Annotated in this window: 52 protein-coding genes (2 of these 52 cut by a window edge); 17 read left to right on the forward strand and 35 right to left on the reverse strand. The window is 58.6% G+C overall.

All coding sequences use genetic code 11. The features are described 5' to 3' along the window. The 3 genes from JNO48_03235 to JNO48_03245 form a co-directional block, all read left to right on the forward strand. A protein-coding gene (locus JNO48_03235; GenBank protein ID QTE68938.1) for a phenylacetate--CoA ligase crosses the window boundary here: on the forward strand, positions 1–237 show its 3' end. It extends 999 nt beyond the left edge of the window; the window shows 237 of its 1,236 coding nt (coding positions 1,000–1,236); its start codon lies beyond the left edge, outside the window; the stop codon is at positions 235–237. A gap of 164 nt (positions 238–401) precedes the next feature. Next, the gene (locus JNO48_03240; GenBank protein QTE68939.1) at positions 402–1,076 is read left to right on the forward strand and encodes a response regulator transcription factor; all 675 of its coding nucleotides are present in this window, start codon (positions 402–404) and stop codon (positions 1,074–1,076) included. Then, complete coding sequence (locus JNO48_03245) at positions 1,073–2,389, forward strand: HAMP domain-containing histidine kinase (GenBank protein ID QTE68940.1); 1,317 nt, start codon at positions 1,073–1,075, stop codon at positions 2,387–2,389. The genes JNO48_03240 and JNO48_03245 overlap by 4 nt, the downstream gene beginning before the upstream one ends. A gap of 62 nt (positions 2,390–2,451) precedes the next feature. Here JNO48_03245 and JNO48_03250 read toward each other — a convergent pair whose 3' ends face one another. From JNO48_03250 to JNO48_03290, 9 genes are all read right to left on the reverse strand, one after another. Further along, positions 2,452–2,859, reverse strand: coding sequence for an ATP-binding protein (locus JNO48_03250; protein QTE68941.1), 408 nt, complete (start codon positions 2,857–2,859; stop codon positions 2,452–2,454). 229 nt (positions 2,860–3,088) lie between these two features. Then, positions 3,089–5,674, reverse strand: a complete 2,586-nt coding sequence (gyrA, locus tag JNO48_03255; protein QTE68942.1) for a DNA gyrase subunit A — start codon at positions 5,672–5,674, stop codon at positions 3,089–3,091. Next, positions 5,667–7,637, reverse strand: a complete 1,971-nt coding sequence (gene gyrB / locus JNO48_03260) for a DNA topoisomerase (ATP-hydrolyzing) subunit B (protein QTE68943.1) — start codon at positions 7,635–7,637, stop codon at positions 5,667–5,669. Before gyrB ends, gyrA begins: the two co-directional genes overlap by 8 nt. A gap of 284 nt (positions 7,638–7,921) precedes the next feature. After that, the gene (gene uxaC / locus JNO48_03265) at positions 7,922–9,331 is read right to left on the reverse strand and encodes a glucuronate isomerase (protein ID QTE68944.1); all 1,410 of its coding nucleotides are present in this window, start codon (positions 9,329–9,331) and stop codon (positions 7,922–7,924) included. Between the two features lie 67 nt (positions 9,332–9,398). Continuing rightward, entirely contained in the window at positions 9,399–10,496 is a 1,098-nt protein-coding gene (locus JNO48_03270; GenBank protein QTE68945.1) for a sugar kinase, read from the reverse strand. A 6-nt stretch (positions 10,497–10,502) separates the two neighbouring features. Beyond that, entirely contained in the window at positions 10,503–11,141 is a 639-nt protein-coding gene (locus JNO48_03275) for a bifunctional 4-hydroxy-2-oxoglutarate aldolase/2-dehydro-3-deoxy-phosphogluconate aldolase (GenBank protein QTE68946.1), read from the reverse strand. A 35-nt stretch (positions 11,142–11,176) separates the two neighbouring features. Next, positions 11,177–12,658 carry an altronate dehydratase gene (locus tag JNO48_03280; protein ID QTE68947.1) on the reverse strand — a complete coding sequence of 494 codons (1,482 nt, stop codon included), beginning with the start codon at positions 12,656–12,658 and terminating at the stop codon, positions 11,177–11,179. 17 nt (positions 12,659–12,675) lie between these two features. Continuing rightward, complete coding sequence (locus JNO48_03285) at positions 12,676–14,163, reverse strand: tagaturonate reductase (protein QTE68948.1); 1,488 nt, start codon at positions 14,161–14,163, stop codon at positions 12,676–12,678. A gap of 186 nt (positions 14,164–14,349) precedes the next feature. Continuing rightward, complete coding sequence (locus tag JNO48_03290) at positions 14,350–15,333, reverse strand: pectin methylesterase (protein ID QTE68949.1); 984 nt, start codon at positions 15,331–15,333, stop codon at positions 14,350–14,352. Positions 15,334–15,509: 176 nt separating this feature from the next. Between JNO48_03290 and JNO48_03295 the strand changes: the two genes are divergently transcribed. Next, positions 15,510–16,298, forward strand: coding sequence for an AraC family transcriptional regulator (locus tag JNO48_03295; protein QTE68950.1), 789 nt, complete (start codon positions 15,510–15,512; stop codon positions 16,296–16,298). A gap of 42 nt (positions 16,299–16,340) precedes the next feature. On the opposite strand, the gene ugpC is transcribed toward JNO48_03295, so the two are convergent. From ugpC to JNO48_03405, 22 genes are all read right to left on the reverse strand, one after another. Continuing rightward, on the reverse strand, positions 16,341–17,414 hold the full coding sequence (ugpC, locus tag JNO48_03300; GenBank protein QTE68951.1) for a sn-glycerol-3-phosphate ABC transporter ATP-binding protein UgpC: 1,074 nt from the start codon (positions 17,412–17,414) through the stop codon (positions 16,341–16,343). 5 nt (positions 17,415–17,419) lie between these two features. Continuing rightward, positions 17,420–18,571: a glycoside hydrolase family 88 protein gene (locus JNO48_03305; protein ID QTE68952.1), complete on the reverse strand. Its 1,152-nt coding sequence runs from the start codon at positions 18,569–18,571 to the stop codon at positions 17,420–17,422. Positions 18,572–18,602: 31 nt separating this feature from the next. Then, positions 18,603–19,259, reverse strand: a complete 657-nt coding sequence (locus JNO48_03310) for a hypothetical protein (protein ID QTE68953.1) — start codon at positions 19,257–19,259, stop codon at positions 18,603–18,605. Between the two features lie 7 nt (positions 19,260–19,266). Further along, positions 19,267–19,836: a hypothetical protein gene (locus JNO48_03315; protein ID QTE68954.1), complete on the reverse strand. Its 570-nt coding sequence runs from the start codon at positions 19,834–19,836 to the stop codon at positions 19,267–19,269. Further along, a complete protein-coding gene (locus JNO48_03320; protein ID QTE68955.1) occupies positions 19,833–20,906 on the reverse strand; it encodes an ATP-binding cassette domain-containing protein in 1,074 nt (357 codons plus the stop codon). Before JNO48_03320 ends, JNO48_03315 begins: the two co-directional genes overlap by 4 nt. A 12-nt stretch (positions 20,907–20,918) precedes the next feature. Next, entirely contained in the window at positions 20,919–21,386 is a 468-nt protein-coding gene (locus JNO48_03325) for a hypothetical protein (GenBank protein QTE68956.1), read from the reverse strand. After that, positions 21,383–21,976: a hypothetical protein gene (locus JNO48_03330; protein ID QTE68957.1), complete on the reverse strand. Its 594-nt coding sequence runs from the start codon at positions 21,974–21,976 to the stop codon at positions 21,383–21,385. The genes JNO48_03325 and JNO48_03330 overlap by 4 nt, the downstream gene beginning before the upstream one ends. Before the next feature lie 96 nt (positions 21,977–22,072). Beyond that, the gene (locus JNO48_03335) at positions 22,073–24,136 is read right to left on the reverse strand and encodes a hypothetical protein (protein QTE68958.1); all 2,064 of its coding nucleotides are present in this window, start codon (positions 24,134–24,136) and stop codon (positions 22,073–22,075) included. Between the two features lie 93 nt (positions 24,137–24,229). After that, on the reverse strand, positions 24,230–25,120 hold the full coding sequence (locus JNO48_03340; protein QTE68959.1) for a carbohydrate ABC transporter permease: 891 nt from the start codon (positions 25,118–25,120) through the stop codon (positions 24,230–24,232). A 14-nt stretch (positions 25,121–25,134) separates the two neighbouring features. Beyond that, a complete protein-coding gene (locus tag JNO48_03345; GenBank protein QTE68960.1) occupies positions 25,135–26,208 on the reverse strand; it encodes a sugar ABC transporter permease in 1,074 nt (357 codons plus the stop codon). 43 nt (positions 26,209–26,251) lie between these two features. Further along, positions 26,252–26,821 carry a hypothetical protein gene (locus JNO48_03350; protein ID QTE68961.1) on the reverse strand — a complete coding sequence of 190 codons (570 nt, stop codon included), beginning with the start codon at positions 26,819–26,821 and terminating at the stop codon, positions 26,252–26,254. Positions 26,822–26,947: 126 nt separating this feature from the next. Continuing rightward, positions 26,948–27,745, reverse strand: a complete 798-nt coding sequence (locus tag JNO48_03355; GenBank protein ID QTE69668.2) for a gluconate 5-dehydrogenase — start codon at positions 27,743–27,745, stop codon at positions 26,948–26,950. 232 nt (positions 27,746–27,977) lie between these two features. After that, positions 27,978–28,820, reverse strand: coding sequence for a 5-dehydro-4-deoxy-D-glucuronate isomerase (gene kduI, locus JNO48_03360; GenBank protein QTE68962.1), 843 nt, complete (start codon positions 28,818–28,820; stop codon positions 27,978–27,980). A 15-nt stretch (positions 28,821–28,835) separates the two neighbouring features. Then, entirely contained in the window at positions 28,836–30,398 is a 1,563-nt protein-coding gene (locus tag JNO48_03365) for a glycoside hydrolase family 28 protein (protein ID QTE68963.1), read from the reverse strand. A 231-nt stretch (positions 30,399–30,629) separates the two neighbouring features. Beyond that, positions 30,630–31,928 carry a TldD/PmbA family protein gene (locus tag JNO48_03370; protein QTE68964.1) on the reverse strand — a complete coding sequence of 433 codons (1,299 nt, stop codon included), beginning with the start codon at positions 31,926–31,928 and terminating at the stop codon, positions 30,630–30,632. Positions 31,929–31,955: 27 nt separating this feature from the next. Continuing rightward, complete coding sequence (locus JNO48_03375) at positions 31,956–33,341, reverse strand: TldD/PmbA family protein (GenBank protein QTE68965.1); 1,386 nt, start codon at positions 33,339–33,341, stop codon at positions 31,956–31,958. A 36-nt stretch (positions 33,342–33,377) separates the two neighbouring features. Further along, entirely contained in the window at positions 33,378–34,256 is an 879-nt protein-coding gene (locus tag JNO48_03380; protein QTE68966.1) for a YdcF family protein, read from the reverse strand. Between the two features lie 27 nt (positions 34,257–34,283). Then, positions 34,284–34,757, reverse strand: a complete 474-nt coding sequence (locus JNO48_03385; protein QTE68967.1) for a nucleoside deaminase — start codon at positions 34,755–34,757, stop codon at positions 34,284–34,286. A gap of 31 nt (positions 34,758–34,788) precedes the next feature. Further along, positions 34,789–35,025 (reverse strand): hypothetical protein, encoded by a 237-nt coding sequence (locus tag JNO48_03390; GenBank protein QTE68968.1) that lies wholly within the window; start codon positions 35,023–35,025, stop codon positions 34,789–34,791. Positions 35,026–35,206: 181 nt separating this feature from the next. Then, positions 35,207–36,442: a hypothetical protein gene (locus JNO48_03395; protein ID QTE68969.1), complete on the reverse strand. Its 1,236-nt coding sequence runs from the start codon at positions 36,440–36,442 to the stop codon at positions 35,207–35,209. Between the two features lie 117 nt (positions 36,443–36,559). Beyond that, positions 36,560–38,071 carry an NAD(P)H-hydrate dehydratase gene (locus tag JNO48_03400; protein QTE68970.1) on the reverse strand — a complete coding sequence of 504 codons (1,512 nt, stop codon included), beginning with the start codon at positions 38,069–38,071 and terminating at the stop codon, positions 36,560–36,562. Between the two features lie 113 nt (positions 38,072–38,184). Further along, complete coding sequence (locus JNO48_03405; protein ID QTE68971.1) at positions 38,185–39,309, reverse strand: aldo/keto reductase; 1,125 nt, start codon at positions 39,307–39,309, stop codon at positions 38,185–38,187. 155 nt (positions 39,310–39,464) lie between these two features. On the opposite strand from JNO48_03405, the gene JNO48_03410 reads away from it, so the two are divergent. From JNO48_03410 to JNO48_03470, 13 genes are all read left to right on the forward strand, one after another. After that, the gene (locus tag JNO48_03410) at positions 39,465–40,832 is read left to right on the forward strand and encodes an MATE family efflux transporter (protein QTE68972.1); all 1,368 of its coding nucleotides are present in this window, start codon (positions 39,465–39,467) and stop codon (positions 40,830–40,832) included. Positions 40,833–41,001: 169 nt separating this feature from the next. Beyond that, complete coding sequence (locus JNO48_03415; GenBank protein ID QTE68973.1) at positions 41,002–41,688, forward strand: GntR family transcriptional regulator; 687 nt, start codon at positions 41,002–41,004, stop codon at positions 41,686–41,688. 78 nt (positions 41,689–41,766) lie between these two features. After that, the gene (gene secG / locus JNO48_03420) at positions 41,767–41,994 is read left to right on the forward strand and encodes a preprotein translocase subunit SecG (GenBank protein ID QTE68974.1); all 228 of its coding nucleotides are present in this window, start codon (positions 41,767–41,769) and stop codon (positions 41,992–41,994) included. 100 nt (positions 41,995–42,094) lie between these two features. Next, entirely contained in the window at positions 42,095–43,477 is a 1,383-nt protein-coding gene (fumC, locus tag JNO48_03425; protein ID QTE68975.1) for a class II fumarate hydratase, read from the forward strand. Beyond that, positions 43,474–44,664, forward strand: a complete 1,191-nt coding sequence (locus tag JNO48_03430; protein QTE68976.1) for a hypothetical protein — start codon at positions 43,474–43,476, stop codon at positions 44,662–44,664. Before fumC ends, JNO48_03430 begins: the two co-directional genes overlap by 4 nt. 12 nt (positions 44,665–44,676) lie before the next feature. Further along, positions 44,677–44,916, forward strand: coding sequence for a hypothetical protein (locus JNO48_03435; GenBank protein ID QTE68977.1), 240 nt, complete (start codon positions 44,677–44,679; stop codon positions 44,914–44,916). Between the two features lie 53 nt (positions 44,917–44,969). Continuing rightward, a complete protein-coding gene (locus JNO48_03440; GenBank protein ID QTE69669.1) occupies positions 44,970–46,271 on the forward strand; it encodes an HD domain-containing protein in 1,302 nt (433 codons plus the stop codon). Positions 46,272–46,641: 370 nt separating this feature from the next. Further along, entirely contained in the window at positions 46,642–47,019 is a 378-nt protein-coding gene (gene rpsM / locus JNO48_03445; GenBank protein ID QTE68978.1) for a 30S ribosomal protein S13, read from the forward strand. Positions 47,020–47,073: 54 nt separating this feature from the next. Beyond that, on the forward strand, positions 47,074–47,475 hold the full coding sequence (gene rpsK, locus JNO48_03450; GenBank protein ID QTE68979.1) for a 30S ribosomal protein S11: 402 nt from the start codon (positions 47,074–47,076) through the stop codon (positions 47,473–47,475). A 20-nt stretch (positions 47,476–47,495) separates the two neighbouring features. After that, positions 47,496–48,092 carry a 30S ribosomal protein S4 gene (gene rpsD, locus JNO48_03455; protein QTE68980.1) on the forward strand — a complete coding sequence of 199 codons (597 nt, stop codon included), beginning with the start codon at positions 47,496–47,498 and terminating at the stop codon, positions 48,090–48,092. 98 nt (positions 48,093–48,190) lie between these two features. Further along, the gene (locus tag JNO48_03460) at positions 48,191–49,135 is read left to right on the forward strand and encodes a DNA-directed RNA polymerase subunit alpha (GenBank protein QTE69670.1); all 945 of its coding nucleotides are present in this window, start codon (positions 48,191–48,193) and stop codon (positions 49,133–49,135) included. A 15-nt stretch (positions 49,136–49,150) separates the two neighbouring features. After that, complete coding sequence (locus JNO48_03465) at positions 49,151–49,663, forward strand: 50S ribosomal protein L17 (protein ID QTE68981.1); 513 nt, start codon at positions 49,151–49,153, stop codon at positions 49,661–49,663. An 88-nt stretch (positions 49,664–49,751) separates the two neighbouring features. Then, positions 49,752–50,222, forward strand: a complete 471-nt coding sequence (locus tag JNO48_03470; protein QTE68982.1) for a hypothetical protein — start codon at positions 49,752–49,754, stop codon at positions 50,220–50,222. Between the two features lie 8 nt (positions 50,223–50,230). Here JNO48_03470 and JNO48_03475 read toward each other — a convergent pair whose 3' ends face one another. The 4 genes in view from JNO48_03475 to JNO48_03490 are tightly spaced (at most 22 nt apart) and all read right to left on the reverse strand, a layout consistent with a single transcriptional unit that may run on beyond the window. Then, positions 50,231–51,697, reverse strand: a complete 1,467-nt coding sequence (locus tag JNO48_03475; protein QTE68983.1) for a DUF4340 domain-containing protein — start codon at positions 51,695–51,697, stop codon at positions 50,231–50,233. 22 nt (positions 51,698–51,719) lie between these two features. Next, the gene (locus tag JNO48_03480) at positions 51,720–53,939 is read right to left on the reverse strand and encodes a Gldg family protein (protein ID QTE68984.1); all 2,220 of its coding nucleotides are present in this window, start codon (positions 53,937–53,939) and stop codon (positions 51,720–51,722) included. A gap of 18 nt (positions 53,940–53,957) precedes the next feature. Next, positions 53,958–54,899, reverse strand: a complete 942-nt coding sequence (locus JNO48_03485) for an ABC transporter ATP-binding protein (GenBank protein QTE68985.1) — start codon at positions 54,897–54,899, stop codon at positions 53,958–53,960. After that, positions 54,896–57,671 carry the 3' portion of a DNA polymerase III subunit alpha gene (locus tag JNO48_03490; GenBank protein ID QTE68986.1) on the reverse strand. It continues 755 nt past the right edge of the window, so 2,776 of the gene's 3,531 nt are visible here — the last part of the coding sequence; its start codon lies beyond the right edge, outside the window; the stop codon is at positions 54,896–54,898. The genes JNO48_03485 and JNO48_03490 overlap by 4 nt, the downstream gene beginning before the upstream one ends.

Below are 57,671 nucleotides of genomic sequence, written 5' to 3' on the forward strand. Positions count from 1 at the left end.
TTCCCGGAGGCTTCCAGCGAATACCAGATCCGGATCTCCCACCTGGACGGCAAGGATACCATGCGGATCTATGTCGAAACCAACGGCTCCGTGGATTTCCAGGACCTGGCCAACCGTATCGCCGCAAAGGTCAAGAGCGTCATCGGCTTCACCCCGATCGTCAAGGTCGTGGAAAACGGCCTGCTTCCCCGCAGTGAAAAGAAAACCAAGCGCGTCATCGACGAGCGGTACGACTGACCGCCGTCTCCCGCGTTTTAGGTTCATTTTAAAAACCTCCCTTACAATCATCCTGTCGGATGCGGTAAGGGAGGATTTTTTCTCTGCGGCAGAGAAAGAATTCCATAAAAAAGAACCCTGCCTGTGTGTTGCTGTGAAATCGCCCGATCGGGCCGGAGGTATGGATGAGGCTGTTGTTTGCGGAGGATGACCGGGACCTGTCCGCGGCGGTCAAAGCGCTGCTGGAACGGTCCGGCTATGTGGTGGATGCCGTTTTCGACGGCGCCGAGGCGGTGGATTACGCCGCCTCGGAGAACTATGACGGTATTATCATGGACTGGATGATGCCTGAGATGGACGGAGTGGAAGCCCTGAAGAGGATCCGCGCCTCCGGGAGCAATGTGCCCTGTATGCTGCTCACCGCCCGGGACGCTTTTGAAGACCGGATTGCGGGGCTGGATGCCGGGGCGGATGATTACCTGCCGAAGCCCTTCAATGCCGGCGAACTGATGGCCCGTGTCCGGGCCATGCTGCGGCGCCGGGAAAACTATGTGCCGGATACCCTCCGCTTTGAGGATCTTACACTGGACAAAGGCAGCTGCGAACTTTCCTGCGGCAGCCGTTCCGTCCACCTGACCGGGAAATCATACCAGCTCATGGAGCTTTTCATGGAAAACCCGCGTCTCCTTTTCTCCGTCCAGCAGCTCATGGATAAGGTCTGGGGCTGGGATGCTGAGGCGGAAATCAATGTCGTATGGGTCAACATCTCCCAGCTGCGCAAAAAGCTGGCTGAGCTCGGTTCCGGAACAGAAATCCGGGTTCACCGCGGAACAGGCTACTCACTGGAGAAGAAATCATGATCAGGCAATTGCAGAAACGGTTTATCCGGATCGCCGTCCTGGCCCTTACCGTGGCTATGGTGCTGGTGGTCTGCATCGTCAACCTGGCCAACTGGATCAGCGTGCGTGCCGAACTGGATGACACGCTGGCTTCATTGTCCGCAAATACGCTTCCCTCAGCTTCCGTTCCGTCAGAAAGTCCCTTTCCGGATCTTCCGGCTCCCGGTTCAGGGACGGAAAACCGTCTCAATTCCCGGCGGGATCCCGGTTTCCGGAATGAATGGGACGGTTTTCGCAGCCGGCATGCACGTAACATGGCCAGTGAGACCAACTGGTTTACTGCCTGGCTGGATTCCGGGAATATAATTGCCGGTATGAACCTGGAAAACATGCCCGTCCTGGATGAAGAAAGCGCTGCAGACCTGGTCTGCCAGGCGCTGGCTGCCGGAACGGACAACGGTTATATCGGAGACTACCTGTTCCGGGTGCAGGATCTGGAAAACCGCTCCCGCGTGATCATCATGGACTGTGAAACCCGCCTGGCATCCGTGCGGACCCTTGCGCTCATCTCCGGGATCGCCTGCCTGGGCGGAATCCTGCTGGCCCTGGTCATCGTGATCCTTGCCAGCCGGAAAGCGGTTGAGCCCACCATCCGGAACATGGAACAGCAGAAGGAATTCATCACCAACGCCAGCCATGAGCTGAAAACCCCGCTCACAGTCATCTCCACCAATATGGAGCTGCTGAATATGGAAAACCCGGACAATCCCTGGGTCCACAGCACACAGAAACAGACTTCCGCCCTGCGCCGCCTGGTGGATGAGCTGGTTTACCTTTCCCGCATGGAGGAGGAGCATCCGGCCCTGACGATGGAAACGGTGGCAATCGGATCTCTGCTGGAGGAGACCGCTGAGCCCTTCACCGCCATGGCGGAATTCAACGGGAAGGAAATGACCGTCCGGGCCGATCCGTCCCTGAATGTTACCGGCGACCGGGCTTCCCTGCAGCGGCTGCTCTCCACCCTGTGCGACAACGCAGTCAAGTATGCTTCGGAAAACGGCTCCATCCTGGCCGAAGCTTTCCGGGACGGCCGGAATGCCATACTGCGCGTCTCCAACACAGTGGAAACGCCCCTCACGAAGGAGCAGTGTGATCAGCTGTTCCTCCGCTTCTACCGGGCGGATCCTTCCCGCAGCAAGGAAAAGCAGTCCGGCTTCGGCATTGGGCTGTCCATTGCGGCCGCCATCGCGGAGAAACACGGCGGAACCATCCGCGCCGCCATGGAGGATTCCCGCCTGGTCCTCACCTGTACCCTCCCCCGGGAAAAAGCATAACAGAAATGCAGCAAAAAACGGTGCGCCTTGCCGGCGCACCGTTTTTCATTTCCCCTGTGCTGTCAGATCAGCTTATGGATGGTCAGGATATTCTTTCCGTTCCGGTATTCATATTCCATCCCGTCCATCGTTTTCCGGACCAGGTGGATGCCCAGTCCGCCGATGCTGCGCCGCTCCAGCGGCACATGCGTATCGGGAGTGCTCCGCTCCAGCGGGTTGAACGGGACGCCGCTGTCCGTGAAGGTGATGCTGACTTCCTTGGCCGCTTCGTCATAGGCAAAGGCAACCGCGGCCTCTCCGCTTTTCGGGGTATAGGCATACCGGGCAATATTGCTGAACAGCTCGTCCACCGCCACGTCAATCTGCATCTGGGCGCGGAGGGGGCACGCGACCTTCTCCAGCTGTTCCTCAATAAACGCAATCACCTGGGGAATATTCCCGATTTCCGCCTTCAGGGTTATTTCCTTCATGCCCGCCGCCTCCCGGTTCCTGGTGAATGGTTGATTCAGCGGGCGGTGCCTGCCCCGGATTTACAGGTTTCGCGCCGCGCCCGCAAGGATTCTCTTTGTCATGCTGCTTCTGTTTCTGCATTCAGTATAAGGCTTCCGCCCATAATTGTCCAGCACAGAAAAAGAGGCACTCCGTCAGGAGTGCCTCTTGGTTCGTCGTATCTCCGGTTTTTCGGCCGGTTTTTGGGGCTTATTCCGGATCTGCCGGGGTTTCACCTGTTACAGGCTGTTCCGTGGCCGGGGCGCCTTCTGCAGCCGTTTCCGGCGTTTTTTCGGCAGCTGCCTCTTCCGTGGTTTCCATCGCTTCGTCATTTTCGTCTGGCGTTTCATCTTCCTTTTCCGCGCGGCACACGCCGACCACGGTGCTGCCCTCGCTCAGGCGCATGATCCGCACGCCCTGCGTGGTCCGGCCGCAGACGCGGATATCCGCAGCCCGGGCCCGGATGATCGTGCCGTCGTCTGTAATCAGCAGGATATCCTCTTCCTCGTGCACAAACAGCAGCGCAGTCAGGTCACCGGTCTTTTCCGTCAGGTTGATCGCGCGGACACCCTTGCCGTTCCGGCCCTGTTCGCGGTATTCATCCGGATCGGTCCGTTTTCCGTAGCCGAGGGATGTGATTGCCAGCACGGTGGTGTCCGGTTCCACGGCGGCGATGTCGATCACCTCGTCATCCTCCGCCAGGCGGATGGACCGCACGCCGATGGAGTTCCGGCCCAGGTTGCGCACATGGCGCTCATTGAAGCGGATGGACATACCCTTCCGGGTCGCCAGCAGCATCTCGTCATCGCCCGTGCTCAGCCGTACGCCGATCAGCTCGTCGCCTTCCTTCAGGGCAATCGCGATCAGGCCATTCTTCCGCAGGTTGCGGAATTCGTCCAGCGCGGTTTTCTTGATCATACCGCCGCGCGTGGCCATTACCAGGTTGTACTCCCGCTCCGCCTCCCGGGGCATCGGCAGCATGGTGGAAATCTTCTCCCCGGCCGCGATCTGCAGCAGGTTGATGATCGCCGTTCCGCGGGCCTGCCGTCCGGCTTCCGGAATCTGGTAGCACTTCAGGCTGAATACGCGTCCGGTATTGGTAAAGAACATGATCTCCTGGTGCGTGCTGGTCACGAACATCTGGGTTGTGTAGTCGGTGTCCTTCACGTTCATGCCGCTCACGCCGCGTCCGCCGCGGTGCTGGGCCCGGTATACGGAGGAGGAAACCCGCTTCACATACCCTTCATGGGTCATGGTGACCACCATGTTCTCTTCCTGGATCAGGTCCTCAATATCGATATCATCCTCGGCGATCGTCAGCTCGCTCCGGCGCTCATCGCCGAATTTGTCGCGAATCTCGCTGATCTCGTTCTTGATCACGTCCATCAGCAGGTGTTCATCTCCCAGGATCGCGGTCAGCCGCTCAATCGTCTTTTCCAGCTCCTGGTATTCCTCCAGCAGGCGCTCGCGCTCCAGGCCGGTCAGGCGGGCCAGGCGCATGTCCAGGATTGCCTGGGCCTGCTTCTCGGAAAACTCGAACCGCAGCATCAGGGCTTCCTTGGCGGTGGCGGTATCCTTGCTGGCGCGGATGATGGCCACGATTTCATCAATGTGGTCCAGTGCCTTCAGCAGGCCTTCCAGGATATGGGCCCGGCTCTGCGCTTTGTTCAGTTCAAACCGGGTCCGCCGGGTCACCACGTCCTTCTGGTGCTCCAGGTAATAGTAGATCATCTCCCGCAGGTTCAGCACCTGCGGCTTGCCATTCACCAGGGCCAGCATGTTGGCGCCGAAGTTTTCCTGCATGGGGGTGTGCTTGTACAGCATGTTCAGCACCACCTGGGGCTGGACATCCCGCTTCAGTTCCACCACAATCCGCATGCCCTGGCGGTCATTGGATTCGTCCCGGATATCGCTGATGCCTTCGATCTTCTTCTCGTGCACCAGGTCGGCGATTTTCTTCACCAGGACGGATTTGTTCACCTGGTAGGGAATTTCGGTTACGATGATCCGGCTGCGGCCGCCGCCCATGTCTTCCACATTGGTGCGGGCCCGCATGGTGATCCGGCCGTGTCCGGTCTGGTAGGCTTCCCGGATACCGGTCCGCCCGATGATCAGGCCGCCGGTCGGGAAATCCGGTCCCTTGATGTGCTGCATCAGGTCTTCCACCGTGCAGTCCGGATTGTCGATCATGCAGATCACACCGTTGATGACTTCCGTCAGGTTATGCGGCGGAATGTTGGTAGCCATACCGACGGCGATACCGTTGGAGCCGTTCACCAGCAGGTTCGGGAAGCGTGCCGGCAGCACGGAGGGCTGCTGCAGCGTTTCATCGAAGTTGGGATAGAAATCAACGGTATCCTTGTCGATGCCGTCCAGCAGGAACATCGTCAGCTTCTGCAGCCGCGCCTCAGTATAACGCATCGCAGCGGCGCCGTCGCCGTCCACGCTGCCGAAGTTACCCTGGCCTTCCACCAGCGGATAGCGGATGTTGAAGGGCTGGGCCATACGCACCATCGCGTCGTACACGGAGGAGTCGCCGTGGGGGTGGAATTTACCGAGTACGTCGCCGACCACACGGGCGCTCTTGCGGGTGGGTTTATCCGGCGTCATGCCCAGTTCCTCGGACATGTCGTACAGGATTCTCCGGTGAACCGGCTTCAGGCCGTCCCGGACGTCCGGGAGGGCACGGTCCACGATAACGGCCATGGCGTAGGAGATGAAGCTTTTTTTCATCTCCTGTTCCAGATTTACGGGTATCAGCTTATCCTGAATCATCTTCTTATCCTCATCACACATCAAGATCTTTTACAAGGTCGCTGTTTTCCTGGATGAACTGCTTCCGCGGTTCCACGTCGTCTCCCATCAGCAGCGTAAACAGCCGGTCCGCTTCCATGGCGTCATCCGGGGTGATCTGCATCATCATGCGGGTCTCCGGGTTCATGGTCGTATCCCACAGCTGCTGGGCGCTCATTTCGCCCAGGCCTTTGTAGCGCTGGATTTCCGGTTTCGGTTCCCGGCCAATCTCATCCAGCACCCGGTTCAGTTCATCGTCATCGTAGACGTACCGTTCCGTCTTGCCCTTGCTCACCTTGTAGAGCGGCGGCATCGCGGCGTATACATATCCCTTTTCAACCAGCGGCCGCATGAATCGGTAGAAGAATGTCAGCAGCAGGATCCGGATGTGCGCGCCGTCCACGTCCGCGTCTGTCATGCAGACGATGCGGTGGTACCGCAGCTTGCTCTCGTCGAACTGGTCGCCGAAGCCGCATCCGAACGCTGTGATCATCGCGCGGATTTCCGCGTTTTCCAGTGCCCGGTCCAGCCGGACCTTTTCCACGTTCAGGATTTTGCCGCGCAGGGGCAGGATCGCCTGGGTCTTGCTGTCACGTCCGCCCTTGGCGCTTCCGCCTGCGGAGTCACCCTCCACCATGAAGATTTCGCACTTGCTGGGATCCCGTTCCGAACAGTCTGCCAGTTTTCCGGGCAAAGAGGCACTTTCCAGCACGGTCTTGCGCCGGGTGGCCTCCCGTGCCTTCCGGGCCGCTTCCCGCGCCCTCTGGGCGTCTACACAGCGGCTGACGATGGCTTTCGCCACGGTGGGGTTCTCCTCCAGGTAGGTACTCAGCTCTTCACTGACCAGGCTGTCCACCACACCGCGGACCTGGCCGGAGCCGAGCTTGGACTTGGTCTGGCTTTCAAACTGCGGATCCTCCATCTTGATGGAGATGATCGCCGTCAGGCTTTCCCGCACATCCTCGCCCTTCAGGTTCGGTTCGCTGTCCTTCAGGATTTTGTACCGCCGGCCGTAATCGTTGATGGCCCGCGTCACCGCCGTATTGAAACCGGCCAGGTGTGTGCCGCCGTCCGGCGTGGCGATATTGTTGGCGAAGGAATACACATTCTCGGCATAGCTGTCGTTGTACTGCATCGCCATTTCCACGAGGATACCGTCCTTGACACCTTCCGTGTAGATCGGTTCCGGGAACAGCACCTGCTTGTGCTGGTTCAGGAATTTCACAAACTCGCGCAGGCCGCCCTCGAAGCAGAAGTCATGCTCCTTCGGGGTCTCGCCGCGTTCGTCCCGGAATACGATGCGCACACCCTTGTTCAGGAAGGCCATCTCCCGCAGCCGGTTCCGCAGGGTCTCATACTCGTACTGGACGCCCACCTCGAAGATGCCTTCGGGATTTTCGTCGCTCTTGATATCCGGCCAGAACTGGATGGTCGTCCCGGTCCGTTCGGTAGTGCCGATCACCCGCAGGTCGTACAGGTACTTTCCGCGCTCGTACTCCTGCTCGTAGATCTGCCCGTTCTGGTATACCGTCACCTTGAAGTGCCGGCTCAGCGCGTTGACCACGGAGGCGCCCACGCCGTGGAGGCCGCCGGATACCTTGTATCCCCCGCCGCCGAATTTACCGCCGGCATGCAGTACCGTCAGGCACACTTCAACGGCCGGACGGCCCATTTTCGGGTGTAAACCCACCGGGAAGCCGCGCCCGTCGTCCATAACAGTCACGCTGCCGTCCTGGTTGATTGTCACGTTAATCTGCTTGCAGTAGCCTGCCAGCGCCTCGTCCACGGAGTTGTCCACGATCTCGTACACCAGGTGGTGAAGGCCGCGCGCGTCCGTGGAGCCGATGTACATACCCGGGCGTTTCCGGACCGCTTCCAGTCCTTCCAGCACCTGGATCTGCTCCTCGCCGTACTCCTGCGTAACCGCTGTAATTTCTTCCGGATTCAGTTCCAATTCCTCTGCCATGCTGCACCTCATTATCTGCTCTCGTGTCTTCCCGGAAAAGCACGCCGGAAAAGGCGTTTTTCCCGTCTCTTGCGGAAGCCGCTCAACCCTTGAAAAATCAAGCGTTCCGAATCAATTTATTATACCACTTTTTCGTACAGATTGGAAGCATTTTTTCAAAATTTTCCTTCCTATATTTATGTACAGTCAATCCCGGACAACAGAAAAAGCCGCCCGGAACCGGGCGGCCTGTGCGGACGGGTTTCATCCGCTGTGATCCGTGGCTTCCGCCTGTGCGGATGCCCTTATTTCGTTTTGAAGCCGAAGTAATTCTTCGCGTTTTCGTAGCTGATGCCGCGGACAATCTCCTTCAGCGTGTCATAATCTTCGGGATAGAATCCTTCCTCCACCCATTCGCCGAAAATACGGCACAGAATGCGCCGGAAGTACTCATGCCGGGGATAACTCAGGAAGGAGCGGCTGTCGGTCAGCATGCCCACAAATCCGGCCAGGTAGCCCAGGTTTCCGAGGGACTTCAGCTGTTCCGTCATTCCGTCGAAGTGGTCGTTGAACCACCAGGCGGAACCGTGCTGGATCCGGCCCACCGCGGTATCGTTCTGGAAGCATCCCAGGATCGTGTCGATGGCCGCGTTGTCGTTGGTGTTCAGGCTGTACAGGATCGTTTTCGGCAGCTTTCCGGCATCCTCCAGTGCCCCGAGGAACGCGGCAGTCTGGGTGGAAGGCGCGGTGTTGTCCACGCAGTCAAAGCCCGTATCCGGGCCCATTTTCCGGAATGTCACCGGGTTGTTGTCCCGGCGGCAGCCGTAGTGCAGCTGGCTCACCCAGTTCCGGTCAAAATATTCACCGGACAGGAACATCATGCACGCGGTTTTGAATTCGGCTTCCGTCTGCGCGTCCGGCAGCTTTCCGGCCATGCGGGCGGCAAAGATCTCCTCCACCCGTTCTTCCGCTGCCGGGGCATACATGACGTAGTTCAGCCCGTGGTCGCTCAGCTTGCAGCCGTGCGCCTCAAAATGATCCAGCCGGCTATGCAGGGCCTTTTTCAGGTCGGCAAAGGTGCGGATTTCGATGCCCGCTGCCTTGCCCAGCTGGGCGATATAATCCGTCCAGGTCTCCTTTTCCAGGTTCATCGCCTTGTCCGGGCGCCATGCCGGCAGCACCGTCACCGGGAAGGAATTGTCCGCCGCCAGCTTCTCATGGTATTCCAGGCTGTCCACCGGGTCGTCCGTCGTGCAGATCACCGCGACGTTGCTCATGCGGATCAGTCCGCGGGCGGAATATCCTTCACTCCGCAGTTTCGCATTCGCAATTTCCCATACTTCGGGCGCGGTTTTCTCGTTCAGGATGCCTTCATACCCGAAGAACCGGCGCAGTTCCAGGTGGCTCCAGTGGTACAGCGGGTTGCCGACCGCCCGGCCCAGCACGGTGGCGTATTTCAGGAATTTCTCATAGTCCGGGGCATCGCCGGTGATGTACTTTTCGGACACTCCCGCGGAACGCATCAGGCGCCACTTGTAGTGGTCGCCCCCAAGCCACACCTGGGTGATATTGTCATACCGGATATCTTCCCAGATTTCCTTCGGGCTCAGGTGGCAGTGATAGTCGATGATCGGGCAGGCTTCTGCCGCTTCATGGAACAGTTTCTTCGCGGCTTCCGTATTCAGCAGGAAATCCTTGGTCAGAAAATCTTTCATGGTTCCTTCCTTCCGCTGCCCGGTACTACCGGGCAGCCTGAAAATATGTTTGTGCGGCGGGGGCGGATTACCGCTTCACCCGGGCGCTGCCGTTCTTGATGATGGATTCCACTTCTTCCTTGCTGGCCATGCTGGTATCGCCGGGGGTGGTCATCGCCAGCGCACCGTGGGCGGCGCCGTAATTGACCGCCTGTTCCGGATCGCCGGTCGTCATCAGGCCGTAGATCAGTCCGGAGGCAAAGGAATCGCCGCCGCCGACACGGTCCAGGATTTCCAGGTTGTCAAATGCTTTGGACATATGGACTTCTCCGTCCGCCCAGCAGATCGCCTTCCAGTCGTTTACGGTCGCGGTTTTCACCGTGCGCAGCGTGGTGGCAATGGCCTTGAAGTTGGGATACTGCTTCGCCGCTTCCGCGATCATCTTGTAGTATCCGTCCAGGTTCAGTTCCTTCAGGTTCTCGTCGTTTCCTTCGACCTGGAGTCCCAGGCAGGCGGTGAAGTCCTCTTCGTTGCCGATCATCACATCCACGTACTTCGCGACTTCCCGGTTGACCTCCCGTGCTTTTTCCAGGCCGCCGATGGCGGACCACATGGAAGGCCGGTAATTCAGGTCATAGGAGACCAGCGTCCCGTATTTCTTTGCGGCCTTGCAGGCGGCAATCACGGTCTCGCAGCTCTGCTCGCTCAGCGCGGCATAGATACCGCCCGTATGCAGCCAGCGGACGCCCAGCTTGCCGAACACATATTCAAAATCAAAATCTTCCGGAGTTGCCTTGGAGATGGCGGTGTTGGCCCGGTCGGAGCAGCCCACGGCGCCCCGGATGCCGAATCCGCGTTCCGTAAAGTTCAGGCCGTTCCGGCAGATCCGGCCGATACCGTCTGTCTTTTTCCAGCAGATCAGGCTCGTGTCCACGCCGCCCTGCTCGATCAGGTCCTTCAGCAGCTTGCCGACTTCGTTGTCCGCAAACGCGGTCAGCACGCCGGTTTTCAGGCCGAAACACTTGTGCAGGCCCCGGACCACATTGTATTCGCCGCCGCCTTCCCAGGCTTTGAATTCCCGCGCGGTGCGGATCCGGCCCTCGCCGGGGTCCAGCCGAAGCATGATTTCACCCAGGGACACAGCGTCATAACGGCATTCTTCAGCAGGTCTCAGATTCAGATTCATTTTCCATTACCCCCTGATTTCTTTCACGATGCCGGCAGCTTCCCGCACCAGCGTCTCAATTTCGTCAAACTTGCCTTCCTTCACCAGGGAACCGGACACCATCCAGCTGCCGCCGCAGGCGACAATCCGGTTGTATGCCAGGTAATCCCGCACATTGGCTGCGCTGATTCCGCCGGTCGGCATAAAGTTCACGCCCACATACGGAGCCGCCAGTGCCTTGATCATCTTCAGGCCGCCGGAGGGTTCCGCCGGGAAGAATTTCAGCACGTCCAGGTCAAACTGCAGCGCGGCTTCGATTTCCGTGGGGGTGCATACGCCGGGTGTCATCGGAACGCCCTTTTTCAGCACATGCTCCGTTACTTTGGGATTGAAACCCGGGCTGACGATAAACTTTGCGCCGGCATCGATGGCCCGGTCCGCCTGCTCGCAGGTCAGCACGGTCCCCGCGCCGATAATCATATCCGGGAACGCTTTCGCCATCTGCCGGATGGATTCCTCCGCCGCCGCGGTCCGGAAAGTCACCTCTGCGCAGGGCAGTCCGCCTTTCACCAGGCGCTCCGCCAGGGGCAGTGCGTCCTCCGCCCGGTCCAGTACCACCACCGGTACAATGCCCAGCTTCTGCAGTTGCTTCATCATTTCAGTCATCCTGGTTTCCTCCCATATCTTCAGTATTCAGGTCTTTACAGTGTAACGCCCTTTTTGAATATTGCCAGGTCATGGAATCCGTTCCGTTCGTTCCGTGTCGGTTCGCCGGACGCGGTTTCCAGCACCTTTTCCAGCAGCTCATTTCCCAACTCATCCAGCGTCATTCCGTCCAGCAGCCTTCCGGCGTCAAAATCAATCCATCCGCTCTTCCGCTGGGCCAGCGGCGTATTCGAGGAGATCTTGATGGTCGGCACCGGGCATCCGAACGGCGTTCCGCGTCCGGTGGAGAACAGGATGATCTGCGCGCCGGATACCGCCAGCGCCGTGGACGCCACCAGGTCGTTTCCGGGGGCGGACAGCAGGTTCAGCCCCTGTGCCGTAACCGGTTCCCCATAGGCGAGCACACCCTTCACCGGGGAGGATCCGCTCTTCTGGGTGCAGCCCAGGGCTTTGTCCTCCAGCGTGGTAATACCGCCGGCCTTGTTGCCCGGCGACGGGTTCTCGTAAACCGGCATATGGTACGACTCGAAGTATCCCTTGAAGTCGTTGATCAGCCGTACGGTTTTCCCGAAAAGCTCCTCACTTTCACAGCGGTCCATCAGGATGGTTTCCGCGCCGAACATTTCCGGCACTTCCGTCAGGATCGTGCTCCCGCCCATTCCGGTCAGCAGGTCGCTGAATACGCCGATGGTCGGATTGGCGGTAATTCCGCTCAGTCCGTCGGATCCGCCGCACTTCAGGCCGACCACCAGTTGGTCGGCGCCGCATTCCGTGCGCCGGTCCTGCTGCATCTGTTCCGCCAGCTCCGCCAGCAGGCGCATGCCTTCCGCCAGTTCATCCTCTGCCTCCTGGCAGACGAGGAACCGCACGCGGCTCTCGTCATAGTCGCCCATCAGCGGCCGGATCTGTTCAATCCCGCTGTTTTCGCATCCGAGACCCAGCAGCAGGACACCGCCGGCGTTCGGATGGGTGGCCAGCGCAGCCAGCACCTTCCGGGTATTGTCCTGGTCATCCCCCAGTTGGCTGCAGCCGTAGGGATGCGGGAACGCGTAAATACCCTCCACCGGTCCGCCCGCCAGGGACTGCGCACGCTGCACCAGCGCCTTGGCTACGTCGTTCACGCAGCCGACCGTCGGGATAATCCACAGCTCATTCCGGATACCGGGGCGGCCGTTTTTCCGGGGATAGCCCTGGAATACGGCAGTTTCCCGCTTCTTTACCTCCGGATGGGACGGATGCCAGGTGTATTCCTTTTCCCCGCTCAGCAGGGTGCGCAGGTTATGGGTGTGCACATGCTGCCCCCTGGCAATGTCCTGCGTCGCCTCGCCAATCGGAAAGCCGTACTTGATCACCGCTTCCCCCGCCCGGATATCCCGCAGCGCGGTCTTGTGCCCCATGGGAAGGTCATCCAGCAGCGTCACCTCGGTGTCCCCGCAGGAAACGGTTTCCCCGGCCTTCAGCGGCTTCAGCGCCACAGCGACCATATCCCTTTCGGTAATGCGTACTAGTTCGTTCATCCTGTCTCCCTCTTCTGTCACAGGCAGCTTTTGAAAGCCGCCAGGGCACCTTCCCTGCGGATCAGGCCCAGCTGTTCTGCCACACAGCTTTCCAGCCCGGCCACTTCGGTCAGGTTCCGTCCCCACATTTCCGTATTCGTCAGCACGGCATGGGTCAGTTCCTCCGCCGTATCGTTCCGGTGGGCCCAGTAGAACTCCAGCACCGGCCGGTCGTCGCTGACCGTGTACTCATTTCCCTTCGGCCGGCGGCATACCAGGCCTTTTTCATTCAGCTCCTGAATATCGCTGGAATAGAATGCGATATAGGCCGCCAGGCTCGTCGTCAGGCAGGCCGGCAGTTTTCCCTTTTCGTCGATGTATTCCAGGAAGGACGGCATATTGCGTGCCCGCCATTTCGAGGTGGAGTTCAGGCTGATGCTCATCAGCTCATGGTTCACAAACGGGTTGTTGAACCGGTCCTGCACCGCCGCGGCAAACTCATCCAGGTCCTTCTTGTCCAGCGGCAGGGTCGGAATCACTTCTTCATTCAGCATTTTGTTCATGAATCCGCGCACGGTGTCATCATGCATGCAGTCCCGCACAATATCGAATCCCGCCAGGTAGGCGCCCAGCACAAAGCCGGTATGCGCACCGTTCAGGATCCGCACCTTCCGCTTCTTGTAGGGGGTCACGTCCGGCACCACGATCACGGGAACGCCGGCCTTCTTGAACGGCAGGCGGTCTTCCAGTCCGTCCGGTCCTTCGATGACCCAGATGCCGAATACCTCGCCCACGTCCGTCAGCGGATCGTCATATCCGTTGGCTTCCGCCAGCGCGGCCACTTCCTTCGGATCGCGGATCCGTCCGGGAACAATCCGGTCCACCAGGGTGGAGCAGAAGATGTTCTCCCCGTTCACCCAGCGGACAAACTCCGCTTCCAGCTTCCAGTCCTCCGCGTACTGGTTCACGCACTTCAGCAGCTCCTTGCCGTTGTTGTCAATCAGCTCGCAGCTCAGCACAGTCACGCCCGGCATTCCAGCGCGGTACCGTTCATACAGCACCCGGGTTAACTTCGCGGGGAAGCTCACCGGCGGTTCCTGGTCAAACCGGCTCTCGGTTTCGTGCACAATACCGGCCTCGGTGGTATTGCTCACGATAATTTCCAGGTCGGCGCTCCGGGCCAGCTCCAGCACCTTGTCCCATTCCCCGTAGGGATTCACGCACCGGCTCACGCAGCTGATGACGCGCTTGTCATCCACCTTCCGGCCGTTCTCGCTGCCCCGCAGGTACAGCGTGTACAAGCCTTCCTGCTGGTTGATCAGGTCCGTCAGGCCCTGCGCGATCGGCTGGACCAGCACCACCTTGCCGTTAAACCCGGCTTTTTCATTGGCAATATCAATGAAATCGTCCACAAATGCCCGCAGGAAGTTGCCTTCCCCGAACTGCATCACCTTTTCCGGGGCATTCTCCAGGATATACCCCTTGTATCCGGATTCCTTCAGTACCTGGTAATTCAGCTGTGCCATTGCAATCCCCTCGTTTTCATGTCAATAATTGATAAAGGTAACATACTGCAATTTTAGTTTCGCGTCAATCATTGTCCGCTGCCTTCCGGCCCGATATTTTCTCACCATCCTATGCTCAGATCATAGCACGGCTTCCCGGTCCGGTACATGAATGGAACGGCCTTTTTCCCTCCCGTTTCGGATGTGTTAATCCAGCTGCCATCCATCCTCCCCGCCGAGCACTTTTTCCCGGGTGATTCCGGCGGCTTCCCTATCGGAAATCCGCTTCTGGGCCGGGTGGCGTGTCTCCTGGTCCGCCCGGATGCCGGTGGTATGCCATTCCCCGCAGCGTCCGGTAATCACCCGCTCTTCATCCCAGTCCCGGAAGCCTTCCGGCGCCACATGTTCGTCCATCTCACATTCCAGGAATACTGTCCTGGCAAATTTCCGCCAGGGCCGTCCGAGGAATCCCTCTCCCGGTCCGCACTCACCGGTCAGGCGGCACCGGCGGAACACAAAGCCGAACGGCTGGGCCTCGTTGGTGTTCGCCGCGGTATACCATCCGCCGCGCTCGTTCATGATCAGGACGCACCGCTCAAACCAGCACCGGTACGGTCCGAAAATGAAGTCCACGTCTCCCTGGATCAGGCAGTCCTCGAAGTACTGCCGGCTTTCTGTCAGCGGGCCGTCCTCCACCCGGGGGAAGCGCTCCGCGTTTCCGGTCCGGATCCCGACGTCCTCCGTAACATTCGGCATACGCAGCGGCCCGCAGAACAGCGTATCCTGGTGGGCTTCCAGGCGGCAGTTCCGCCAGATTCCCCGGTCGCCGGCTGCGTAAACCGCCACTGCCTGGCCAACCTCCCGGCCGTCTCCCGCGTCATTCCGGATGGTCAGGTTTTCCACCCGGATATCCCGGCCGGTCGTCATCAGTGTGGAGGAAAGGAAAGTCCCCTTCTCGGTCCCGTCCGGGTACAGATCTTTCGCGCATCCGTTCCACGCGATCACGGTCCGGTCCCGGTCTTCGCCAGCCAGCCGGATACCGTCCCGGTGGATCACCACTTTCTCCCGGTATTCGCCGGCCTTCACCAGAATCCGGACCGGTTCTCCCGTCCCTTCCGGAACGGCGTCCACCGCCTCCTGGATCCGGGTAAAATCCCCGCTCCCGTCCTTTGCCACAATCATCATGCGCATATCATTCCTGTTCCTGTTTCAGCCGGTTTCCCGGCTGTTATTCCGCCTGTGGTAATCCTGCCGTTTGGTCCCTGTTCTGTTTTCTCCATGAAAAACTTGTACCGGAACCGATCCCGTGATACAATAATAGAAAGTCGCTGAATCATACCGGAAACACCCCGAAGGGAGGGGCCTGTGTGAACGAAATCACCTATGTGGGCAAGCATACGACCGTCTTCACCGTATCCCGGCACGCGCATGAAAGCTGGGAGTTTGTTTACTGCACCGGCGGCGCCGGTTCCTTCCTGTTCGACGACCGCCGCCTGGATTACCGCACCGGGGATGTGGTCGTCATTCCCCCGATGATTCCCCACGCCAACGCCGGTGCCGACGGGTTCCAGAACATCCATGTCAACATGGTTTCCCCCGCCGTTCCGTTTACAGCCCCGCTCGTGGTGCCGGATGATTCCAACCACTTCCTGCTGGATGTGTTCAACGCCGTATATTTCCATTTCTACTCCGACCGGAAGGAAGCCGCTTCCCTCCTGTCGGTTTACGGCGACCTGCTCAGCTGCTGCCTCACCGCCTACCAGACCAGCCGTTCCCTGACGCCGATTGTGGCGCAGATTGAAAACAACATCATCGCCAATTATGCCGACAGCTCCTATGAGCTGGATACCTATATGCATTCCCTGCCCTTCAGCTACGATTATCTCCGGAAGATGTTCCAGAAGGAGCTGGGCATCACGCCGCACCGTTACCTGATGGACAAGCGCCTGAAAATGGCGGCCGAGCTGCTGGTAACCGACGATGCCGGAGCCCGCACGGTCGGCGATATCGCGCTGCTGTGCGGTTTCCATGATCCGCTGTATTTTTCCCGGATGTTCAAGGCCAAGTATGGCACAGCCCCGCGCAATTACCTGGAGTCCCGCCTGAAACAGCCCATCGTCCGTCCGGATGAAAACAGCGTCCGGGTCCAGCTGTAACCGCACAGAAAAACAGCAGGCGTTTGCCCGCTGTTTTTTTGTTTACAGCACTTTTTCCGTTTCGCCGTCAAAGAAATACATGCTCTCCGCGGGAATCCAGAAGGTGATCGTCCCGTCCGTTTCCGGTGTGTCATGGCTGTCCACCTTGAGGATGGCATGCTGTTCCCAGGATGTGATATACACGTTGGTATAGTCGCCCAGCATCTCGGTCAGTTCCACCTGGCATTCCATGCGGGCGGCGTTTTCCTTTTCCTGCAGCACAACCGCTTCAGGCCGGAAGCCGAATACGATATCCTTTCCTTCCATGGCCGCGATGTCCGGCCGGAACGCCGCCAGGTCAATGCGCTGGTTTCCGAACACAATGGCGCCGTCTTTCACGGTTTCCCGTGCGAAGTTCATGGGCGGTTCGCCGATGAACCCGGCCACAAATACGTTCTCCGGCTTGAAATACAGCTCGTAGGGAGTCCCGACCTGCTGGATATATCCGTCCTTCATCACAACGATCCGATCCGCCAGCGTCATGGCCTCTGTCTGGTCATGGGTCACGTAGATCGTGGTGGAGCCGGTCTCCTGGTGGATCTGGGCGATCTCCGAGCGCATGGTCACACGCTGCTTCGCGTCCAGGTTGCTCAGCGGTTCGTCCATCAGGAAGATCCCGACCTTTCGGATCAGTGCCCGTCCGATCGCCACACGCTGGCGCTGGCCGCCGGAAAGCGCACGGGGAAGCCGGTCCAGGTATTCTGTCAGGCCCAGGATCTTCGCGGTCTTCTGCACCCGCTCCTCAATCACATCCTCATCCACGCCCTGCAGTGTCAGGCCGAATGCGATGTTGTCATATACAGTCATCTGGGGATACAGCGCATAGCTCTGGAATACCATGGCAACTTCCCGCTCCCGGGGGCCCTTTTCGTTGGCCCGCTCCCCGTTGATCAGGAATTCACCGCTGGAGATGTTCTCCAGTCCGGCGATCATCCGCAGCGTCGTGGACTTTCCGCATCCGGAAGGCCCGACGAAAACCACGAATTCACCCTCTTCGATATCCAGGTTGAAGTTGTGCACCGCGTGGAACCCGTTGGGGTAAATCTTGTTCACATTCTTCAGGGATAAAGTTGCCACGAGGGTTACCTCCTCCTCATTTCTGTATAGCACATCAGCAGCGGAGCAATGCCTTTTGCCTCGTTCCGCACAATCGGTTCAGAAAGATAGTAGGCCACGGAGCCGTCCCGCCGCCGGTTGTTTTCCGGTCCCAGTCCGGCCACCAGGCAGATATTGTTCAGGTTCAGGTTCCCGTCCGAGAAAGAGAGGTTCGTCCGGACAATCCCCTCGAACGTTTTCTGCCCCTGGTCTCCCGTGGCCGGCGGAAGGATTCCCAGCCGGGCTCCCTTCAGCATCGCGTAGGCAGCCATGGAGCTTCCGCTGGTCTCCAGGTAGTTTCCTTCCGCGTCCGGCCGGTCCACCACCTGGTAATACATCCCGGTCTCTTCGTCCGCAAACGGCAGGATATCCCGTGCCAGGTCGGACAGCGTTTCCCTCAGCAGTCCGGTTTCACTTTCCGGAATGATTTCGCACAGGTCGGCCAGGGCCGCGAAGAACCAGCCGATCGCCCGCAGCCAGAAGCTCCGGCTCAGCCCCGTTTCCGGATCCGCCCAAAAGGCCTTCCGGCTGGCGTCATATCCGTGGTAGTACAGTCCGGTTTTCCGGTCGCGCATTCGTTCCCGGACCACCGAAACCTGCTTCAGGATATCGGAATAGTCCCCGTTTCCGAAATGCTTCTCGTACAGGGCGGCAAAGGGCTGCGCCATATAGATGCCGTCCAGCCATACCTGGTTCGGATAAATCTGCTTGTGCCACCAGGAGCCTTCTTCGGTCCGGGGCTGGCTGTCCAGCGCTTTCCGGAGGAAGTCCGCCGCGCGGCGGTATTTTTCCTTGCCTGTGGTGTCATACAGTTCAAACAGCACCCGGCCTTCATTGATATCGTCCAGCATATGCTCCTCCGTCCGGAAGGTCTGGATTGAACCGTCCTCCAGGATAAAGGAATCGATGAACGACTCCGCAAAGTCAAAATAGCGCTTTTCCCCGGTAATCTGCGCCATGTTGAGCAGGGCGGTCATCATGCACCCGTCCACATAGTTCCATTTCACGGGTTTGTTGGCCCTGTGCTGTTCCACATTCCAGGCCGTATATTCTGGGGAGGATTCGGCCACCAGCCGGTCAATATACCGGTCCAGGTCCGTGTATGCTGAATCTGCCAATCGGAACGTCCTTCCTTTCATGGTCCGTAATACCGGTCTGTTTCCGGCATGTTCAGGAACCGGCGGATATCTTCTGCTTCGCGTCTGCCAGGATCCGTCCGCCCAGGCGCTTGCTGCCCAGGAACAGCAGGTCCCAGGCCGTCACAAAAATGCCGAACAGGATCGGTTCCACTCCGATGGCGGCTCCGGCCTGTTCACTTCCTCCGGCCGCCAGCAGGTTGATCCCGTTGTATGTCATGATCGTGCAGGCAGTCAGCAGGATTGCGTATACTACGTCCAGCGGCAGGAAATACAGCTTCTTTCCCGGAAACATCATCCACCGGTCATACGCTCCGGGAGTCTTTGCGATAAACCGGTAAATATTATTCGTCATCAGGTTGGTTGCCAGTCCCAGGGTGATTCCGATCACCAGCAGCTGGTCCCACGGGTTGATGGCGATCGTGCTGATGCCCCAGATGAAGAAATAACAGATCATGCCGGCAATCCACAGCTTGATCAGGATCGCCTTCACCCAGTCGGACAGCTTGATTTTCGGTCCGCTGCGGTACTTCCTGAGCTCTGCCGCAGGTACCGGAGGTGAGTTTTCCTCGTCCGCCGTCACCAGGTCCTCAACAGCCTGTTTCTTCAGCCGGTAGTAAGCCGAGGTGTCCTTTTCCCCTTCCGGGTTCCGCGGCATCCGCTTTTGGATTTCAGGATGATTCTTCCCCATATGTCCGTCACGCGTCCTCGCCGCTGATGTCAATGGTTCCCATATCCTTGTTTTCTGCCACTTCAATACTGGTGTTGATCTTCCGCAGCAGTTTGGAATACACGGGCAGAAGTGCGAACAGCGCGGCGCCGATAATCAGCAGGATCCGGTGGACAGCCACCACATGCTGGGTAACCGCCACAAACGCGTTTTTCCCTGTGGGCACAATCGGGCTCTCCGCGCGCGTCAGCGCTGCCACGATCCGGCCGTCATAGTAATAATCGCAGAATATCAGGATCGCAAGCATCACAAACGTCAGGATCACCATCGGTACAACCGCTTTTTTCCGGTGGGGAAACGCGTTCAGGAAGCAGACCAGGCTCAGTGTGGAAAGAAGCATCACGGCGAAGGATGACAGGCCCATGTGCGGTCCGTTGATCAGTGCCGTGGTATTGGCGATGGAGCTGAGATTAAAGGAATAGTAAACAAACGCAAGCGCCAGCACTGCCAGGGCAATCATCTGGGGCTTCCTTTTCAGTGCCACCAGGCGTTTTCTGAAAAACTCCCTGATCCGGGAAGGCTGCTTTGCCATGGTCATTTCCCCTCCTTCCGGATAGCGCGGGTGGTTTCGGGATCAAAGAACAGTTTCCTTGTGAAATGCACCGGTACAAGGTCGCCGTTTTTGTAGTTCATCCAGTTGCGGAATTTGGCGGTAATCCGCACACCATCCGCAATCGTCCCGTGCACCAGCGTATTCATGCCCAGGTTCTCATTCGAGCTGACCCGGATATTCAGGTTGCCACCTTCTGCGATGTACTCGGGCCGCACACCCAGGATCACGGGTTTCCCGTTCCGGGGCGCCAACAGCGCCTGCTCATCTGCCTCCAGGGGGACTTCAAATCCCTTCCCTTTCAGCTTTCCGTCTTCAAAAACAGTATCCAGCATGTTCATCGGCGGCAGGCCGATAAACGTTGCCACAAAGGTGTTGTCCGGTGAGTCATACAGTTCCAGCGGCGTGCCAATCTGCTGGACGTGGCCCATGCTCATGCATACAATCCGGTCCGCCAGGGTCAGCGCTTCCGTCTGGTCATGCGTCACATACAGGATCGTCGCGTTCAGCCGCTTGTGCAGCAGCAGGATTTCCCGCCGGGTCGCCCCGCGCAGCTTCGCGTCCAGGTTGCTCAGCGGTTCATCAAACAGGAACACCTTCGGGCTGCGGACAATCGCGCGGCCCATGGCCACCCGCTGCCGCTGTCCGCCGGAGAGCTGGGACGGCTTCTTGTTCAGCTGGGCGGTCAGGTCCAGGATTTCCGCGGCCGCCATGACCTTTTTATGGATCACGTTCGGGTTTTCCCGGCGCAGTGTCAGGGAGAACGCCATGTTTTCATAAATCGTCATATGGCCGTACAGGGCGTAGTTCTGGAACACCATCGCCATATCCCGGTCCTTGGCCGGGGCCGCGGTGATGTCCCGGCCGTCCAACAGCAGTTTCCCGTGGGAAATGTCCTCCAGTCCGGCTACCATGCGCAGCGTGGTGGATTTTCCGCATCCGGAAGGACCGACCAGCACGATCAGCTCGCCGTCTGCCACATCCAGGTTGAAATCATAAACCGCCTGGACATTGTTGTCGTAGATTTTATCCAGATGCTGCAGTTGAAGCTCTGCCATTTCATTTCCTCCTTACGCCTGCAAAGAGGCAAGATGCGCGGACAGGGCCCGGCTTTTCTTCAGGTTGATCACCGCACCCGCGAACAGGCAGGCGGCGGACAGGGCCAGGCAGACTACTGTAAAGATAAACTGGGCGTTTCCCATCACCGGTTCGCTGTTGATAATCGTCCGGTGGGCATCCATGGGGATGATGAAGATCCGCGCGATCTGGAGGATGCCCAGTACAATCATCACCCAGGAATAGACTGTTTGGTACTTCTTGACACCCTCCGAGCACAGGAATGCCGCCAGCAGGAAAACCAGGTTGTAGATGATGGAGCCCCCGATGGTCGCTGTATAGTAATAGGTCCCCACATCTGATTTATAGATACTGATGAAGAACAGAACGTCAAAAACAATCGCCAGCAGCGCCAGCCGGGAGGAGGCTGTGTTCTTTGTATACCTCATTCGGTCAAGCTGTACGGAACGGTCATCGTTCATGCTGACACCGCCTTTCCCGAGGAGGCAAGAAGTTCTTTCTCTCCCCGCATCATTCTCTTCTTCCAGATAAAGTTCACAATCAGGAGAATGGCCGTGGCAACGGCCAGGATACAGACAACATAATGAATATCAAACCAGAAGGTGGAATCGGTATAGGTGCCGTACCGGGAAAGCCGTTTTTCCAGTGCGGCGAAATCAACCGTGGAAAGGTACTGGCTTCTGAAGGCGCTCACCTGGATGTGGCACCATACAGCCATAAAAAGTTCAGCCGCGGCATTGATGAAGGTGGCGGCCGCGTTGCCGGCGTAGTATTTCCGGCGTGAATGCGTATTGGTAATAAACAGCAGGCAGGCCAGTACGATCATGCCGATGGAAGCCCGCAGCAGCGTGCGGTTGAAGGGCTGCATGTCGTAATAGATCCGGGCGCCGGACACCTTGGCGGAATCCAGGTTGTTCGGATTGGGAATCATGGAATACAGCGTGTCATAAAGGTCTGTCATGATCCCCAGTGAATAAACAAAGAACAGCGCGCCGGCAATAAGTGCGGCAAAGCACACAATTTTCTGGAAGGCAACCTGTTTCTTATACATAATTGATCCTTGCCCCTTCAGAAAGGGCCCGGCGCCCGCGCCGCTCAGCGCGGGCGCCCGGTCCTGGTCTAAATCACATAACAGCCGAAGCAGTCATTACTTTGATGCGTTGTAGTAATCCTTCAGGCGCATCCAGGCATCGTTCTTCAGTTCAGTGTAGGTGAATCCGTACCAGTCATTTTCCACAACTGCAGCCTGTTCCGCGGCGGTCAGTCCGTTCGGGATGCCGTTCACGACGATATCGTCAAACAGGTTGAAGTCGCCGCTGAAGTTGGAGCTCAGGTCGCTCAGCTTGTTCAGCTCGTCGGTCTCGGTGGTGTACTGCGGCAGCGTGGTGGGCACGGAGGTGTACCAGGGATTCTCGGTCAGCGCCAGCTCCGGATGCTTGATGGTTCCGAGGGCGATGGCGGCGGACAGCTTCCCGGCGCCTTCCTTGCCGACCTCATGCGTGCACTGGTATTCGAAGGCCTGGCTCTTGATGAAGGACAGCGTGGAGCCCAGGTAGCGGCGGGCAAAGTTGGTGTAGTTGCCGTTTGCCAGCGCCCACAGGTTCTCCAGGGTGCCGTCAGCGACCACGGGCATTTCCTTGCCGTTGAAGTTGAAGGTTTCGTAGCTGCCGTCATCCTTGGTCTTGATGAAGGCGTCCGGACCGTAACTCATCAGGATCTGGCCCTTTTCGGAATAGGTGTAGTCAATCAGGGCGAGCAGGGCATTCAGCTTGGCTTCATCGTCGCCGACACCCTTCTTGGAAATCGCCCAGCAGTTGCCGTTCTTCACAGAACGCCAGCTCTCAGTGAAGCGCATGTACACGCCTTCCTCGTTGGTCCCGTCAAACCAGCGGGAAACGGGGATCATAATGGCCATGTACTTCTCACCTTCCTGCAGGGAGGTGTTCAGGATGGTCTGGGTCTGGTTGTAGTCGTAGGACATGAAGCCCAGGTCATCCGGAATGTAGTTCTTGGTGGAGGAAGTGGCGGCCTTGGTCATGAAGTCGGCAGAGATCAGGCCTTCCATCGCGATGTCGTGCATCCGCGCGGCAGCGGCATAGGCGTCTTCACTCTGGCGGGCATCATGCAGGTCTCCGTCGGTTCCGACATACAGGAAATCCTGGCGGGATTCATAGCCGCGTACGCCGAAGAGCAGTCCGCCCAGGCGGTGGATGTCATAGCGGCGGCCGGCGGAATTCTCCTCGCGGGAGAACAGGCCCTGGATCAGGTCTGTGCCGTTCAGGGACTGGGGGTTGGTAACAACGCAGCGCAGCAGGGCGACCATTTCGTCGGCATCCCAACAGGCGTCGTATCCGCAGAACAGGTTGGACCGGGTGGCTCCGTAGTATCCATTATAGGTCTTGTCGATATACTCACGCAGCATATTGACCGCTTCAACGCCGCTCATGACGCCCTTTTCATTCATCTTCGCAACGATGTTGCCGTAGGCGTCATAGTCCTTGGTCAGGGTCTGGACACCGCTGCCGTCCGCGGTGGGCGTTTCGATCTCGATCTTGCCTTCGGTGGGCATGAAGGGCTGGTAAACGGGAGCAGCCGTATCCTTGCAGGCAGCGGCTTCAAAAGCGCCTTCGCCGTCCAGCAGCTTCTGCAGGTAGTCCACACGCATCAGGGGCATCTTTTCGATGTCGTTCACACCGTCAAAGTACGGAGCAAAGTAGAACGCGCCGGTATCGGTGTTCGCGGTGATGGACAGCCGGACAATGGGGTTCTCGTCCAGGTACTTCATCACGTTCGGGATCTTGTCGGTGTATTCCTCCAGGTTGACCAGGCTGCCGGTTTCGCCGTACGCGTTGACGGTTGCGGACGGGCCGAGCACCATGTCAACGTTTTCCAGCTGTTCTTTCCAGTAGTCAAATTCCTTGGCGTCGTTGTTGCCCTGGTAGGGGGTTCCGTCCACGATCACGTTGTTGCCGGTGATCTCAGACAGGATTTTTTCCATCTCCACCCAGGTGGGCTTCAGGTCGCCGGTGTGGTAGGTGTTTCCGTCGGCCAGGGTAATTCCTTCGCCGGCAATATCCGGGCTGAAGGCAAGACCGGTGTTCGCGTTGTTATAGCCGACGGCCATACGCAACGTAACATCCTCAGCGCTTGCGGCTGCCGCCAGTGTCAGCAGCATCGCACATGCCAGGACCAGGGATAAAAGTTTCTTCATATGGGGGTGCCTCCTTCAAATAATAATATGGGTTTTTATTTCCTTCACACCGGGTTTCATACGCCCCGGTGAAGAATAACCAAAGATGCCGGATTACTCCTTTACGCCGCCGGCGTTGGTGCCTTTGGCGAAATATTTCTGGATAAACGGATAGATGATCAGGATCGGGATAATGGAACAGACGATCAGTGCGAAGATTACCGAATCCGGCGCGTAGTTCGCGGTCCAGCCGCCCAGCTGCTCCAGGTCTGTATACTGTTCCAGCTGGTTTCGGATAAACACCTGCAGGGGCTGCTCATTGGCGTTGGAGATCATCTGCCGTGCCCAGAAGTAACCGTTCCAGCGGCTGATGGCGAAGAACAGCGCCACAGTCGCAATGGTGGATTTGCTCATCGGGATGAACACCTTGGTCAGCACCTGCATTTCCGTCGCTCCGTCCACGATGGCTGCCTCCTCAATTTCGGAGGGAACATTTTCAAAGGCATTGCGCAGCAGGATAATGTTCATGGCTGCCATACCCATGGCGATAACGACCAGCCATTTGTCATCCATGATTCCCACGGAGTTGAAAACGGATTTCGTGGCCAGGTAGTTCAGGTACTGCGGAACAATACCTGCGGAGAACCACATCGTGAATACCAGGAAGAAGTTGAACGCCTTCCGGAAAAGCAGCCGTTTCTTGCTCAGTGCGTAACCGCCGAGGATTGCGATGCCAAGGGACCAGATCGTTCCGTAGATCGTCAGGAACAGCGTATTGGAATAGGCGTTCCAGAACTGGTTGTTGCCGAACATGGACGCGAAGGCATCAAACTGCACGTTTTTCGGAAACAGGATCAGTTCCTGGTATTCCACCGCGTGCCGTCCGCTGATGGAAGCCGATACCGCGTAGAGGAACGGATACAGGCACATCAGCGCGAACATCGTCAGGAACAGGTAGCTGAAGATTTTGAATATCAGCTCGGAGATTTCAAGTCTTCTTTTCATTCGTCAAAACCTCCTTAATACAGGCTCACATTGGAGGCCTTGCGGGCAATGGTGTTTGCGCCGATCACCAGCAGCATGCCCACCACGTTGTTCAGCATTTCCGCCGTGGAAGCGAGACCGCTCTGGTTCTGGGTCGTCTTGATCCGCCAGGCAAAGGTGGAAATGACTTCGGAGGTCTGGTAGATTTGCACCCGCTGCTCATTAAGGAGCAGGACCTTTTCATATCCGATGCTCAGCATGGAGCCGATCCGGGTAATCAGCATGATTACGATGGTGCTCAGGATGCCGGGCAGCACCACATACCGCATCTGCGCCCATTTGTTGGCGCCGTCGATCTGGGCCGCCTCGTAACTGGTCGGTGAAATAGCGATGATCGCTGCGAAGAATACGATGCTGTCGTATCCGGCCGTCTCCCATATGCCGCTCACCTGGTAGATTGCGCGGAAATAAGCCGGATCATTCAGCAGGCCGGCCTGCGCGGTTTCCCGCGAGATCAGGCCCAGTGAAGCCAGCAGCTGGGAAAGGATTCCGGGAGGTGCCCCCGTTGTGGAGCTGCCCTGCTGGATCAGCATGATCACCAGGGAGGTCATCACAACGGTGGACATGAATTTGGGTAGATAGGTGAATACCTGCAGGCCGCTGCGCAGCAGGTCGGACTTGACTTCGTTGAAGAACAGCGCCAGCAGGATCGGCATCGGGAATCCGAAGAGGAGCCCGTAGAAGCTCAGCAGGAAGGTGTTCCGCATCGCCCGCCAGAATTCGTTGCTCAGGTTTGTGTATGTTCCGGATCCGATCAGCAGCGCCTTGATGTTGGAGAAGCCCAGGAAGTTCTGGTCCGCCACAGGCTTCACCACGTCGGTCACCTTGAAGGCGCCGAGCAGCTCATACATCGGCATATAGCGCCAGAAAAGGAAGACCAGGAGCATGGGGACCAGCATCAGATAGAGACGCCAGTCCTTCAGGACCGTGCGTCCGATGTGAAGCCAGTTATGCTTCTCAACGTCATCCCGAACCGCCTGTTCGGGATCCTCCCGCCAGGTACCGGCCGCCTCGTCGTAAATCAGGTAATCCCCTGCCTGACGCTTCATACGCATTCCTCCGTTCAGGGTCTTGCTTCGTTTCACCGGGGTTTCAGTGGTTTTCCTCTTCCGCAATCCGCCGTACGTAATGCGGCTGGTCTTCCAGCACGCCGTCTGGCCGGGATGCAATCCAGATGATCAGAGCTGTAAACAGGTAGGTAATGACATCTGTGGTGATGTACAGCGGAAGCGCCTCCGGCGGCGTTCCCGTAATCAGGGCCGTCAGCGCGCGTCCCGCATGCATGGCCAGCACCGTCAGGAGTCCGAAAAGGAAATCCCGCAGGATATTCCCGTGCAGTGATTCCCATCCCCATTTCCGCAGGAGCGGCCATACCGCCAGTGCAGCCAGGTTCCCGATCCCGTAAATCAGGAACTGGGTACCGGTCCCCTTCTGCACCAGTACGGTCACAATTCCGCCGAGCACCGCGTGCAGCGCGCACCAGGGTCCCCACCGGACCATCACGATCGCGGTCACTGCCGGCACCACGGAAACAGTCCATGCCGCCGCGGAAAACCATTCAGTGGCCGCGCGGATAATCAGTGTCTCGGTCAGCATCATGATTACCGCAAATATTGATAAATCAATAATCCTGTACTGTCCGAGAGTCCTTCGGGTCTGCACAGTATTTCCTCCGTTGTTTTTGGCTGTTCTGGTCTCTATTCGCATTGTATTATACATCAATTTGTTTTGTTTTGCAAAGACAAAAAGAGCTGTGCTTATGGATAATTCAGTTCAATTTTTGCAAAATCAGGGCTGTTTTCCGATGTAGGCAAGGATACCGCCGTCCACATACAGGATATGGCCGTTCACAAAATTGCTGGCGTCAGAAGCCAGGAAAACTGCCGGTCCCTGCAGGTCTTCCGGGGTGCCCCAGCGGGCCGCGGGCGTCTTGGCAATAATAAACTGGTCAAACGGATGGCGGCTGCCGTCCGGCTGTTTTTCGCGCAGGGGAGCAGTCTGGGGTGTGGCAATATAGCCCGGTCCGATGCCGTTGCACTGGATATTGTGCTCGCCGTATTCGGAGCAGATATTCCGGGTCAGCATCTTCAGGCCGCCCTTGGCTGCCGCATAGGCGGAAACGGTTTCCCGGCCCAGCTCACTCATCATGCTGCAGATGTTGATGATCTTTCCGTGGCCCTTCGCGATCATGGACGGAATCACCGCCTTGGCCACGATAAACGGAGCATTCAGGTCCACGTCGATCACCTTCCGGAATTCCGCCGCGCTCATTTCAATCATGGGGATCCGGCGGATAATGCCGGCATTGTTCACCAGGATGTCGATCACGCCGACTTCCTGCTCAATCTGCTTAACCAGTGCCTGCACCGCTTCCTCGTTGGTCACGTCGCAGACATAGCCCTTCGCGTCAATTCCTTTTTCCGCATAGGACTTCAGGCCCTTGTCAACCAGTTCCTGGTTGATGTCATTGAAAACGATGGTTGCGCCCGCGGCCGCATAGGCTTCCGCGATAGCGAAGCCGATTCCGTAGCTGGCGCCGGTAATCCACGCGATTTTTCCCTTCAGGCTGAAAGCGTTCATATCCATTTTTGTTTCCTTCCTTTCCTTGTCCTTGATTGGTAGGAGCTATTGTCAATTCACTAAATGCTTGCTTCTTTCTGCCCATCCGGCACAAGATACCGAAGGGGACGAAGCTCTGACGACCCGCAGTGCGGGGAGTTTCGTCAGAGCTGAGATCAAACTCTAAGGAGCAAGCTTCACAGTATGAAGTTGCGACTATAGAGTTTGCGGGGTGGGGGCGATCGGAAAGCCCCCACACTTACCTCAGTTCGGTTGTCGGGATGTTGTCCATATCGTCAAACGCCTGGTTCTCTCCGCCCATCGCCCAGATGAACGTGTAATTGCTGGTGCCCGCGCCGGCGTGGATGGACCAGGAGGGAGAAATCACCGCCTGCTCGTTCTGCATCACGATGTGCCGGGTTTCCTGCCCTTCGCCCATCATATGGAATACCACATTGTCCTTCGGCACTTCAAAGTAGAAATAAACCTCCATCCGGCGCTCATGGGTATGGGCCGGCATGGTGTTCCATACGCTTCCGGTCTCCAGGACTGTCATGCCCATGCTCAGCTGGCAGGTCTTCAGGACCGACGGATGGATAAACTGGTTGATCACCCGCTTGTTGCTGGTCGCCGCGTCGCCGCAGGGCTTCTTCGCCGCGTCCGCAATCTTGATCAGCCGGTTCTCATAGCTGCAGTGAGCGGGAGCAGAAACAATATAGAACTTCGCCGGATTCTCCGCGTCATTGCTCTCAAAGTACACTTCCTTCGCACCCCGGGTCAGGTACAGGCAGTCCTTGTATCCCAGTTCATAAACCTGGCCGTCCGCGGTGACCTTTCCGGCGCCGCCGACATTGAACATGCCGCACTCCCGGCGTTCCAGGAAGAATTCCGTGCCGAAATTGTGCCAGATGTCAATTCCCTTGTCGATGGAAACCTTTTCCTTCACCGGCATGATTCCCAGCGTAACCATCCGGTCCACGTGGCTGTACACCGCCGTCACCTGGTCCGCCTCAAAAAGCTTCTCAATCAGGAATTCCTTCCGGACTTCCTCCGTCGTATACCGTTTGAAATCCCGCTGGTTGCAGCTGTACCGAATGTCCATGTGTGTTCCCTCCGTTTATTTTTTATCGTGGATATCGAGTTTTTCAACTTCCAGGGTATCCAGCAGTTCGCCTTCCACCCCGGTCGTCTGTATATTTTCCAGGGTCAGTCCCCGGATATACTTAGCGATAATTCCCCGCCGGCAGCATTCCTCCACTCCCAGTGCCATTGCCGGAACGAGGGGCTTCGCTTCCGGATCGAAATCAAACCGGCAGTTCCGCAGTGTCAGCTGCTTCATCGGTTTCTCCGGCAGTCCCATTGCGTATGCCACGCAGGCTTTGCACCCGGTGGCATCCACCCGCTCAAAGCAGACCGTCCCGATTTCCGGTGTGGTCTCGTCCGCCGGCAGTTTTTCCCGGCTCTGCACGCGTTCGCTTTTTCCGTCCGCATCGCAGAAGTAGAAGCTGTTGACGATCAGCGGCATCTTTACGCCGTCCATCCGGATGTCCTGGAAAAGGATGTCATCCACGATTCCGTCCTTTCCCCGGTCCCGCCGGGTTTTGATCCGCAGTGCCCGGTCGTTTCCCTTCATATAACAATGATGAGCCCGGACCTTCCGCACGCCGCCGGCCATCTCGCTGCCGACTGTCACGCCGCCATGTCCGTCCAGCAGGGCGCACCATCCGATTTCCAGGTTCTCGCACGGCCTTTTGTATTTCCGGCCCAGGCCGATCTTCCCGCTCTTGATGGCGATGCAGTCATCGCCGACCGAGATCTCCGCGCCGAGCAGACGCACATTCCGGCAGCTTTCCGGATCGAATCCATCGGTATTGGGGCTGTCCCAGGGGGCCTTTACCCGGATATCGATGAAATCCAGGTCTTCGCTGAACGCCGGATGGATGTTCCAGCTGGGGCTGTTCATAAACGTCAGTCCCTGGACCAGCATTCCCTTGCAGCGCTGGGTGTAGAGCAGGTTCCCGCGGCTGGCAATCCGGATTTCCTTGGGCCGGATCCACCAGTCGCCCTCATTCGCCCGTCCGTCAATGATTCCCTCGCCGATAATCGCGACATCCGTCAGGTCAATACCGTTCAGCGCGCCTGCGAATCCATCCACGGCGCATCCTTCAAACATGCCCAGCAGGACTTCCCCGTCGTTGTTGTCCGCCGGTGTGCTCCCCGGCAGTACCGGAAAACGGTTCCGGTCGGTCAGCAGCCGCAGGGCAGCCCCGTCCTGGATTTCAAGCGTCATCCGGCTTTTCAGGAACAGCGGTCCGGTTACATAATCTCCCGGCGGTACCACAACCCGGCCGTCGTCCGGGCAGCACAGGATTGCCGCCTGCAGCATGGCCGTGTCCTCGGTTTCCCCGTCGCCCTTTGCGCCGAAATCCCGCACATCCAGCGTGCAGGTTTCCTTCCGGGTCCGGAAGTTCAATGTTTCCCGGCTGCCGTCCCCGTTCTCAATCTGAAGCTCATATTCCGTATCCGGTTCCAGGTCAAAAAGGGATGCGACGGATCGGTATTCCTCTCCCAGCCGCTCCCCGTCCAGGTACAGCACATGCTTTTCCCGGGCTTCATACAGTCCATCCGGATCCAGCAGAACGCTGCAGCTGCGGGAAGTAACGCACAATGTCCTTGTCATGCCCTTGTCTCAGCCTCCTTCGGTGATCCGGCAGCCTGCCGGATTGAGCCGGGTCGGTCATATGAAACATTTGTCTGCTTTCAGGTATACTATATCGAAAATGCCGCGGAATTTTCAAGCGTTTTAAACGATGTTCTCCGTTTCCGGTCAGATCATATCCGTTTTGTGAATGTCCCGGTTCAGGGGAAAAAGCAAGGGCGCCGGATATGCTCCGACGCCCGTTTTTCCATATTACTTACCGGAGATTACCACACCGTCTGCGGCCAGGTACGGCAGCACCGTACTGCCGTCGCAGCAGGTTTCGCGGGATACCGCTCGGATGTTCTTCACCAGTTCGCCCAGGTTGCCGTTCACCATGGTCTCGGTTACAGCGCTCTTTACTTTGCCGTTCTCAATCAGGAAGCTGTTCTTCGCCACCCCGGAGAATTCGCCGTTCGTTCCCGGATCACCGCCGGAGAAACCGCCGAGCAGCAGTCCCTGTTTCACTGATGCGATCATGTCCGCCAGCGGTGTGTTTCCGTTTTCTACCACCAGGTCGAACCCGGTATTCCGGACCACCGGCCGCCCGGTCTTCTTCGATGCATAGAGGTTCAGCAGGTGTGTTTTCAGCACACCGTGGTCAATCAGCGTAACGTTTTCTGAACGGTAACCGTCCGATGTGCCCCGTTCACCGCTGACAATCCGCTCGTCATAAGGGTTCAGGCTTACGGTCAGCAGTTCGCTGCCCACCTGCTCCCCGACCTTGTCCAGCCACAGGCTGGTGCCGTCCATTACCACGCTGTTGCCGGCGTAGTTGTCAATCAGCATTTCAATGAACTCAGCAGCCATCCAGGGGGTGAGAATCACCGTGCCCTCAAATTTACCTTCCAGTGTTTCCGGATGAATGCTGTCCCGTACACTCTCCAGGTGGGTCCGGATACTGCCGGTTTCGATCAGCGGCCGTTCCAGGTTGTCAACCGTCACATTCGTATAGTCCAGGCCGGTCGTGGTATCCCCTTCGACTGCGCACATTTCAATATCCAGGCCGTACTGTCCGCCGAATCCCTCGAATTCAGTGCCGTTCGTATTCCGGCTGAACCAGTGCCATTTATCATAGGAAGCGAATATTGCCGTAATCCGCACGGTCGGATAGTCTTTCGCCACCGTATCGAGGAATTCACGGATCCGATCTGCAAACCGGTCCAGGTCTGCCTGTTCCGTACCCTGCCGGAACAGATCCGTGCCCTGGTCCGGTGCGATATCATGGCACTCATCCTCCGGAGAGGATTCTGCTGCAGCAATACCGTCCGCGGCCAGCTTCCGCAGTCCTTCCTCCGTAATATCATTCCCGTTGACCGAACCCATCCGGTTCCCGGAAAAAACTTTCAGCGAGGCGACGTTGTTGAAAACCGTGCGCATCAGCTTGAAGTCGCCGTTCAGGATGTTGATTTCCTGCTTTTCGGATTCGGAAACCGTGTAACTGTATTTCCTGATTTTCCCTTCGGCCAGGATCTGTTCCAGCAGGTCCGCCGTTTTCTTCATATTGTTCATATGGTTCTCCTCCCGTTCTTCTTCCGCTCAGCGTCCGCCGATCATGATCTTGCAGCGCATATGCGGTCCGCCCATGCCCACCGGCATCGGCTGTTTTTTGCCGCAGAATCCGCTGCTTGCCCATTCCACCTCATCGGATACCATATCCACAGTCTTCAGCATTTCAAACGCCACGCCCGTCACCGTTGTATCCAGCAGGGCCCGGCCCAGCTTGCCGTTTTTGATCTCATATCCGCAGGTTACGCCGAACATAAACTCCCCGGTCAGGTCCGCCTGGCCGTTTCCCGAGTCAATCAGGTAATATCCGTCATCCACGGAGGCAATCATATCCTCTACTGTACTGGTGCCCGACAGGATGCACGTATTCCGCATCCGGATCACCGGTTCATCGCTGAATGACCACGCCCGCGCGTTTCCTTTCGGCGCCATATGGTACCGTTCCGCACTCTCCCGGTCGTTCATGTACCCGGTCAGGATCCCGTTCCGGATCAGCTCCGCGTCCTCCGCCCGGGTTCCCTCATCGTCCAGGTAAACGGGCAGGGGCGCAGTCTCTCCGTTATATGTATGGGCAAAGTCCACCATGGTCACCAGGTCGGATGCCACCCGCTTGTTCAGGTTCGGTCCAGCCACGCTTCCACCGTCCACCAGGTCGGCTTCCACGGTATGTCCGACTGCTTCATGTGCCAGCATACCGCCCATATTGCCTCCCAGCACCACCGTTTTGTATCCGGCTTCGGCGTACACGCCTTCCCGCTTGTCCATCAGCCGCTGGTACAACCTGTCAAGTTCCGGATAGTACACTTCCACATTGCTGAAATAATCTGCGAAGCTGCCGTAACCGCCGAAGGGTTTGAACAGCTCCACCGGCACGCCCGCGTCGGATTCCGCGTCCAGCATCACATAGATATAGCAGCGCGGTACGGTCACATGCCCGCAGTACGCGTCCGAAGAACAGATGATTTTATCCATGGAATCCTCGGTGTACACAATCGTCCGGCTGGTCAGCTTCGGGTAATGCTCCTCGATGTACCGGTCAATCTGCCGGCACGCTTCGATAATCCGCTGCTGCTCCGTATCCACGATGTCCCGGTTCAGCGGAACCGTACCGGTTCCCGTGGACGGGGGCAGGATAAGCTTCCGGTCGGTATGACGGGAAAGGAACCGCGCGTTGTCCGTTGCCGCCCGGATCACCTTTTCCGCTGCGTCCGGCGTATACTCGGCGATCGAGGCAAAACCGAACAGGCCGTCCAAATTGACCCGCGCGTTGACTCCCCGGCTTTCACTGCGGGAATTCTGCACTATATTGCCCTTCAGCAGTACCACCCTGCGGTTCCGGTTTTCATGTCCCCGCAGCACAGTCTGGCCCTTGTCTGAAAACAGGGCCGCTTTGGTTCCGATAATATCCTGTAACATATAGTCTTTTCCTCCAATGATGATTCTGTTTTTCGGTCAGTCAGCCGTCCCGAAGCGGCTGATCAGCATATCCAGCTGGTTCAGCGCCATACTTCTTCCGGTTTCAAGGCGCACCGACTCGCTTCCCTTGTAATTGTAGTTTGCAATAACCTCCACAGGATACCCTTCCTCCCGGGAGATCGCGGCCATTGCGCGGATCAGCATCTGGCTCCACCGCTGGTGGAAATGGGACGTTACAACCGTGCAGGCATGCACATCCTGTTCCTTCATGATTGTCAGCGCGTTGATCACGTTGTCCACGGTAATCTTTGCCTCCGGGTCCGTAAATACGCGTTCCGGGGCAATCCCGCACTCCCCGGTCAGGTATTCTTTCATCTCGCCGGCTTCGGTGTGGTTTTCCGGATTGCTTCCCCCGGTTGCGCCGCCGGTGCAGATGACAATGCTGTCCGGCCAGGACCGCGCCGCTGCCGCTGCCGCGTCGCACCGGCCCTTCAGCTCCGGCTGCATCCGGCCCCTGCTCAGCGCGTATCCCATCACGATGAAAGCATGCTTTCCGCATTCCGCAATACCGGAGTCCTCCAGTTCCGGCGCGTACTCCCCGCCCTGGTAGATAATGAACGGGTAATTCTCATTCACCATCACGTTCTCCCAGCAGTCCATGATGGCCGCCGCAATCGCGTAGTCCGATTCGCTGACCTTCCGGATTTTTTCCAGGTCCGCAGCGATTTTCTTCTGCCGGGACAGGCTTTCCTTCAGGTTCTCCTTTTTCAGCAGGCCGGTGATATCCTTCAGGATTTTGATGCTTTTCCGCTGAAAGCAGTATCGCTCCGCAGCTGCAGCCGGGGCAGCAAAAAGCATGAGAAGCGAAACCACTGCCAGGGCAGCGGCCAGGATATGTCTTCCTCTCGTCCTCATGTTCTTCCCCTCCGCGGTTGTTTCTCCCTAATGTGCCTCTTGCCCCGGCTTCCGCTTCTGCCGGAAGCTTCCGGAAAGCAGTTCCGCATACGGTTCCGTATCCGGATCCTGCTCCCACTCGGTCGTGCTGTGCAGCGCCGGATCCGCCGGCAGGTCATAAATGCTGCCGCAGCAGCCCTTCTCCGCATCCGCCGCGCCGAACACACACCGGCCCACCCGGCTCATTACCATCGCTCCGGCGCACATGGGGCATGGCTCCAGGGTCACATACAGCGTGCAGTCATTCAGCCGCCAGTCGCCCTTTTCCGCTGCGCCGTGCCGCATGCACAGCAGTTCGGCATGGGCGGTCGGATCGTGGGCCTGCTCCCGGCGGTTATGGTCCGCCCACAGCAGCGTATCCCCGCGGAACAGAGCGGCGCCCACCGGGATTTCTCCCTCCTCCAGGGCTTTTTCCGCTTCCCGCATGGCCACCGCCATCCGTTTCCGGTCTTCCTGTGTCATCCGTACTCCTCCGTATATGCCCGTCCCGGGTTCAGGAAAGCTTTTCCAGCCGATCCTGGATATCATCCATCAGGTCGTCGATGTCTTCCACAGTCTCCAGCCACTCATCGTATTCGTCGCTTTCCTCGTCATCGTCCGGTTCATCCGTTTCCATCGCGCTGATCTCGTCGTACAGCTCCTCCAGCCGGGCCAGCAGTTCACGCAGCTCGTCCGCATTCATCTCCTCAATCCGGAGATTATCCAGGTCTTCCAGTGTCAGTTTCTCCATGGAAGAAGTCCTCCTGTTCGATTCTGCCTCAGTAGGATGATTATACCAGAACCCAGCCCTTTTTGAAAGGGCAGGCCGTCTGTCCGGCTGCCCCGTCCTGCCGGAAAACGGCCGGATAATCTGAAAAGCCTGCGCGGCCGGTTGGCCGCGCAGGCAGGTTCACCGCAGCATCACTGCCGCCTTACGGTTCAGAAATCCGCACCATGATATAGGGAACGTCCGCGTTCACCTTGTGGAATCCCTGCTCTTCATTGGTTCCGAAAATACTCATGGTGGCTGGCAGCCATGCGCCGTCTTCCATGGGGATCACCTCATCCAGCGTAATATAGCTGAATTCCTGGCTCAGGTTCTTTTCTTTCCCGGCCGCTTCCTTCAGTCCCGGGAAATCCTCCGCTTTCAGTGTCAGCTCCGTCATTCCCAGTTCCTTTCCCGCTTCATCAAACCAGCGGAAAGGGAAAGAATTAGGTTCATCGACGGGTGAGCTGTACCGCACGGCAATTTTCCCGTTGTATGCGAATACATCCGATGGATACAGCCCGTCCTGTGCTTCCAGTCCGGCAGTCCACATGGCACGGCCTTCCGCGTCGAACCGGACCAGGTAATTCCTGCCTTCAAACATGTCCGGTTCAGTTCCGGGTACATTCTCCTGCAGCAAAGCCGCAAACCCGCCGTCCGCGGTCATCGCGGCATCTCCCAGCCGGGACATTCCCGCGTTCGCCTGCTGGAAGTCCAGCACCGTCTCCCAGACTGTCCGGTCGGATACGCCTTCCAGCTTCTGCAGCTTCGCGTGATATTGATCCTGTGAATCATTTCCGTAGAGAATCAGTTCATTTTTCCCACTGATCAGGTCCCCGATGCCGTCCTTCATAATCATGCCGTCATACCGCGCCGTCACATTTCCGTTCCAGTCAAGCAGCAGCGTCTCGGCAGGATCATTGCCCCGCGTCCGGTACGCCATCAGGAAGGAAGGCTCTGCGGCATAATCCGTGTATTCTTCCGGAATTGCGAATTCCTTTCCGGTAAATGTTCCGTCCTGGGTTAAGAACAGGACCTTCTTGTTCCATACTTTATCGTACTGGACCACCGCGATGGTTCCGTCCTCCAGGACCGTGCCCAGGGAAATGCTGTTGTCCGCGGTTCCTGCGCTGAGGGTCTTCTTCCAGCAGACGCTTCGGTCTGTGTTCAGGCATACCAGGATCGCATGGGAGCTGATGCTGTCCGTTCCGTCCGTTTCGCCGCCGCCCATCAGGATACGGCCGTCCGGCATGGTGCACAGGTAGGAAAGCCAGCCGCTGTGATAGCTGCCGATATCGGAGATTGTCTCCGCGCAGGCTGTGCCGACAGCCAGCAGCAGGCCAAGGGCCAGTGCCAGCATCCGTTTCAGTATATGGTTTCCGTTTGTTTTCTGGGTCTTCATGTTTCTGTTTCCTTTCCTGGGCAGGTTGCCCATCACCCATTCAAACGGACGAAACCGGATTTTCCATCCCGGAACCATTTTCTCTGCTTCTCCATATGCAGAATATGGAAAGGCCGGTCATTTCCTGACCGGCCTTTCCGCTGTTTCCAGTGCCCTGACAACCTCGGCAATACTCCCCGCCGTATCCCCGGCCGTCATGGCCGCCTCACCGTATTTCCCGGCAGCAGTTTCCCCGGCCCGGCCGTTGATCCAGGCTGCTCCGGCTGCCGCCTTCAGCAGCTCGTCCGGATGGGCGGCCGCCACCGCCGCCAAGATGCCGCTGAGCACGTCCCCGCTTCCCGCGGTCGCCATTCCCGGCGTTCCACGGTCGGCGATCCATGTTTCTTTTCCGTCCGTCACAATGGTGCCGGGACCCTTCAGCAGCAGGATCACCCCGTGCTCCCCGGCAAAATCCTCCGCCAGCGCCACCGGGGAGTTCTGGATTTCCGCCGCGGTTTTTCCGCTCAGCCGGGCAAACTCCCCGATATGGGGCGTCAGGATAACCTTCCCTGCCGCGTTCTTCACCCGTTCCGTCCCGATGGCGGCCAGGGCGTTCAGCCCGTCCGCGTCCAGGATCAGAGTGCCTTCATAGTTTTCCGTCAGGTACCGCACCGTTTTTTCCGTTTCCCCGCTCATCCCGGCGCCCATTCCGAACGCCGCCGTCTTCGTTCCCCGGAGGGCTTCCCGGAATTCCTCTTCCCGGAATACCATATTGCCGGCATCCTCCGCCAGCGGGAACAGCGTCGCTTCCAGGATGTCCGGTATCATCTTTTCACACAGGCTGCGCGGCGCACACAGGCGCACCACACCCGCGCCGCTCCGCATGGCCGCGTTGGCCATGGCCGCCAGCCGGATCGCTCCGGAATAGCGGAACGAGCCGCCGATCAGCGCGATATATCCGTATATACCTTTATGGCTGAAGTGTTTTCTCGCCGGGAACAGTTCCGCCGCATCCGCCTCTTCCGTCAGCTGGATTCCATGTCCCAGCGGCGGAATGCCGATGTCGATGTTCACTTTTTCCGCCATGATATCCTTCGCCATATTCAGGAAATGTCCCGGCTTCCAGCTGCCGATGGAAACCGTCAGGTCGCTGTGCACCGCCGTTTCCGCCATGCCGTTATTCCCGTTCAGGCCGCTGTTGATATCCGCGCTCACCGTATAGGCGCCGCTTTCGTTGATCATCCGGATCATCCGTGCCGCTTCGCCGGCGGCACTGCCGTGGAATCCGGTGCCGAATATGCAGTCCGCGATGCTGCCGTAACCGTCCAGGGAGGTTACATCCGCCCACATGCGGATGGGTATCTTCTTTTCCGCGCACCGGTCAAACCAGTACAGGCCGTCCGGTGTAAACTTTTCCTCCTGCAACAGGATTTCACAGGGAATACCCGCGTCCGCCAGCAGCCCGGCCAGCACAAATCCGTCCCCGGCATTATTCCCCGTTCCGCAGACAACCGCTGCCGGTGCTTTCCATTTCCCGGCCCGGAAAATTCCCTCTCCGGCCCGGCGCATCAACTCACGTCCCGATGTGCCTGCTGAAATGGCCGCCGCATCGCTCTGCCGCATTTCGGCTGTTGTCAGTATCTCCTGCATGCAATCTCCCCCTGTCGCTTCCTACAATAACCGGTTGCTCCGGTTTGTCAAGGGATAAAAAAGGAAGAAACCGGGCCGGCATACAGCCGGTCCGGCAATGATTCCTGTCCTTGTTATGTGTCCAGCAGCCCGGAGGCTTCCTTCAGCAGGTCGATAATCGGAAGGTGCTGTGGGCATACGCCCTCGCACTGGCCGCAGCCGATGCATTCGGAGGCCCGGCCGTGGCCCTGGCCAACCACGCCGTTGTAGAAGTTTTTCGGCCGGAACACTTCATTATATAAACGCATCGTATTGACTGCCCGGAACACGTCCGGGATGGAGATCCGCATCGGGCATCCATCCGTACAGTAACGGCATGCGGTACATCCGATCTGCGGGACATTCAGCATTTCCGTGCGCACTTCCTCCACCAGCGTCTTCTCTTTTTCGCTCAGCGGTTCGAAATTGCGGAACGTGTTGATGTTGTCCTGCATCTGGTCTTCTGTGCTCATGCCGGAAAGAATGGTCATCACACCGGGCAGGGAGCCCACATAGCGCAGCGCCCAGGAGGCAACCGACTTTTCCGGCCGTGCCGCCTTGTATTTTGCTTCCAGCTCGGGCCTCAGGCTGGCCAGGCTGCCACCCTTCACCGGTTCCATAATCACCATCGGGATATTCCGTTCGTGCAGGATTTCATACAGCCGCCCGGAGCAGACCACCGGATTGTTCCAGTCCGCATAGTTCAGCTGGATCTGGACAAACTCCACTTCCGGATGCTTATCCAGGATCCGGATCAGGTATTCGGGGCTGCCATGGAAGGAGAAACCGAAATGCCGGATCTTTCCTTCCGCTTTCTTTTGCAGGCCCCAGCTGAAGCAGTTCAGCCTCTCGTAGGTATCGCCGTTGCTGCCGTCCTCAATGGAATGCAGCAGGTAGAAATCAAAATAATCCAGCCCGCACCGTTCCAGCTGCTCGTTGAAGATCCGGTCCCGGTCCGCTTCGGTTTTCAGGCACCACGCCGGCAGCTTGGTCGCCACCATGAAACTGTCCCGGGGATGGCGTTTCGCCAGGGCTTCCTTTACGGCCTTTTCCGAGTTCCCGCCGTGATAGACGTACGCGGTGTCAAAATAGTTCATGCCGGCTTCCAGGTAGGCGTCCGCCATCCGGCAAACGTGGCCGATATCAATGGCTCCGTCCTTCTGGGGCAGCCGCATCATGCCAAAGCCCAGTTTGGGCATCTTTTCCAGGTCAATCGCCATTCGGGAACCTTTTTTCTGTATCATTGCTCTTTTGTCTGGAATGGATCATAAGGCTTTGAGTTTACTCTAAGTCAAGGAAAACTTTCCGTCCCTTGACGCTGCCGGGGCGTGCGGCTACAATGCTGGAAGAAATAACGATTCGGGAAGGTGTTAATTTGGCTGCTGATAAGGGCGATTTCTCCCGGGGAAAGGTTTCGGGAATCATCCTGCGCCTCGGCCTGCCGATGATGCTGGCGGAGCTGGTCCACGTCCTGTACAACATCGTGGACCGGATGTACGTCGGCCATATGCCGGAAGGGAGCACGCTCGCGCTGACCGCGCTGGGCATCTCGTTCCCGCTCATCACGCTCATCGGGGCCTTCGCCAATCTGTTCAGCACCGGCGGTGCAACGCTGGCCACCATCGCCCGGGGGGAAGGAAACCACGAAAAAGCGGAATCCATCATCAACACGTCTTTTACCATGCTGGTCCTGGTTGGCGCATTCCTGACTGCGGCTCTGTATATTTCGGCGCCGGCAGTCCTGTCGCTGCTCGGCGGTGATGAGGAAACGCTGCCGCCGGCGCTTGCCTATTTCCGGATTTATGTGCTCGGCTCCGTCCCGGTGCTCATCAGCCTGGGAATGAATCCGTTCATCAACGCACAGGGCTTCCCGAAGATCGGGATGGTCACCGTCATCATCGGTGCGGGGCTGAATATCCTCCTGGATCCGCTTCTGATCTATGCGCTGAATCTGGGGATCCGCGGGGCGGCCTGGGCCACCGTTATTTCCCAGGGGGTCAGCGCCGCCTGGGTGCTGCTGTTCCTCCGCGGCCGGAAGGCGGTTCTCCGCCTGACCGGTTTCCGGGTCGATCGATCGCAGCTCGGCAGCATCCTGAAGCTGGGAGCCACCGGTTTCTGCTTCCGCATCACCAACAGTATTACCCAGGCCATCGTGAATGTGATGCTGAAAGCCTGGGGCGGCGTACTGAGCACCCTGTATGTCGGTGCGATGAGCCTGATCAATTCCCTGCGGGAGATCGTCAGCCTGCCGAACAGCGGCATCGTTATGGGCGGCCAGAATGTCATGAGCTTCAACTACGGTTCCCGCCTCTGGCACCGGGTCTCGGAGAGCATCCGCTTCACCTTCCTCAGCGGTCTCGGAATCAATGTGGTTCTTTGGGCGGTGCTGATGCTTTGGCCGGATCCGCTGATCCGGATCTTCACCTCGGACGAGGCGCTGATTGCACTCACCATCCGGTGCGCCCGGATCTATTTCGGCGCGTTCCCATTCATGGCCCTGCAGCAGGCGGGCCAGTCCACATTCGTCGCACTCAATTATCCAAAATACGCACTCTTTTTCTCCCTTCTGCGGAAAATCGCGCTCGTTGCCCCGCTGACCCTGCTGCTCCCGCCTGCCGGGCTGGGGGTGGAAGGCGTCTTCTGGGCGGAGCTCATCAGCCAGCTGACCGGTGCCACAGCCTGTTTCCTGACCATGCGCCGCGTCATCTGGAAGGAAATGGACCGGAGGGCCCGTCAGAGCTGAAACCACCGGCTTCCGGCAGCCGTATTTTCCGAAAAAACCGGACCTTTCTCCCGGCTCCGGCGGGATTGTCCGGATTACTTTGCGATTTCTCTTGACAGGATTGTTTTTTTGTTGTATTAATTATCCTGTATCCAAAAAACATTCCGCAGACGCGGAGGAGGGATTGCCAATGTCTCTGACGTTTCAGCCCATGACGGAGAGTCGTCCGATCCGTGAAATCGCTTATGATGTGCTGAAAAAGGCCATTATTACCGGGGAAATTCCCGCCGGCGAACGGATTGTCGAGACCGAATACGCCGACAGACTCCATATTTCCCGTACCCCGCTGCGGGAAGCGCTCCGCAAGCTGGAGCGGGACGGGCTCGTTGAATATGTGATGCGCCGCGGCGTTGTGGTGCATGCCTTCACCACCGAGGATGTGGACCAGATCTACACGATCCGCAACTCCCTGGAAATGCTGACGCTGCCCTATATTATTGAGAACGCGACCGCCGAGGATATTGCTGCCCTTCGGGAAAAGCTCGCTGCCATGGACGCGCTGATCGCCCGGGACGATATCGAGGGTCTCTCTCCCCTGGCGCGTGATTTCCATACCTGCCTCACCGCAATCTCCGGCAAAAACCGGATCCTGCGGGTCATTGAGGGGCAGGATGAGTATATCCGCCGTTTCTCCGCCATGGCCATCCAGCAGGAGAACCGCCGCTCTTCCGCCCATGAGGAACACCACAAGCTGGTGGACCTGGTCGAGAAGAAGGACCTCCCCGCCCTGGAGGAACTGATGCGCCACCACATTGAGCGGAGCAAGGAATGCTGCCTCGCCGCCCTGAAAGCCCGAAAGCAGAACCGCGATCTGTAAGCATGCAGAAAAAAGCCTTGCAATTTGCGCACCGGTGTGCTATCCTTTGAAGGCTGATTTGGTAAGGGAGGGTTATCCATGAGTATTGCTATTTCTATCGCGCTGATTATCGCGGCGCTGGTGATGATCGTTACAGTTCTGCTTCAGTCTTCCGACGAATCCGGCATCAGTGCGCTGTCCGGCCAGTCCAACAGCTACTTCAGCAAGTCCAAGGCCAAGACGTTCGAAGCTCGTCTCGCCCTGGGCACGAAAATTGCCGCCGCCGCGTTTGTGGTCCTGGCGATCCTGAAGCTGATCGTGAAATAATCTGCACCGTATCTCAAAAGCCGCTTCCCCGTGAAGCGGCTTTTTCCATTGAAATGCCCCCGGAAAAATGGTATTTTTATGGGGAAAAGGAGCGATGTCCATGAGTCAGGAATACAGGCTGGAACACGATTCCCTGGGAGAGGTCCGCGTGCCGGCGGATAAATACTGGGGAGCCCAGACGGAGCGGAGCCGCAACAACTTCCCCATCGGGGTCGGCCGGGAGCCGATGCCGGAGGAGATCATCCGCGCCTTTGCGGTGCTGAAGGCCGCTGCTGCCCGCGCTAACCGGGAGCTGAAACCGGCGAAGATGACCGATGAAAAGACGGCTGCCATCTGCGCTGCGGCGGACGAGGTACTTGCCGGAAAGCTGGACGGGCATTTCCCGCTGGTGGTCTGGCAGACCGGTTCCGGCACCCAGAGCAACATGAACATGAACGAGGTCCTTGCCGCCCGCGGAAATGAAATCGCCGGCAGCCGGATCCTGCATCCCAATGACGATGTGAATATGAGCCAGTCCTCCAATGATACCTTCCCGGCTGCCATGCATATTGCCGCCGCGGAAGCGCTGGAGAAACGCGTGCTTCCCGCCGTGGAGGAGCTTGCGGCCACGCTGCGCTGCCTGGAGGCAGAGAACGAGGGAATCCTCAAATGCGGCCGCACCCACCTCCAGGACGCGACACCCATCCGCTTCTCCCAGGAGATTTCCGGCTGGCGCACCAGCCTGGAAAAAGATGCGGAGCTGATCCGCACGGCTGTCCGGCCCCTGCTGTCCCTCGCCCTCGGAGGCACCGCTGTCGGCACCGGGCTGAACGCCCCCGCGGGCTTTGACGCCCTGGTGGCGGAGAAAATCGCCCAGGCCTCCGGCCTTCCCTTTGTCACCGCGGAAAACAAGTTCCATGCGCTGACCTCCCGGGATGAGATGGTCTTTGCCCATGGTGCGCTCAAGGCGCTCGCCTGCGACCTGATGAAAATCGCCAATGACGTCCGCTGGCTGGCCAGCGGCCCCCGCCTGGGCCTCGGGGAAATCACCATTCCGGAAAACGAGCCGGGTTCATCCATCATGCCCGGCAAGGTCAACCCCACCCAGTGCGAACAGGTGACCATGGTGGCCGCCCAGGTTATGGGCAATGACGTGGCCGTCGGAATCGCCGCCAGCCAGGGCAACTTCGAACTGAACGTATTCATGCCCGTTTGCGCCTATAATTTCCTGCAGAGTGCCCGCCTGCTGGCGGACAGCATGCATGCCTTCAACGACCGCTGTGTCAGCGGAATCAAAGCCAACCGGGAAAAAATGGCGGAGAATGTCCGCCGCTCCCTGATGCTGGTTACCGCGCTGAATCCGGTAATCGGCTATGAAAAGGCGGCCAAAACCGCCCAGAAAGCCCACCGGGACGGCACCGGCCTGAAGGAGGCCTGTGTTGCGCTCGGCTTCCTGACTGAGGCGGAATTTGACGCCGCTTTTCATCCGGAGGAAATGGCATGACCGAACGCCTGTATTATGACGACGCGTACCTGTGGTCCTTTGCTGCAAAAGTCACCGCCGTATTTCCCGCGAAAACGGACGGCCGGTGGCTGGTTTCCCTGGACCGCAGCGCCTTCTATCCCACTTCCGGCGGCCAGCCCTTTGATACGGGCCGGATCCTCTTCCCCGGCGGGGAAGCCCGGGTTCTGGATGTGGAAGCGGATCCATCTGGCGAGGTATGGCACCTTGTGGATCGGGAAATCCCCGCCGGTATGGAAGTCCGCGGGGAAATCGACGTCCCCCGGCGGCTGGACCATATGGAACAGCATGGCGGCGAGCATATGCTGGCCGGCGCCGTCTGGGAAAAGCTCGGCGGAACCACAATCGGCCTACATCTCGGCGCAGAGGATTCCACCATCGACGTCACGCTGCCCGATGAGCGCACGCGCCTGACGGAAGAGGAGATCACCCTGCTCGAGGATACCGTCAATGACCGGATCCGGCTGGATGCGCCGATCCGCTGCTGGTTCCCGGATGAGGAAGAGCTTGCTTCCCTGCCCCTGCGGAAAAAGCCGACGGTCACGGAGCATGTCCGGATTGTCGCCATGGGGGATTTTGAGATGGTCGCCTGCGGCGGAACCCATCCGGCTTCCACCGGCCGAATCGGGCTGGTCAAGATCACCGGTGTGGTTCCGGCCCGCGGCAAGGTGCGGATTGCTTTTGTCTGCGGCGGCCGTGCGGTCCGGTTGTTCCAGCGCTATATGCGTGCGGCGGACAAAACCAGCGCGGCGCTCAGCTGCCCGGTGGAGAAGCTTTCGCGCGCGGCATCCGAGCTGAACAGCCGCCTGGCGGAAGCGGAACGAAAAGCCCGCCGTTTTGAAACCCAGGAAATCCTTTCCCGGATCCGGGATGCGGAAAGCGCCACGGACCTGCGGGGAGTCACGCTGGCCGCAGTCAACCTGGAGGAGACGGACACAAAGGCGGTTGCCGCCGCTGTCTCCGCGTATATTGAGGAACCGGGGAAAGCACTCCTGCTGGAATCCGGCGGGAAGCTCACATTCGCCCGCAGCGCGGATGTCCGGATTGACATGAATGAACTGATCCGCCGGGTCGGCCGGGGCGGCGGGCGGCCGGATATGGCCGGTGGTGCCGGTATCCCGGAATGTGTCGGTGTGGCCCGAAAGATCCTGATGACGGAATACAGGTAAAGGGAAACAGTTATGGAAGAAAAAGATCTGATCCGGATCCGCTGGCATGTGGACCGGACGGTGGATCCCGCGGTGTTTATGCTCGTCTGCACGCATCCGGATTATCCGGACCTGCAGGTCAGCATCTCCTCCGCGGAGGTATCCGAACGGGTTGCCAAAGCCCGCCTGATGCAGGAAATGTACGAACTGGGAGCCTCCCGCGGCATCCCCCCGAAATTACTGCGCTTCAAGATCAACGGAATTGAGGAATAATGATGGAAGAGCTCACGATCACCCTGCCTGCGGACGTGGCCGCCCTGCTGGCCATGCTCCGGGACGCCGGCTATCCCGCATATGCGGTCGGCGGCTGTGTTCGGGATGCCCTTCTGGGAATTGAACCCCATGACTGGGACATCTGCACCTCCGCCCTTCCGGCGCAGATGCAGCAGGTTTTCCGCAGCCTGCATACCGTGGAAACCGGGCTGAAGCACGGCACCCTGACAGTCGTGGTCAACCACGTTCCCTATGAAATCACCACCTTCCGGGTAGACGGCGCATATACCGACCACCGCCATCCGGATGCCGTTTCCTTTGTGGACAATATCGCGGAGGATCTTTCCCGCCGCGATTTCACCGTCAACGCCATGGCCTGGTCTCCGGACGCAGGCCTGGTCGACCTGTTCGGCGGCCGGGAAGACCTGGCAGCCGGCACCATCCGTTGTGTCGGCGAGCCCGCGCTCCGTTTTGATGAGGATGCCCTGCGCATTCTCCGGGCGCTGCGGTTCGCCGCCGTATATGATTTCACGATTGATCCCGCCACGGACGAGGCCGCGCGGAAGCTGGCTCCCTCGCTTGCCGGGGTCGCCGGTGAACGGATCCGGGAAGAGCTGCTGAAGCTCCTGTGCGGCCGGGGGGCCGGACGGATCCTGCGGGCCTATCCGGATATCCTTTCGGAAATCATTCCGGAAATCCGCCCGATGGTCGGCTATGACCAGAAGAACCACCATCATTCATATGACCTGTGGGAGCATACCGTCCGGGCGGTGGAAAATATGCCGCCGGAGGCAGACCTCCGCCTGGCCATGCTGCTCCATGATACCGGCAAACCCATCGTCCGCACCATGGACGAACACGGCGAAGGCCATTACCGGGGACACCAGCAGGCCTCCGCGGAGATCGCGGCAAGGGCTGCCGACACCCTGCGCCTGGATAACGCCACCCGGGACCGGGTTCTCCTCATGGTCCGTTACCACGATATTCCCCTGCGTACCGAAACCGGCGAGATCAACCTGGACCGGTCTTTCCTGCTGCGGAAGCTCAACCGCTTCGGGGAAGCCGACTTGCGCGACCTGATCCGGATCCACCGGGCAGACCGCATCGCCACCGGCTACTCTTCCCCCGAGCGGGAGGACCGTCGGATGAAGGAGCGCCTGGAGGCACTGGATGCCCTCCTGGCGGAAAAGCCCTGCTACACCCTGAAGGATCTTGCGGTCAACGGGCATGACCTGCAGTCGGCCGGCCTGCACGGAAAGGAAATCGGCGAAACGCTGCAGCGCCTGCTGGAGGATGTCATGGACGGCCGGGTGGAGAATTCACGCGATGCGTTGCTTCGTGCCGTTCACAGCTGAACCGGGTCTTTTGGGAATTTTATAAATTTGTAACATTATTAATAAAAATTTAATAATTTTTCCCAAAAAATAATTGTCTTTTGGGACTTGCTGTGATAATATGTAGCAGTTAGCCCTGGTTTGCCGCCGGGCGGCTGCATCCGTTGAAAAACGGGTGTTCCGGTGGGAAATCAAACCCGTCTCTTTCAGGCGCTGGCAGACTGCACCTTCCATAGCAGTCCGTCAGTGTTGTCGTGCGCCCGCTTTCACCGGGTGCCGGCGCTGAGTAGTGTTTCACAGGGGTTCGGTTGGGTTGCCGGACCTTGGTGGAGCCCACTTTTCCTGCTTGACCCCGGTGGGTCAGAGATTATACGGAGGTGTATTACTTAAAATGGCACGCATTGCAGGTGTTGACCTGCCCAGAGAAAAGCGCGTTGAGATCGGCCTGACCTACATCTACGGCATCGGCCTGACCACTTCGCAGAAAATGCTCGCGGAAGTCGGCGTGAATCCCGACACCCGGGTAAAGGACCTCTCCGAGACCGAAATCAGCAAACTGCGTGAGTATATTGAGCATCACCTGAAGGTCGAAGGTGACCTTCGCCGTGAAGTGTCTCTCAATATCAAGCGCCTGATTGAAATCGGCTGCTACCGTGGCGTCCGCCACCGTCATGGACTTCCTGTCCGCGGGCAGAATACCAAGCAGAACGCCCGTACCCGCAAGGGCCCCAAGAAGACCATTGCCGGCAAGAAGAAGGCCACCAAGTAAGCTTTTTACTGAATCGATTCCCGCCTGAGGCGGGTTACGGAGGGAGAAAAATCAATGGCACCTAAGCAAAAGCTGAAGAAGGCTACGCGTAAACGCCGTGAGCGCAAAGTCGTTGAGCGGGGCGCTGCGCATATCCGTTCTTCTTTCAACAATACCATCGTAACCATCACCGACACCCAGGGCAATGCGCTTTCCTGGGCGAGCGCGGGTGGTCTTGGCTTCCGCGGCAGCAAGAAGTCCACTCCTTTTGCCGCGCAGATGGCCGCTGAAACCGCCGCCAAGGCCGCTATGGAATATGGCCTGCGCACGGTTGAAGTTTATGTCAAGGGCCCCGGTTCCGGCCGTGAGGCTGCTATCCGTTCCCTGCAGGCCGCCGGTCTGGATGTGAACATGATTAAGGACGTGACGCCCATTCCGCACAATGGTTGCCGTCCGCCCAAGCGCCGTCGCGTGTAAGTATAGGAGGGCATATAGAAATGGCAGTTAATAAACAGCCGATCGCCAAGAAGTGCCGGAGTTTCGATATTTCCCCGGCCGTCATGGGCTATGGCAATAAGAAATCCAACCGCAATCCCGGCGGAAACCGCCGCCGCAAGGTCTCCGAATACGGCGCCCAGCTGCAGGAAAAGCAGAAGGTCAAGTTCGTGTACGGAGTGCTGGAAAAGCAGTTCCACAAGTACTACCTGAAGGCCGCCAACATGAAGGGCATCACCGGTGACAACCTCATGCAGCTGCTCGAGCTGCGGCTGGACAACGTGGTGTTCCGTCTCGGCCTGGCCAAGACCCGCCGTATGGCCCGCCAGATCGTGAATCACGGTCACATCCGGGTCAACGACATGAAGGTCGACATCCCTTCCTACCAGGTGAAGGTTGGTGACAAGATCACCCTTCGCAAGCGCAGCGAAGAGATGGAGATGTTCAAGGTCCTGCGGGAAGGCACCACCGTGCTGACCCCCAAGTGGCTCTCCTTTGACGCCCAGAACCTGACCGGTACCGTCGCGGCTCTTCCGACCCGTGAGGATATTGACCTGCAGGTCCAGGAGAACATGATCGTCGAGTATTACTCCCGTTAATGACTTGCCGACAACCGAACGAACAAGGAACCGTGCGGTTGCTGCGGGCGATCCTGTCGCCTGTGCTCCGCATCCGGTATGGAGGGTAAAACGAAATGATCGTCGAAATCGAAAAAGCCCGCATCGAATGTGTGGAATCCAGCCAGGACGGCACTTACGGCAAGTTCGTAATCGAGCCCCTGGAGCGCGGCTTCGGCCATACGCTCGGCAATTCCATGCGTCGGGTACTGCTTTCTTCCCTCCCCGGCGTGGCAGTTTCTTCCGTGCACATCGAGGGTGTGCAGCATGAATTCTCCACGATTCCGGGCATCAAGGAAGATGTGACCGAAATCATCCTGAACCTGAAGTCCATTGCCTGCAGAATGTTCACGGACGGACCCAAGCAGCTGTCTATCGACGTCAAGGGTCCCTTCGAGCTGAAGGCCGGCGACATCAAGACGGATGATGAAGTCGAAGTTGTCAACCCGGACCTGCATATCGCCACCCTGAACGAAGAAGCGCACCTGCAGATGCAGCTGACGCTCGAACGGGGCCGCGGTTATGTCAGCGCCGACAAGAACAAGACCGCCAGCATGCCCATCGGTGTGATCCCGATCGATTCCATCTTCACCCCCGTGAAGAAGGTCAACTACATCGTGGAAGACACCCGTGTCGGCCAGATCACCGACTACGACAAGCTGACGCTTGAAATCTGGACCAATGGCACGCTGAAGCCTGAAGAGGCGATTTCCAGCGCCGCCAAAATCCTCACCGAGCATCTGACCCTGTTCATCAGCCTGACCGACCGCGTCATGCCCGTAAGCATGGTCCAGCCCGAAGAGGATAAGAAAGACAAGGTTCTGGAGATGACCATCGAGGAACTGGATCTTTCCGTCCGCGCCTACAACTGCCTGAAGCGTGCCGGCATCAACAGCGTTGCTGAGCTGGTGCAGAAGAATCAGGAAGATATGATGAAGGTTCGCAACCTCGGCCGCAAGAGTCTGGAAGAAGTTGAGCAGAAGCTCAATGCGCTCGGACTGGGCCTGCGACCCAACGAAGACTAAGAGGAGGAAAACCCCATGGCTAACCAACGCAAGCTGGGTCGCACGGCTGATCAGCGCAAGGCGCTGCTCCGCAATCAGGTGACCAATCTGATCTGGAACGGCCGCATCGAGACGACCGAGGCCAAGGCCAAGGAAGTCCGCCGGATCGCGGATAAGATGATCACTCTGGCTGTGCGCGAATGCGACAACACGGTTTCCACCACCAAGGAAACCCATAACGACAAGGGCCAGCTGGTTACGCTGGACGTCGTCAACGATGCTCCTTCCCGTCTGCATGCCCGCCGGATCATGATGGCTTACCTGTATGATCTGAAGGAAACCAAGCAGCAGGATGAAAGCAAGGCGGATTACCGCGAGCGCACCAAGGACAACAAGCATCCTGTGGTGGAAAAGCTCTTCCGGGAAATCGGACCCAAGTACAAGGCCCGCAATGCCGAAAAGAACTGCTCCGGCGGTTACACCCGCATCTACAAGCTCGGACCGCGCCGCGGCGATGCCGCCGAGATGGTCATTCTCGAGCTCATCTGATTGATTTATTTCCACACATCAAGCAAGCACAGCCCTTCCCTGACGCACAAGGGGAAGGGCTTCCCTGTTTGTGACCGGAGGAACCCGTATGAAGGAATTGTATTCTGCTGAAATGCTGGCATCCCTGAACGGCAAACTGAAAAAGCGCTGGATCCTGGTGGGTGTCATTTCCGCGCTGCTGCTGGCCGCCTTTGTCTGGTCGGTGGTCATCCGCGTGGAATGGCTCTCCATCGTCCTCCTGGCGCTGCTTGACGTATTCCTGATCTTTTTCATCGAGATGTTCTGCAGGCCCCTGCTGGACTACCGGAAGCTGGTGGTCTCCGCCCTCTCCGGGCGCAGCCATGACCGGGTGATGGAATATGTCCGCACAGATCCGGATCTGTCCCGCGTGGACGGGGTGTCCTGCATCAGCCTGATTTTTCTCGGGGATGCGGACAAACACGGTTCCCGGGAACAGCTCCTATACTGGGATGAGGAAATTCCGCTTCCTGCCCTGCAGGAAGGGCAGCCCTATACGGTCCGGTTTACCGGGCGGAATATCATCGCAATCGGTGAATAAATCTGCCCTTATTCCGGAATTTCCGTGGAAAAGTTGTCCCGTGTGATATAGAAAAGGGTCCCCCCGTCAATGGTCACGGCATCATGCATGCCGTCCCAGTCACTCAGTATGATCGTATGCGCTCCGCCGTTCACCGTGCGGAGCGTTATTTTAGTGTGCGCGTTTCCGGTTTCCGCATCTGCCGGCAGTCTCCCGGTGATGTTCACCGTCAGCAGTCGGTCGTACATTGCGGTAAATGCATCCCAGGAGATTTCAGTGCCGTTCCTCAGGCAGGCCGTCCGGGCTTCACCGGTATCCTCATCCGTCACGACTTCCCGCTTCAGCGTGTATTCCGTCGTACTCCCGTTCTTCTCCACCGTCATGCTGTCCAGGCTGTTCAGCGGGGTGGCAAAGAGGTACCGGGCCGCCGTATCCAGCGGTTTCGTTTTCAGGAAGGGGGCCAGCGTCATATAGGCCACCTTGTCAATCTCATTCCCGAACCGGACATAGTGGTACAGTCCGTCTTCGCTTTCGGCGATATCAATCACCACGGTGCTCTCCGGCCGTTCCACCACATCATATACACCGTTTCCGGACACCTTGCCGGTGGATCCCGCCGCCATATGCAGGGTCAGCGTCCAGGCCGGCTGGAGCAGGCCGCGTTTTTCCAGGTTTTCCCCGGTGGCTTCCTCCACAAATATGCCCAGGTGCAGGCCTTCCGCGGCGTTTTTCAGGGTTTCAATGCTCTCGTCATCCGCGGGATACTGCATCGGTACGGTGATCTCCCAGTTTGTGGAAACGTCCCGGTCGGTGATACTGCCCCGCAGCCGCCATTCCGCGGTCACATTCCCGTCCGCTCCGGCAATCGTGATCCGGTCCAGCAGTACAGCAAAAACCTCCGGCTGGTTCACCGGATGCAGGATATCCGGTGACGGGTCCAGGTCCTCCGCCTGCCCGCGGGAAATGGCAAACAGGCGGTCGTCACCGTCTACGGTCATATAGTACCATTCCCGGTCACCCGGTACCGGGTCGCCGAGCCGGATGGTGATCTCCTGTCCGTCCGAAAAACGGGCACGGGCGGTCACGGAGGGTTCTTCCAGGCCGAACAGTGCCTCGCTGCCCCGGTAATCCTCCGGATTGTCCGTCAGCACTTCCTCATAGGCCAGGTTGGCCAGCGATTCAAGCAGCATCTGCGCCGTTGCGGATTCAGCTGCCCAGTTCTCCTCCCCGTTCAGGTGCATCTTTCCGTCTTCTCCCCGGGTCAGCGTCCAGGATTCCTCACCCTTCCGGGTAATGGTCACGGATTCCACTTCTTCCGTTCCGCGGTTCATCAGGATGCCCCCGGTCACGGGAAGATCCAGTATTTCCGTTTCCGTTTTCCGGGTCAGGAGCACAGCGGCAGCCACGCTGCCGGCCAGCAGCAGTGCCGCAGCCGCGATCCACAGCGCGCGCCTGTGTTTATTCCCCTTCCGGGTTTTTCGGTCAACATGTTGCATGGTTGCTTCTCTTTTCTCCGGTTCACCGGTTCCTGCGCCGGGCCAGTACCAGCAGAGCGGCCAGCAGGACGGCTGCAGGCAGCGCCACCAGCAGGACGGATCCCAGCATCGTGCTTCCGGTACCCAGGGTGGGATGCAGTCCCACCTTCGGCATAATGCTCAGGTTGGAAGCTTCCATATCCAGCAGGTAATCCATCACCCGGATCGTCAGCTGCTGTCCGTTGGTCATGCTCAGGATCCCCTCATTCACCAGCGCTTCGGTACAGCCGATGATAAACGCCCGGGAGAGGTGGCCTTCCGTCGTAATCCGCCAGGACTGCAGGGCCAGTGCGAACGGGCCAGCCATTCCGGTATCGGTCAGTTCTCCCGCTGCCCCGGAAGTCATCAGGCTCGCGGTTTCCCCGCTCTGCAGCACCACGGAAGTCGTCATGTAATTGTCAGTATCCTCCGGTATTTCAAATGCGGTGGCATCCGGCATCATAATCTCAGTCATCCCGGATGCAACCAGGTCAATCGTCATGTCGGTGGACAGCATTTCTGGCAGCAGCCAGTTCCTGTACACATCATAATAGGTGTTATCCGCCGAAGCATCCGCAAAAACCACTCCTTCCACGCATTCAAATCCGCAGCTGCGCAGCAGGATCCGGTAATTCGGCATTCTCTGCATTTTCCCGTCGTCCAGGTAATCCCGCGTAAACAGGAAGCTTCCGCCCTGCCGGGCAAAGGCATTCAGTTTCTCCAGTTCGGTATCGCTCAGGTCCTGCCGCGGGCTGAAGAAAACCAGTACGTCCCGCGGATCCGGCTGGAAATCCTTATCCCCGGTGTTGGCGTATACGACCTCGTACTGATAGGCTTTCAGCAGGTTTTCAAATGTTTCCAGATCCCCGGCGCCCCATTCATCATGCCCCTGGATGATGACAACCTGCGGTACCCGTTCCCGGGTCACATAGTGGATGGCTTCGGTCAGGAGGACTTCGGAATTCCACATTGCGCTTACTTCGGAAGTCTCCGTCTCGGTCAGCCAGGTGGCATATTCCGCCGGACCGATCAGCCGGGATCGGCCGGTATCCTCACACCAGACAATCAGTCCTTCATCCTGCGGTGTTCCCTTGTCGGTTGTAAAGCGGGAGACCAGCGCCGGGTTCAGTGCGATGTCCGCCTGTTCCCAGGTGATCCGGGAGCTGGCTGCTGCATAACGGTCCAGCAGCTCCATCAGCGGGACATCCTCGTCTCCGTTCCGGAACAGTGCCCAGATATGCACGTCATGCCCAACGTTTTCCAGCACATCCTGTGTCTTTTCACTGTAGGTGCTTGCGCTGTTGAACGACAGGTCAATCCGCAGCCCATTCCGCTTTTCCAGCGCGTCCGCGCCGATGCAGAGGGCGGTCAGGGATAGTGCAAGCATCACCAGCAGCATAGCGGATACCCCGCTGTATTTCCATTTCTTCACCCGGATTTTCCGGCTTTCCCGGTCCGCGGCTTTCTTCTTCCGGATCCCGCGGCGGATCCGCTGCATCACGGATTCCTCCGGCTTCCCGGTGCCGGTCCTTCTCCGGTCCAGGCAGTACACGGTCAGCGTCAGGAACAGGGCGATGAATGCCAGGTCAAAGATGATACACGCAAAGCTCAGCTGTCCTGCCTGGAACGTCATATTACGCCTGTACAGGGATACAAACTTCAGGATATCGGACACCCAGACGTTTCGCACAGCGGTCTGCAGCAGGTCGAGAATCCACAGCATGAAATTGGCGCCGAATGCCAGCACCGCCGCGGTCACCGGTGTCGCCGCGCAGCCCGACAGGAACAGGTCCATCGCGGCAAAGGCGCATCCTTCCAGGATGAATCCCAGGTAGTTCACCGCCAGTTCCGCGGGGAATACCTGTCCGTACAGCGCCACAATCAGGACGTACGGCAGTGTCAATCCGGCTGTGATCAGCAGCACTGTTACCGCCGCCAGGTACTTGCCTGACACAATGCCCGGCAGGGAAACCGGACTGGTCAGCAGCAGCTGGTCCGTTTTTTTCTGCCGTTCCTCCGCCAGCAGCCGCATCGTCAGGATCGGGCTCACCAGCATCCAGATCGCGCTGATTTCCGTGAAGAATCCCGGCAGGTTGCTGCTTCTCCGGCTCAGGATATCCAGGTAAAAAAGAACCGAGGAAATCGCGAGGAACACGCCCAGGAACACGTAACCCACCGGGGTATGGAAATACCCCCGCATCTCCCGTTTCCAGATGGCCTTCACGCGGTTTCCTCCTTTCTGTTATTCATTGTTCCTGTCCGTCTCCCGCAGGAAAACTTCCTCCAGGGTCTCCTTTTCCACTCTCATCATCCGCACCGGAATGCCCGCTCCCGCCAGCAGCCGGAATACCCGATCCGCTGCCGCACCGGCATCCCCGCCTGCCTCCATCACCAGCCGGGCTTCCGTCACCCCGTTCTCTTCCGCGGGCAGGAGTTCTGCCCGGATATCCGTGTCCAGGTGCTGCAGCCGCGGCATCACCGTGCCCTCTTCCCCGGCGATCTTCAGCCGGATCCGCAGCGTCCCGGTCTCCGGCTCATTCCGGTCAAAGTCGCGCACCATTCGCCCGCCGTCCAGGATAATCACCCGGGAGCACAGCTGCTGTACTTCCGACAGGATATGGCTTGAAAATACCACCGTATGCTCCGCCTGCAGCCGTCGGATCAGTTCCCGGATTTCCACCGTCTGCTTCGGATCCAGGCCGACGGTGGGCTCGTCCAGGATCAGGATTTCCGGTGATCCGCACAGCGCCTGGGCAATTCCCGCCCGCTGGCGGTAGCCTTTGCTCATATGGCCCAGCAGGCGTCCGCGGGTTTCCTGCAGGCCGCACAGGGTCAGGATTTCCTCCACGTGCGCCGGGATCGCTTTTGCGGTCACTTCCCGCAGTTCACACACGAACCGGAGGTATTCCTCGGTAGTCATTTCATCATACAGTGGCGGCCGTTCCGGCAGGTATCCGATCATATGCCGGCATGCCCGGGCGGATTCCAGCATGTCCATGCCCCCGATCCGCACCGTCCCTGCCGTCGGCGGAAAATACCCCGTAATCAGGTTCAGCGCGGTGGTTTTTCCCGCGCCGTTCCGTCCCAGCAGTCCCACGGTCTCTCCCTTGCCGATATGCAGGGTCACATCCCGCAGGCCGTATATCGCGCCATATTTCTTGGTCGCATGTTCCAGTTCAATCATGTCTTTCTCCGCAGGACCACGTTTTCCGCGCCCAGCGCCTCCTTCAGGCGGGCCAGCCCGTCTTCATTCCCGCTGAACCAGCTGCTGCGGGGGCACAGCAGCGTCATTTTCTCCGCAGGAATGTGCATATAAACCGGAATGTCGCCGCTGTCCAGCGCCAGCATAGCCTGCGTCCGGTCCATATCCTTCCTCTCCAGCCGCAGGAACAGCTTGGCTTCCGCCAGTTCCGCCGCCTTCGCGTCGGGAATCAGCGGCTGTTCCGGCTCCTTCTTCACCGGAGCTTTTTTCCAGTCATCCAGGCGGGCAATCCGCTCCGCCAGCAGCTTCGGTGCTTCCTCTTCCCGTACGCTGATCTTCCCGCTGATCACCACCGCCTCATCCTCCCGGATCAGCGGCTGGTACCGCTCAAACACCCGCGGAAATGCCAGGCACTCAATCTGGCCGGTCATATCCTCCAGCGTCAGGAAGGCCATATAGTCGCCCTTCTTGGTCGCCTTTCCCTTCACCTCGGTCAGGATACCGCCCATATCGACAAACATACCATCCAGGTCCTGTCCGTCTTCCTCGCCGTCTTCCACGCGGGCAGCGGTCATGGTCATATCCTTCAGCACGTCGGCATAATCATCCAGCGGATGTCCGGTCATATATACGCCGGATGCTTCCTTTTCCATCTGCAGCTTCACCCGGGCCGGGCAGTCCGGCAGGTCCGGCAGGCGGATCTGCGCACCCATCATGGCCGGGCTTTCGTCCTGCCCGAACATGTCGAACAGGCTTACCTGTCCGCTCACATTCTTCTTCCGGATGGACTGGTTGGCGTCCATCGCCGTTTCGTACACGGCCAGCATCTGCGGCCGGTTGGCGCCCATCCCGTCGAACGCGCCGGCCTTGATCAGGCTTTCCGTCACGCGCTTGCTGCAGTCTGCCGTGTCAATCCGGCTGCAGAAATCAAAAATGTCCCGGTAAGGTCCGCCGTTTTCCCGCTCCCGGATCACGGCGTTCACGGCGTTTTCCCCGACGCTCTTCACCGCGCCCAGGCCGAACAGAATCGCGGTTTTCCCTTCCGCATCCCGGGCGACCGTAAACTTCCAGCGGCTCCGGTTGACATGGGGCGGCAGTACAGGGATTCCCCGCCCGCGGCAGTACTGGATATAGCCGGCGATCTTGCCGGTGTTGCCGTATACGCTGTTCAGCATTGCCGCCATAAACTGCACCGGATAGTAATGCTTCAGCCAGGCGGTCTGCATGGCGACCACGCCGTACGCGGCCGCGTGGGACTTGTTGAACGCATAGCTCGCGAAGGCGATCATTTCATCGTAGATCTCATTGGCGACCTTCTCCGGCACGCCGTTGCGCACGCATCCGGGTACCTTCACGTTCCCGTCCGCGTCCGTCATTCCGTGCACGAAGATCTCGCGTTCCTCTTCCATGACCTTGTGCTTTTTCTTGGCCATGGCGCGGCGCACCAGGTCGCTCCGGCCGTAGCTGTACCCGGCCAGGTCCCGCACAATCTGCATCACCTGCTCCTGGTACACCATACACCCGTAAGTTACGTCCAGGATCGGGCGCAGCTTCTCCGTCTTGTACCGGACGCTGGATGGATCCACCTTCCCGGCGATATAGCGCGGAATGGAATCCATCGGGCCGGGCCGGTACAGGGAGATCGCCGCGATAATATCCTCAAAGCAGGAGGGCTTCATGCTGGTCAGGAACCCGGTCATTCCCGCGCCTTCCATCTGGAACACGCCGTCCGTATCCCCCCGGCAGATCATCTCGTAAACAGCAGGATCATCCAGCGGGATATCCTCCGGCTTCATGTCGGTGCCGGCTTCCCGCATCATATCCAGCGTATCCCGGATCACTGTCAGCGTCCGCAGGCCCAGGAAGTCCATCTTCAGCAGGCCCAGCCGCTCAATGATGCCCATGGGATACTGCGTGGTGATCACGTCATCGTTGCGCTGCAGCGGTACGAACTCCACCACGGGTTTGCCGGTGATCAGCACGCCGGCGGCGTGCGTGGAGGCATGCCGCGGCATTCCTTCCAGCGTCATCGCCGTATCGATCAGTTCCTTTACCCGGGGCTGTTCATCCACCATCTGGCGCAGCATGGGGGAAAGGTTCATCGCCTTTTCCAGCGTGATCCCCAGGTCCATGGGCACTGCCTTGGCCACCGCGTCCGTCTCCTGGTAGCTCATTCCCAGCACGCGCCCGACGTCGCGCACCACGCCGCGGGCTGCCATCGTACCGAAGGTGATAATCTGGCTCACATGGTCCGCGCCGTATTTCCGCGCCACATAGTCAATCACTTCCTGCCGCCGTTCATAGCAGAAGTCCACGTCAATATCCGGCATGGTCACCCGCTCCGGGTTCAGGAAGCGTTCAAACAGCAGCTGGTACTTCAGCGGATCCAGCATGGTGATGCCCAGGGAATACGCGACAATGGACCCGGCGCCGCTTCCGCGGCCCGGTCCCACCATGATTCCCTGGGATTTGGCATAGTGGATGAAATCCCAGACGATCAGGAAGTAATCCACATAGCCCATATGTTCAATTGTAGACAGTTCATACTCCAGGCGCTGCCAGGGTTCATCCCCTTCCTTCGCCTCCGGATACAGCCGGCGGATGCCTTCGCTGCACAGCCGCCGCAGCATTTGCTCCGCGGTTTCGCCTTCGGGCACCGGATACTTCGGCAGCCGTGTCACGCCGAACTCGAATGTCACATTGCACCGGTCAGCGATTTCCCTTGTCCGCTCCAGTGCGTCCGGCACCTGCCGG

Source organism: Clostridiales bacterium (genome assembly GCA_017569285.1).
In the GTDB taxonomy this organism is placed as follows: domain Bacteria; phylum Bacillota; class Clostridia; order Christensenellales; family Aristaeellaceae; genus Aristaeella.

What these genes read in the sequence shown, in the direction of transcription:
- JNO48_03240 (QTE68939.1), top strand. Translation starts at nt 402, where the DNA reads ATGAGGCTGTTGTTTGCGGAGGATGACCGGGACCTGTCCGCGGCGGTC.
- JNO48_03245 (QTE68940.1), top strand. Translation starts at nt 1,073, where the DNA reads ATGATCAGGCAATTGCAGAAACGGTTTATCCGGATCGCCGTCCTGGCC.
- JNO48_03250 (QTE68941.1), bottom strand. Translation starts at nt 2,859, where the DNA reads ATGAAGGAAATAACCCTGAAGGCGGAAATCGGGAATATTCCCCAGGTG.
- gyrA (QTE68942.1), bottom strand. Translation starts at nt 5,674, where the DNA reads ATGTGTGATGAGGATAAGAAGATGATTCAGGATAAGCTGATACCCGTA.
- gyrB (QTE68943.1), bottom strand. Translation starts at nt 7,637, where the DNA reads ATGGCAGAGGAATTGGAACTGAATCCGGAAGAAATTACAGCGGTTACG.
- uxaC (QTE68944.1), bottom strand. Translation starts at nt 9,331, where the DNA reads ATGAAAGATTTTCTGACCAAGGATTTCCTGCTGAATACGGAAGCCGCG.
- JNO48_03270 (QTE68945.1), bottom strand. Translation starts at nt 10,496, where the DNA reads ATGAATCTGAATCTGAGACCTGCTGAAGAATGCCGTTATGACGCTGTG.
- JNO48_03275 (QTE68946.1), bottom strand. Translation starts at nt 11,141, where the DNA reads ATGACTGAAATGATGAAGCAACTGCAGAAGCTGGGCATTGTACCGGTG.
- JNO48_03280 (QTE68947.1), bottom strand. Translation starts at nt 12,658, where the DNA reads ATGAACGAACTAGTACGCATTACCGAAAGGGATATGGTCGCTGTGGCG.
- JNO48_03285 (QTE68948.1), bottom strand. Translation starts at nt 14,163, where the DNA reads ATGGCACAGCTGAATTACCAGGTACTGAAGGAATCCGGATACAAGGGG.
- JNO48_03290 (QTE68949.1), bottom strand. Translation starts at nt 15,333, where the DNA reads ATGCGCATGATGATTGTGGCAAAGGACGGGAGCGGGGATTTTACCCGG.
- JNO48_03305 (QTE68952.1), bottom strand. Translation starts at nt 18,571, where the DNA reads ATGAAAGGAAGGACGTTCCGATTGGCAGATTCAGCATACACGGACCTG.
- JNO48_03310 (QTE68953.1), bottom strand. Translation starts at nt 19,259, where the DNA reads ATGGGGAAGAATCATCCTGAAATCCAAAAGCGGATGCCGCGGAACCCG.
- JNO48_03315 (QTE68954.1), bottom strand. Translation starts at nt 19,836, where the DNA reads ATGACCATGGCAAAGCAGCCTTCCCGGATCAGGGAGTTTTTCAGAAAA.
- JNO48_03320 (QTE68955.1), bottom strand. Translation starts at nt 20,906, where the DNA reads ATGGCAGAGCTTCAACTGCAGCATCTGGATAAAATCTACGACAACAAT.
- JNO48_03325 (QTE68956.1), bottom strand. Translation starts at nt 21,386, where the DNA reads ATGAACGATGACCGTTCCGTACAGCTTGACCGAATGAGGTATACAAAG.
- JNO48_03330 (QTE68957.1), bottom strand. Translation starts at nt 21,976, where the DNA reads ATGTATAAGAAACAGGTTGCCTTCCAGAAAATTGTGTGCTTTGCCGCA.
- JNO48_03335 (QTE68958.1), bottom strand. Translation starts at nt 24,136, where the DNA reads ATGAAGAAACTTTTATCCCTGGTCCTGGCATGTGCGATGCTGCTGACA.
- JNO48_03340 (QTE68959.1), bottom strand. Translation starts at nt 25,120, where the DNA reads ATGAAAAGAAGACTTGAAATCTCCGAGCTGATATTCAAAATCTTCAGC.
- JNO48_03345 (QTE68960.1), bottom strand. Translation starts at nt 26,208, where the DNA reads ATGAAGCGTCAGGCAGGGGATTACCTGATTTACGACGAGGCGGCCGGT.
- JNO48_03355 (QTE69668.2), bottom strand. Translation starts at nt 27,745, where the DNA reads ATGGATATGAACGCTTTCAGCCTGAAGGGAAAAATCGCGTGGATTACC.
- kduI (QTE68962.1), bottom strand. Translation starts at nt 28,820, where the DNA reads ATGGACATTCGGTACAGCTGCAACCAGCGGGATTTCAAACGGTATACG.
- JNO48_03365 (QTE68963.1), bottom strand. Translation starts at nt 30,398, where the DNA reads ATGACAAGGACATTGTGCGTTACTTCCCGCAGCTGCAGCGTTCTGCTG.
- JNO48_03370 (QTE68964.1), bottom strand. Translation starts at nt 31,928, where the DNA reads ATGAACAATATGAAGAAAACGGCGGACCTGCTGGAACAGATCCTGGCC.
- JNO48_03375 (QTE68965.1), bottom strand. Translation starts at nt 33,341, where the DNA reads ATGTTACAGGATATTATCGGAACCAAAGCGGCCCTGTTTTCAGACAAG.
- JNO48_03380 (QTE68966.1), bottom strand. Translation starts at nt 34,256, where the DNA reads ATGAGGACGAGAGGAAGACATATCCTGGCCGCTGCCCTGGCAGTGGTT.
- JNO48_03385 (QTE68967.1), bottom strand. Translation starts at nt 34,757, where the DNA reads ATGACACAGGAAGACCGGAAACGGATGGCGGTGGCCATGCGGGAAGCG.
- JNO48_03390 (QTE68968.1), bottom strand. Translation starts at nt 35,025, where the DNA reads ATGGAGAAACTGACACTGGAAGACCTGGATAATCTCCGGATTGAGGAG.
- JNO48_03395 (QTE68969.1), bottom strand. Translation starts at nt 36,442, where the DNA reads ATGAAGACCCAGAAAACAAACGGAAACCATATACTGAAACGGATGCTG.
- JNO48_03400 (QTE68970.1), bottom strand. Translation starts at nt 38,071, where the DNA reads ATGCAGGAGATACTGACAACAGCCGAAATGCGGCAGAGCGATGCGGCG.
- JNO48_03405 (QTE68971.1), bottom strand. Translation starts at nt 39,309, where the DNA reads ATGGCGATTGACCTGGAAAAGATGCCCAAACTGGGCTTTGGCATGATG.
- JNO48_03415 (QTE68973.1), top strand. Translation starts at nt 41,002, where the DNA reads ATGTCTCTGACGTTTCAGCCCATGACGGAGAGTCGTCCGATCCGTGAA.
- secG (QTE68974.1), top strand. Translation starts at nt 41,767, where the DNA reads ATGAGTATTGCTATTTCTATCGCGCTGATTATCGCGGCGCTGGTGATG.
- fumC (QTE68975.1), top strand. Translation starts at nt 42,095, where the DNA reads ATGAGTCAGGAATACAGGCTGGAACACGATTCCCTGGGAGAGGTCCGC.
- JNO48_03430 (QTE68976.1), top strand. Translation starts at nt 43,474, where the DNA reads ATGACCGAACGCCTGTATTATGACGACGCGTACCTGTGGTCCTTTGCT.
- JNO48_03435 (QTE68977.1), top strand. Translation starts at nt 44,677, where the DNA reads ATGGAAGAAAAAGATCTGATCCGGATCCGCTGGCATGTGGACCGGACG.
- JNO48_03440 (QTE69669.1), top strand. Translation starts at nt 44,970, where the DNA reads ATGCTCCGGGACGCCGGCTATCCCGCATATGCGGTCGGCGGCTGTGTT.
- rpsM (QTE68978.1), top strand. Translation starts at nt 46,642, where the DNA reads ATGGCACGCATTGCAGGTGTTGACCTGCCCAGAGAAAAGCGCGTTGAG.
- rpsK (QTE68979.1), top strand. Translation starts at nt 47,074, where the DNA reads ATGGCACCTAAGCAAAAGCTGAAGAAGGCTACGCGTAAACGCCGTGAG.
- rpsD (QTE68980.1), top strand. Translation starts at nt 47,496, where the DNA reads ATGGCAGTTAATAAACAGCCGATCGCCAAGAAGTGCCGGAGTTTCGAT.
- JNO48_03465 (QTE68981.1), top strand. Translation starts at nt 49,151, where the DNA reads ATGGCTAACCAACGCAAGCTGGGTCGCACGGCTGATCAGCGCAAGGCG.
- JNO48_03470 (QTE68982.1), top strand. Translation starts at nt 49,752, where the DNA reads ATGAAGGAATTGTATTCTGCTGAAATGCTGGCATCCCTGAACGGCAAA.
- JNO48_03475 (QTE68983.1), bottom strand. Translation starts at nt 51,697, where the DNA reads ATGCAACATGTTGACCGAAAAACCCGGAAGGGGAATAAACACAGGCGC.
- JNO48_03485 (QTE68985.1), bottom strand. Translation starts at nt 54,899, where the DNA reads ATGATTGAACTGGAACATGCGACCAAGAAATATGGCGCGATATACGGC.